The 57,144-nt window shown below is 68.8% G+C and carries 52 protein-coding genes and 2 pseudogenes (1 of these 54 only partly in view); 31 read left to right on the top strand and 23 right to left on the bottom strand.

Annotated features, from left to right (window positions below; genetic code table 11):
* On the top strand, positions 1–1,557 hold the 3' portion of the coding sequence (locus tag BA895_RS07420) for a phosphatidylserine/phosphatidylglycerophosphate/cardiolipin synthase family protein (RefSeq protein ID WP_070191260.1). 21 nt of this gene lie to the left of the window's left edge; the window shows 1,557 of its 1,578 coding nt (coding positions 22–1,578); its start codon lies beyond the left edge, outside the window; its stop codon occupies positions 1,555–1,557.
* Positions 1,558–1,584: 27 nt separating this feature from the next.
* On the opposite strand, the gene BA895_RS07415 is transcribed toward BA895_RS07420, so the two are convergent.
* On the bottom strand, positions 1,585–2,391 hold the full coding sequence (locus BA895_RS07415) for a GTPase (RefSeq protein ID WP_070191259.1): 807 nt from the start codon (positions 2,389–2,391) through the stop codon (positions 1,585–1,587).
* Between the two features lie 428 nt (positions 2,392–2,819).
* On the opposite strand from BA895_RS07415, the gene BA895_RS07410 reads away from it, so the two are divergent.
* Both BA895_RS07410 and BA895_RS07405 read left to right on the top strand, forming a co-directional pair.
* Positions 2,820–3,641 (top strand): GIY-YIG nuclease family protein, encoded by an 822-nt coding sequence (locus BA895_RS07410; RefSeq protein WP_070191258.1) that lies wholly within the window; start codon positions 2,820–2,822, stop codon positions 3,639–3,641.
* Positions 3,642–4,131: 490 nt separating this feature from the next.
* Positions 4,132–4,815, top strand: a complete 684-nt coding sequence (locus tag BA895_RS07405; RefSeq protein ID WP_070191257.1) for a hypothetical protein — start codon at positions 4,132–4,134, stop codon at positions 4,813–4,815.
* 179 nt (positions 4,816–4,994) lie between these two features.
* Here BA895_RS07405 and BA895_RS07400 read toward each other — a convergent pair whose 3' ends face one another.
* From BA895_RS07400 to BA895_RS07390, 3 genes and pseudogenes are all read right to left on the bottom strand, one after another.
* Entirely contained in the window at positions 4,995–6,005 is a 1,011-nt protein-coding gene (locus tag BA895_RS07400) for a hypothetical protein (protein WP_139142550.1), read from the bottom strand.
* A gap of 370 nt (positions 6,006–6,375) precedes the next feature.
* A complete protein-coding gene (locus tag BA895_RS07395; protein WP_070191255.1) occupies positions 6,376–6,690 on the bottom strand; it encodes a hypothetical protein in 315 nt (104 codons plus the stop codon).
* 72 nt (positions 6,691–6,762) lie between these two features.
* A pseudogene (locus BA895_RS07390) lies at positions 6,763–7,011 on the bottom strand (ATP-binding protein); the annotation flags it as partial.
* Positions 7,012–7,043: 32 nt separating this feature from the next.
* Between BA895_RS07390 and BA895_RS23030 the strand changes: the two are divergent.
* Together BA895_RS23030 and BA895_RS07385 are read left to right on the top strand one after the other, a co-directional pair.
* Positions 7,044–7,334 (top strand): annotated as a pseudogene (locus BA895_RS23030) (ATP-binding protein).
* 89 nt (positions 7,335–7,423) lie between these two features.
* Complete coding sequence (locus BA895_RS07385) at positions 7,424–8,029, top strand: hypothetical protein (protein WP_139142548.1); 606 nt, start codon at positions 7,424–7,426, stop codon at positions 8,027–8,029.
* Between the two features lie 484 nt (positions 8,030–8,513).
* Here BA895_RS07385 and BA895_RS07380 read toward each other — a convergent pair whose 3' ends face one another.
* The gene (locus BA895_RS07380; RefSeq protein ID WP_070191253.1) at positions 8,514–9,005 is read right to left on the bottom strand and encodes a hypothetical protein; all 492 of its coding nucleotides are present in this window, start codon (positions 9,003–9,005) and stop codon (positions 8,514–8,516) included.
* A gap of 366 nt (positions 9,006–9,371) precedes the next feature.
* Here BA895_RS07380 and BA895_RS07375 point away from each other — a divergent pair, with 366 nt between their 5' ends.
* The 3 genes from BA895_RS07375 to BA895_RS07365 are packed head-to-tail and all read left to right on the top strand — an operon-like array spanning position 9,372 to position 12,634.
* Positions 9,372–10,259: a MoxR family ATPase gene (locus BA895_RS07375; RefSeq protein ID WP_070191252.1), complete on the top strand. Its 888-nt coding sequence runs from the start codon at positions 9,372–9,374 to the stop codon at positions 10,257–10,259.
* Positions 10,260–10,275: 16 nt separating this feature from the next.
* The gene (locus tag BA895_RS07370) at positions 10,276–11,415 is read left to right on the top strand and encodes a VWA domain-containing protein (protein ID WP_371327701.1); all 1,140 of its coding nucleotides are present in this window, start codon (positions 10,276–10,278) and stop codon (positions 11,413–11,415) included.
* Positions 11,408–12,634: an XdhC/CoxI family protein gene (locus tag BA895_RS07365; RefSeq protein WP_070191251.1), complete on the top strand. Its 1,227-nt coding sequence runs from the start codon at positions 11,408–11,410 to the stop codon at positions 12,632–12,634. The genes BA895_RS07370 and BA895_RS07365 overlap by 8 nt, the downstream gene beginning before the upstream one ends.
* A 56-nt stretch (positions 12,635–12,690) precedes the next feature.
* Here the strand turns inward: BA895_RS07365 and mgrA are convergent, their stop codons facing one another.
* On the bottom strand, positions 12,691–13,734 hold the full coding sequence (mgrA, locus tag BA895_RS07360; RefSeq protein ID WP_070191250.1) for an L-glyceraldehyde 3-phosphate reductase: 1,044 nt from the start codon (positions 13,732–13,734) through the stop codon (positions 12,691–12,693).
* A gap of 290 nt (positions 13,735–14,024) precedes the next feature.
* Here mgrA and BA895_RS07355 point away from each other — a divergent pair, with 290 nt between their 5' ends.
* The 5 genes from BA895_RS07355 to BA895_RS07335 all read left to right on the top strand — a co-directional run bounded on the left by BA895_RS07355 (position 14,025) and on the right by BA895_RS07335 (position 19,579).
* Positions 14,025–14,576 (top strand): (2Fe-2S)-binding protein, encoded by a 552-nt coding sequence (locus BA895_RS07355; RefSeq protein ID WP_070191249.1) that lies wholly within the window; start codon positions 14,025–14,027, stop codon positions 14,574–14,576.
* Positions 14,573–17,071: a xanthine dehydrogenase family protein molybdopterin-binding subunit gene (locus BA895_RS07350; protein WP_070191248.1), complete on the top strand. Its 2,499-nt coding sequence runs from the start codon at positions 14,573–14,575 to the stop codon at positions 17,069–17,071. The genes BA895_RS07355 and BA895_RS07350 overlap by 4 nt, the downstream gene beginning before the upstream one ends.
* Positions 17,068–17,925 carry a xanthine dehydrogenase family protein subunit M gene (locus BA895_RS07345; protein ID WP_070191247.1) on the top strand — a complete coding sequence of 286 codons (858 nt, stop codon included), beginning with the start codon at positions 17,068–17,070 and terminating at the stop codon, positions 17,923–17,925. The genes BA895_RS07350 and BA895_RS07345 overlap by 4 nt, the downstream gene beginning before the upstream one ends.
* A gap of 7 nt (positions 17,926–17,932) precedes the next feature.
* A complete protein-coding gene (locus BA895_RS07340) occupies positions 17,933–18,727 on the top strand; it encodes an SRPBCC family protein (RefSeq protein ID WP_070191367.1) in 795 nt (264 codons plus the stop codon).
* A 183-nt stretch (positions 18,728–18,910) separates the two neighbouring features.
* Positions 18,911–19,579, top strand: a complete 669-nt coding sequence (locus BA895_RS07335; RefSeq protein WP_070191246.1) for an SDR family oxidoreductase — start codon at positions 18,911–18,913, stop codon at positions 19,577–19,579.
* 18 nt (positions 19,580–19,597) lie between these two features.
* Here the strand turns inward: BA895_RS07335 and BA895_RS07330 are convergent, their stop codons facing one another.
* From BA895_RS07330 to BA895_RS07315, 3 genes are all read right to left on the bottom strand, one after another.
* A complete protein-coding gene (locus BA895_RS07330; RefSeq protein WP_070191245.1) occupies positions 19,598–20,422 on the bottom strand; it encodes a class F sortase in 825 nt (274 codons plus the stop codon).
* Positions 20,423–20,493: 71 nt separating this feature from the next.
* The gene (locus BA895_RS23875) at positions 20,494–21,312 is read right to left on the bottom strand and encodes a hypothetical protein (RefSeq protein ID WP_175442272.1); all 819 of its coding nucleotides are present in this window, start codon (positions 21,310–21,312) and stop codon (positions 20,494–20,496) included.
* Between the two features lie 485 nt (positions 21,313–21,797).
* Entirely contained in the window at positions 21,798–22,442 is a 645-nt protein-coding gene (locus tag BA895_RS07315; protein WP_070191242.1) for a hypothetical protein, read from the bottom strand.
* 149 nt (positions 22,443–22,591) lie between these two features.
* On the opposite strand from BA895_RS07315, the gene glp reads away from it, so the two are divergent.
* Complete coding sequence (gene glp, locus BA895_RS07310) at positions 22,592–23,794, top strand: gephyrin-like molybdotransferase Glp (RefSeq protein ID WP_070191366.1); 1,203 nt, start codon at positions 22,592–22,594, stop codon at positions 23,792–23,794.
* Between the two features lie 32 nt (positions 23,795–23,826).
* A complete protein-coding gene (locus BA895_RS07305; RefSeq protein ID WP_070191241.1) occupies positions 23,827–25,464 on the top strand; it encodes an ABC-F family ATP-binding cassette domain-containing protein in 1,638 nt (545 codons plus the stop codon).
* A 55-nt stretch (positions 25,465–25,519) separates the two neighbouring features.
* Here the strand turns inward: BA895_RS07305 and BA895_RS07300 are convergent, their stop codons facing one another.
* Entirely contained in the window at positions 25,520–25,867 is a 348-nt protein-coding gene (locus tag BA895_RS07300) for a YciI family protein (RefSeq protein WP_070191240.1), read from the bottom strand.
* A gap of 60 nt (positions 25,868–25,927) precedes the next feature.
* The gene (fdhD, locus tag BA895_RS07295) at positions 25,928–26,773 is read right to left on the bottom strand and encodes a formate dehydrogenase accessory sulfurtransferase FdhD (RefSeq protein WP_070191239.1); all 846 of its coding nucleotides are present in this window, start codon (positions 26,771–26,773) and stop codon (positions 25,928–25,930) included.
* Between the two features lie 25 nt (positions 26,774–26,798).
* Between fdhD and BA895_RS07290 the strand changes: the two genes are divergently transcribed.
* A complete protein-coding gene (locus tag BA895_RS07290) occupies positions 26,799–27,488 on the top strand; it encodes a molybdenum cofactor guanylyltransferase (RefSeq protein WP_175442271.1) in 690 nt (229 codons plus the stop codon).
* A gap of 31 nt (positions 27,489–27,519) precedes the next feature.
* Here the strand turns inward: BA895_RS07290 and BA895_RS07285 are convergent, their stop codons facing one another.
* Complete coding sequence (locus BA895_RS07285; protein ID WP_070191238.1) at positions 27,520–28,209, bottom strand: hypothetical protein; 690 nt, start codon at positions 28,207–28,209, stop codon at positions 27,520–27,522.
* A gap of 323 nt (positions 28,210–28,532) precedes the next feature.
* Between BA895_RS07285 and BA895_RS07280 the strand changes: the two genes are divergently transcribed.
* Positions 28,533–30,473 carry an N-acetylmuramoyl-L-alanine amidase gene (locus tag BA895_RS07280; RefSeq protein WP_070191237.1) on the top strand — a complete coding sequence of 647 codons (1,941 nt, stop codon included), beginning with the start codon at positions 28,533–28,535 and terminating at the stop codon, positions 30,471–30,473.
* A gap of 71 nt (positions 30,474–30,544) precedes the next feature.
* Here the strand turns inward: BA895_RS07280 and BA895_RS07275 are convergent, their stop codons facing one another.
* Both BA895_RS07275 and BA895_RS07270 read right to left on the bottom strand, forming a co-directional pair.
* Positions 30,545–32,470, bottom strand: a complete 1,926-nt coding sequence (locus BA895_RS07275; RefSeq protein ID WP_070191236.1) for a penicillin-binding transpeptidase domain-containing protein — start codon at positions 32,468–32,470, stop codon at positions 30,545–30,547.
* A 505-nt stretch (positions 32,471–32,975) separates the two neighbouring features.
* Positions 32,976–33,623, bottom strand: coding sequence for an N-acetyltransferase (locus BA895_RS07270; protein ID WP_217493851.1), 648 nt, complete (start codon positions 33,621–33,623; stop codon positions 32,976–32,978).
* Positions 33,624–33,737: 114 nt separating this feature from the next.
* Here BA895_RS07270 and BA895_RS07265 point away from each other — a divergent pair, with 114 nt between their 5' ends.
* Complete coding sequence (locus BA895_RS07265) at positions 33,738–34,865, top strand: App1 family protein (protein WP_070191234.1); 1,128 nt, start codon at positions 33,738–33,740, stop codon at positions 34,863–34,865.
* A gap of 19 nt (positions 34,866–34,884) precedes the next feature.
* Positions 34,885–35,745, top strand: a complete 861-nt coding sequence (locus tag BA895_RS07260; protein WP_070191364.1) for an Fpg/Nei family DNA glycosylase — start codon at positions 34,885–34,887, stop codon at positions 35,743–35,745.
* A gap of 109 nt (positions 35,746–35,854) precedes the next feature.
* Here BA895_RS07260 and glsA read toward each other — a convergent pair whose 3' ends face one another.
* The 3 genes from glsA to BA895_RS07245 form a co-directional block, all read right to left on the bottom strand.
* Positions 35,855–36,886, bottom strand: a complete 1,032-nt coding sequence (glsA, locus tag BA895_RS07255; RefSeq protein ID WP_256388435.1) for a glutaminase A — start codon at positions 36,884–36,886, stop codon at positions 35,855–35,857.
* A gap of 347 nt (positions 36,887–37,233) precedes the next feature.
* The gene (locus tag BA895_RS07250) at positions 37,234–38,013 is read right to left on the bottom strand and encodes an ABC transporter permease (RefSeq protein ID WP_070191233.1); all 780 of its coding nucleotides are present in this window, start codon (positions 38,011–38,013) and stop codon (positions 37,234–37,236) included.
* The gene (locus BA895_RS07245; RefSeq protein ID WP_070191232.1) at positions 38,010–38,747 is read right to left on the bottom strand and encodes an ABC transporter ATP-binding protein; all 738 of its coding nucleotides are present in this window, start codon (positions 38,745–38,747) and stop codon (positions 38,010–38,012) included. The genes BA895_RS07250 and BA895_RS07245 overlap by 4 nt, the downstream gene beginning before the upstream one ends.
* A 147-nt stretch (positions 38,748–38,894) precedes the next feature.
* Between BA895_RS07245 and BA895_RS07240 the strand changes: the two genes are divergently transcribed.
* The 6 genes from BA895_RS07240 (at position 38,895) to BA895_RS07210 (ending at position 44,211) form a co-directional block, all read left to right on the top strand.
* A complete protein-coding gene (locus BA895_RS07240) occupies positions 38,895–40,013 on the top strand; it encodes a sensor histidine kinase (RefSeq protein WP_070191231.1) in 1,119 nt (372 codons plus the stop codon).
* Positions 40,010–40,681 carry a response regulator transcription factor gene (locus BA895_RS07235; protein ID WP_070191230.1) on the top strand — a complete coding sequence of 224 codons (672 nt, stop codon included), beginning with the start codon at positions 40,010–40,012 and terminating at the stop codon, positions 40,679–40,681. Before BA895_RS07240 ends, BA895_RS07235 begins: the two co-directional genes overlap by 4 nt.
* A 405-nt stretch (positions 40,682–41,086) precedes the next feature.
* Positions 41,087–41,698 (top strand): hypothetical protein, encoded by a 612-nt coding sequence (locus tag BA895_RS07225; protein ID WP_070191228.1) that lies wholly within the window; start codon positions 41,087–41,089, stop codon positions 41,696–41,698.
* Positions 41,695–42,855 carry a hypothetical protein gene (locus tag BA895_RS07220; RefSeq protein ID WP_070191227.1) on the top strand — a complete coding sequence of 387 codons (1,161 nt, stop codon included), beginning with the start codon at positions 41,695–41,697 and terminating at the stop codon, positions 42,853–42,855. The genes BA895_RS07225 and BA895_RS07220 overlap by 4 nt, the downstream gene beginning before the upstream one ends.
* A gap of 47 nt (positions 42,856–42,902) precedes the next feature.
* A complete protein-coding gene (locus BA895_RS23025) occupies positions 42,903–43,322 on the top strand; it encodes an antitoxin (RefSeq protein WP_083283083.1) in 420 nt (139 codons plus the stop codon).
* A 673-nt stretch (positions 43,323–43,995) separates the two neighbouring features.
* The gene (locus BA895_RS07210; protein WP_070191225.1) at positions 43,996–44,211 is read left to right on the top strand and encodes a hypothetical protein; all 216 of its coding nucleotides are present in this window, start codon (positions 43,996–43,998) and stop codon (positions 44,209–44,211) included.
* 187 nt (positions 44,212–44,398) lie between these two features.
* On the opposite strand, the gene BA895_RS07205 is transcribed toward BA895_RS07210, so the two are convergent.
* Complete coding sequence (locus BA895_RS07205) at positions 44,399–45,082, bottom strand: metal-dependent transcriptional regulator (protein WP_070191362.1); 684 nt, start codon at positions 45,080–45,082, stop codon at positions 44,399–44,401.
* Between the two features lie 63 nt (positions 45,083–45,145).
* The gene (locus tag BA895_RS07200; protein WP_070191224.1) at positions 45,146–46,402 is read right to left on the bottom strand and encodes an Nramp family divalent metal transporter; all 1,257 of its coding nucleotides are present in this window, start codon (positions 46,400–46,402) and stop codon (positions 45,146–45,148) included.
* Positions 46,403–46,525: 123 nt separating this feature from the next.
* Between BA895_RS07200 and BA895_RS07195 the strand changes: the two genes are divergently transcribed.
* Complete coding sequence (locus tag BA895_RS07195; protein ID WP_139142547.1) at positions 46,526–47,362, top strand: hypothetical protein; 837 nt, start codon at positions 46,526–46,528, stop codon at positions 47,360–47,362.
* Between the two features lie 70 nt (positions 47,363–47,432).
* Here BA895_RS07195 and BA895_RS07190 read toward each other — a convergent pair whose 3' ends face one another.
* Genes BA895_RS07190 through BA895_RS07180 form a run of 3 tightly spaced genes read right to left on the bottom strand, consistent with a single transcriptional unit; the run spans position 47,433 to position 48,756 of the window.
* Positions 47,433–47,906, bottom strand: a complete 474-nt coding sequence (locus BA895_RS07190) for a CD225/dispanin family protein (protein ID WP_217493850.1) — start codon at positions 47,904–47,906, stop codon at positions 47,433–47,435.
* Between the two features lie 42 nt (positions 47,907–47,948).
* The gene (locus tag BA895_RS07185; protein WP_083283082.1) at positions 47,949–48,413 is read right to left on the bottom strand and encodes a DUF2752 domain-containing protein; all 465 of its coding nucleotides are present in this window, start codon (positions 48,411–48,413) and stop codon (positions 47,949–47,951) included.
* A gap of 16 nt (positions 48,414–48,429) precedes the next feature.
* Complete coding sequence (locus BA895_RS07180) at positions 48,430–48,756, bottom strand: rhodanese-like domain-containing protein (protein ID WP_070191222.1); 327 nt, start codon at positions 48,754–48,756, stop codon at positions 48,430–48,432.
* Positions 48,757–48,831: 75 nt separating this feature from the next.
* On the opposite strand from BA895_RS07180, the gene pdxY reads away from it, so the two are divergent.
* Positions 48,832–49,680: a pyridoxal kinase PdxY gene (gene pdxY / locus BA895_RS07175; RefSeq protein WP_070191221.1), complete on the top strand. Its 849-nt coding sequence runs from the start codon at positions 48,832–48,834 to the stop codon at positions 49,678–49,680.
* Positions 49,681–49,919: 239 nt separating this feature from the next.
* Here pdxY and BA895_RS07170 read toward each other — a convergent pair whose 3' ends face one another.
* Complete coding sequence (locus BA895_RS07170) at positions 49,920–51,365, bottom strand: hypothetical protein (protein ID WP_070191220.1); 1,446 nt, start codon at positions 51,363–51,365, stop codon at positions 49,920–49,922.
* A 163-nt stretch (positions 51,366–51,528) separates the two neighbouring features.
* Here BA895_RS07170 and BA895_RS07165 point away from each other — a divergent pair, with 163 nt between their 5' ends.
* The 4 genes from BA895_RS07165 to BA895_RS07150 all read left to right on the top strand — a co-directional run bounded on the left by BA895_RS07165 (position 51,529) and on the right by BA895_RS07150 (position 56,999).
* Positions 51,529–52,800, top strand: a complete 1,272-nt coding sequence (locus tag BA895_RS07165) for an ATP-binding protein (protein ID WP_070191219.1) — start codon at positions 51,529–51,531, stop codon at positions 52,798–52,800.
* Between the two features lie 720 nt (positions 52,801–53,520).
* Positions 53,521–54,804 (top strand): glycosyltransferase 87 family protein, encoded by a 1,284-nt coding sequence (locus tag BA895_RS07160; protein WP_070191218.1) that lies wholly within the window; start codon positions 53,521–53,523, stop codon positions 54,802–54,804.
* Positions 54,805–54,808: 4 nt separating this feature from the next.
* The gene (locus BA895_RS07155) at positions 54,809–55,492 is read left to right on the top strand and encodes a response regulator transcription factor (protein WP_070191217.1); all 684 of its coding nucleotides are present in this window, start codon (positions 54,809–54,811) and stop codon (positions 55,490–55,492) included.
* A 136-nt stretch (positions 55,493–55,628) separates the two neighbouring features.
* The gene (locus BA895_RS07150; RefSeq protein ID WP_070191216.1) at positions 55,629–56,999 is read left to right on the top strand and encodes a HAMP domain-containing sensor histidine kinase; all 1,371 of its coding nucleotides are present in this window, start codon (positions 55,629–55,631) and stop codon (positions 56,997–56,999) included.
* Positions 57,000–57,144: the final 145 nt, after the last annotated feature.

Here is a 57,144-nt window from a genome sequence, read left to right as displayed (position 1 = left end):
CTGCTGACCAAGGCCGAGCGCGGCAACCCACAGACCCGGCTCGACGAGCCCCACGGTGACCGCGCCTGGTCGGAGGGCAACCACGTGCGTCCGCTGATCCACGGCGCGACGTACTTCCGCGCGCTGTACGAGGCGGTGGAGGCAACCGAGTCGGGTGACCTCGTGCTCTTCACCGACTGGCAGGGCGACGGCAACGAGCGGTTGACCGATGATCCCGGCAGCGAGGTGGTCGAGGTGCTGGGCCGCGCCGACGAGCGCGGCGTCGTCGTGTGCGGGCTGGTGTGGCGCTCCCATCTCGACCAGGCCGGCTTCTTCGCCTCGCAGAACCGTCACCTCGGGGAGCAGCTGGAGAAGCGTGGCGGCGAGGTCGTGCTCGACATGCGGGTGCGCGCCGGTGGATCGCATCACCAGAAGTTCGTCGTCGTGCGGCACCGTGACGACCCCGCTCGCGACGTGGCCTTCGTCGGCGGCATCGACCTTGCCTACAACCGGCGAGACGATGCCGACCACGGCGGTGACGAGCAGCCTCAGGTGATGGCTGACGAGTACGGCGCGAACCCGCCCTGGCACGACGTGCAGACCGAGATCCGCGGGCCGGCGGTCTACGACGTGGAGACGGTGTTCCGAGAGAGGTGGGAGGACCCGGCGCCCTCGACGAGGTCGCCGTGGAGCCGCGTGAGCGATCGGCTGCGCGGCCTGGACAACTCGCCCGAGAAGCTGCCCGAGCAGTGGCCGGCGCCGCCACCGGCCGGTCACCACATCGTGCAGCTGCTGCGCACCTACCCCGACCTGCGGGGCGGCATGGACTACCCGTTCGCCAACGGCGGCGAGCGCAGCGTGGGGCTCGGGTACGCCAAGGCCGTGGCCCGCACCGAGCGCCTCGTCTACGTCGAGGACCAGTACTTCTGGGGGCACGACGTGGCGAAGGTCTTCGAAGGGCCGCTGCGGGCGCAGCCGGGGCTGCACCTGCTCGTGGTTATGCCCCTCTTCACTGACGTTCAGGGTGCCAACCGGATGGCGCAGCTGCTGGGTCGTGAGCGCTCCCTCGCCCGGTTAACGGAGATCGCCCCCGGCCGGGTGGCGGCCTACGGCCTGGAGAACCATGCGGGCGTGCCCGTCTACGTCCACGCCAAGGTCTGCATCCTCGACGACACGTGGGCCAGCGTCGGCTCCGACAACTTCAGTCGCCGCTCGTGGACCCATGACTCCGAGCTCTCGGCCGCCGTGCTCGACGAGGCCTATGCCCGCGACCTGCGACTGACCCTCGCCGCCGAGCACCTCGACCGGCTCGACGAGGTGGCAGAGCACGGCCTCGAGGCAGCCATGGCTGACTGCCTCGATCCGGTGGGGATGTTCGAGGAGTATGCCGCCCACGCCGCCGTGCTCGACGGCTGGCACGCCGGCGGCCGGCAGGGGGCTCGGCCGCCGGGCCGTCTGCGGCGGCTGCCGATTCCCCAGCTCACGCCTCTGCAGCGAACGTGGGCGGCGCCACTGCTCGAGATCGTCCACGACCCCGACGGGCGGCCGCGGGCCTTGCGCAAGGAAGACCGCTACTGAACTCCGGTTACGCCAGGCGAGTGTCGCTCAGGCGTGACCGCTGAGCCGGCCCAAGCGCTCGGCGAGGGCGTCGACCATGGCACCCGCGCGCTTGTCAGAGATCGGAGCCTTGCGGTCGCCTCCCTGGCTCGACACCGGGAGCACGTCGATCGAGAGCTTCGCGCCGCCGGCGAGGCTGCGCAGGGCGTCGACCTTGGCCGCGAACGGCGAGCCACTGCCGGGCGAGTAGTAGCGCACGACCTTGTCGACGTCATCGGGGTAGAGGTCGGTCTTCGTCACCGCGATGACGAGCCAGATGGGCTTGTGGCGGCGCACGGCCATAGAGGCGATGAGGTGCGAGGTGATGGCCCAGTCGTCGAGCTCGGCGGCGAGCTGCTCCTCCCGGGTGGCGGTGGCCCCGCCTGTGGTGCCGGCCGCGCGCCGCGGGGTGGCGTAGCCGTTGGCGACGACGTGAATCACGCCGTCGACCGGTTCGTCGTGGAAGACCTCGTCGAGGGCGCCGAGCCTTGTGGCGGCGTTGTCGCCGGGCACCACGAGAAAGCGGAAGCCGTGCAGCTTGGCGCTGCGGCGGGTGCGCCGCTCCATCGTGGCCGAGCCGACCTCGCCTGCGAGCTCGTCGGCGGCTCGGCGGGTGAGGCGGTCGACGAGCTGGCTCTTGCCGACGCCGGTCATGCCGGTGACGGCGACCATGGGGTAGCGGTCGCGCAGCAGCCGGGTGAGGCGCTCGGGCGCCGAGGCGAGAGCGGTCAGCATGCCGGTGATGACGGTCGCACCCAGGGCGGTGCGACTCGACGTCGGCAGGATCGTCTTGATCCGCGATGAGGTCTGGGACACGGTGCCTCCTCGGCGGGCGGGGTCAGGAGCCAGTTGGCCCCCGAGCCTACGTTCCGTACCCGTGGCGGCGCTTCGGTGCACCGGTGGGCAGACGAACAACACCCCGTCCTGGCGAGAGGACAGGGTGTTGCGGGTCCAACCCTAGCGAGGATGCCGTCCGCTTCCGACCGCGCTGGGGTGCCAGTTATCGACGACGTACCGAACCGTGACGACCCACGGCCCTTCTTATGGTTGGCGAGTGGACGACCGTTCCCGGCGGCGGCGGCGGCGGTCGGGACGCGGGGCATGCTGATCGGGGCCCAGTGAAGTTCCCTTAACGGGAAGCGACGTGAACCACCGGAGCAACGCTTCTATTCGATGATCAGTCGACCTGGCACGCACGCCCCGTGGTTGGCTAGCGGTCAAGCACACTTTTTTGGAGATGCAAATTGCTGACTTTCAACGACCTGCTGGCTCTCGAGGGGATCGACAGCAATGGAGTGCGCCTAGTCCGACACCAGGACAGCAGGCTGGGGCGCGGCCGGCTGTACGAGGCGTGGCGGAACGACCGCGACGCGTTCGAAAGCTACGCGAGCGTGCAGAGCAAAGACAGGTTTCCGCTCGATTGCTTCCTCGCAGAGTTCGTCGTCACCGAGGCGCAGAAGACAGTCTTTGTCGGGATCTACCGAGTAGACGGAGTCGACCGATGCCCGTCCGGTAGCACCGACGCGTTGCTCAAACACGATATCTCCGGGCACTTCTGCTACGACCTCAAACTGATGAACCACTTGGCCGCCTACAGGGACAGGGTGGTCATCGACTGGGGTGCTGGGACGCGGAGCTGGGTCCAGAGGGCAGCGAACCAGCCCAAGACGGTGGTCGAGGTCGCCAAGCAGTATGAGCCTCGGTTTCCGGGCTTCCGTGAATTTGTCCGCCCGGTCGACGACGTCCCTACGCTGCCCAACGGCTGGCAGCAAGTCCTCCGCAGCGTCAAAGGCGTTTACCTCTTGGTCGACCTCGACTCTGGGCGGCAGTACGTCGGGTCAGCCAAGGGCGCAGACAGCCTGTTCGGCCGCTGGATGCAGTACGCGACCGACGGCCACGGCGGGAACATCGGCCTTCGTAGAGCCGCATCGGGTGGGCGGCGGCGCTACCAGGTCTCGGTGCTTGAGGTGGTCGACGAGAACACCCCGGATGCCACCATCGAGCAGATCGAGTCCTACTGGAAGAACAAGCTGCTGTCTCGCACCTTCGGCCTCAACGTGAACTGACCGGCTCTGGCAAGACCATGCTCTGGGTGAACCCGTTTTCATTCTCGCGAACGAAGCGACCTTCTCGCGGCGGAAGGACACGCCTCGCAAGGGAGGCGACTGGCAGGCATTCGACATTTGATACCTGAATCGTCGGCCCCTGCGTCTGGGTGTTGCTCCTCAAGGCCGCTCTGTCACGTGGAGCGTTTGAGGTCGCTCCCATCCTTTCGGACCCTCAGGAGGACACATTGGCGAATGTCCTCCTGAGCCGTGATCATCCCGGGGAGTTCCCGGTTCTCGGAGGTTGCTTGAATGCTCGATTTAGAGCACAGGCACGGCCCTCTTGACGCTCCTGCTTCGCTGTCGAGGTCGCCGAGCAGGATTGGCAGTCCTTCCGGATCGGGGGCAGTCGTGCGAACACCTGCGACCTAGACTGCGGACCGTGTCGTTTCGCCGGACCTGAGACCTAGGACCGTGAGTTCATCTCCCAACTTCCGCGAAGGAGCAGCGAATGGCTGTCACCCAAACTGAGATAGACACCCTCGTCGAGTACTGCAACGTGCACCTGGGAGACCCGCAACTGTGGACAACGCCAGAGGGCTACCCGAAGAGTTTGGCGCTATGCATCATCGACGCCATCTACTCGACTGGGTCGCACTACACCTCGGTCATCAACGTGATCCAGAAGTACAAGACCGTTCACGGGACGCAAGACGGTGCTCGCGCCCTCTCGTCGTCGATCGCTCATGCGGGTGGGACGCGAGAGTGGGCAACGACCGTGGTGGGCAACCTCAAACCGGCTCACACGAGGCTGGGTGCGCCACTGAAGGCTGACATCATCCAGCAAGCAGCACAGCTGATTACCAGTCTGGACATCGATACCGTTGATGACCTGGTTGCACGAGTTGCCGACAAGCCGCTTGACAATCCAGTCCATGCTGGGTGGAAGCGCTTGCCGAGTCAGAGCTCGGGGATCACGTACAACTACCTTCTGATCCTCGCGGGCCTACCGTCCGTCAAGCCCGACCGTATGGTCCTGCGTTTCCTCGCCGCTGCTCTCGGGGATACTGTCGAACTGAGTAGCCAGAAAGCCGTCGAGCTCATCACGGAAACGGCTGACCACCTGAACATCAGTCCCCGAAGCCTGGACCACATTGCGTGGAGAGCAGCCTCCGGACGGGAACTCACCGACTGAACGGAGCGTCTAGCAGACGCCCACTCACTCGCTCGTCAGCGAGTCGAACGCCAAGTGCGTATGACCGCCTTTCACCGCGGAGGGCGCCCCGGCGAGCCGACCCTTGACTGCAACGACTCAACCGATGATGACCCGCTGCTCCGGATGTCCCCTGTCCCCGCCGCCTGGCGGCATTGGCGTCACTCGGCCACCCTCACAGATGGGCGAAGCGGAGTGCCCGGGGCGTGCGAAGTGGCACCAGTCCCGTAACGTTCGCCTGCCTGCCTGCACCATTCGCGGCGGTCTGACGCGCATGCACGTTTGCCTTGACGCCGGCCCAGAAGTCTCAGTGAAGCCGTTTCGCGAATCCGTTCGGCCGGAACCGCGCCGACGGGACCACATGCAACTTCAGGAACCGCAGAGCCGATGGCGAAGCTTGTCGCCGCCGCCGGTCCAAAGCGCCGGCACATAGCCGACTTGGCCTTTGAAGATGACGAACTCCCAGATTCCGCTGCGTTGCAGACGATCGTTCTGCACGATCGCACCACCTGCCTCACAGATGCCTGCAACTTCGCGCCGTTGGGGATGGTCACCGGCTCCCCCGTCGTACGCATAACGCGCTCGGCAGGGTCAAGCGTCGCCAGCGCGTGCAAGTAGAGGCCGCACCCGCCAGGGGCTTGGGAGCAGTAAGTGAACGTGCCAGTGGTCAGCAGACGCGTGTCGATCACAACGCGATAGGTTGCGATTCGATTCTCAATGGTCTTGTTGCTCCATGCGTCACCGCCCTCTGCGCGAGCGAACTCGACTTTGGTCGTGTAGGTGTGGCTCAGGTCCACCTCATAGACGTGGCGGTCACCGTCATAGCTTGTGGTCAAAGCGGGGCCAGCGACGTTAAAGGCGCGCACCGACCATGATCCTCGCGCGTCGACCTCGAACGCTGCCTTCTGAGCCACGGTCGTGATGACGACGGTGGCTTTACTGGAGTCGTCCGTGAGAGTGATCTCGTCTCCCACCTTGACGGTGACGAACCGGCTGACCAGGGCCAAGGGATCCGCCGCGAGGGCGAGTTTGCCTTTGATCGGGTCGTAAGAGACGGTCACCACTCCGGTTACTACTGCCTTGACCTTGGCCGAGAACGCGACGCCGAATACGAGGGCTACGACGACGATGACAAGCGCGACCCCGATGCCCAGCGCCTTGGAGGCCGTCACTCTCGTATCTCGAGTCTGAGGCAGAAGTATGGTCGCCGTCTGCCCCGCGTGAGTGTCAACTTGGCAGCGGTCACTCCACGGCGAGACCCTGTGCTGTCGAAAACGCGCAAGGCCCGACACGCTCCACTGATGCCGCGCGAACCCGAGCTGCTGCGCATGGGCACGGCGGCGAAGGCCATGGAGTCTGAGCAGGTACCTGTCCACTTGACTCCACGAACATGTTCGCCGGCCGACGAACTCGCGACAACGTCGAGCGACCCTGAGCCTGGGTGAATATGAACTGGGCAGAGGCGCCCGACTGCGCCAGCACCATGGTCGTCTGGAGGTGAGAGACGCACTCTGAGGGAAGCGACAACGACCACCAATCTGCTCAGTTCGTGACGTCGGACCTAGCCAGTTCTATCGCGGCTGCCAGGTCCGAGTAGATCGCCTCGTGTCGCGCCTTCAGATCATCAAGTGACGCCACCTGATTGAGTTCGCCGATGGCGATGCGGACGCTCTCAAACTTGTCGCTCAGGGACGTGTCAGCGCTCAGCAGTGCGAGCGTCGCAATCGCCGCTCGGACCCGCCCGTTGCCACTCCAAGCCAGTTGGCGCAGCTCCTGGCGGTCTTGCGTGCTCCGGTCCTCGACGCGTGTCTTAACGCGATCGTCGGTCGTTCGTTCGTACTCGTACAGGGCGTCCACGAGAGCGTGTTAACGCCGGACGAAAGTTGACCCCTTGTTGCTGCTTGAATTTTGACCCCCTGGTTTGTGGTTCTACTTGGTTTTGGTGGTCTGGTTCTGGCGGTGTCTTCTAGTTCGGTAGGAGTCGCCGGTCAGGGTGATGACGTGTGCGTGGTGCAGGAGCCGGTCGACGGTGGCAGCTGCGACGACGGCATCGCCGAGGGTTTCGCCCCACCGGGCGAATGGCAGGTTGGATGTCAGGATCACTGACCCGGTTTCGTACCGGGCGGCGATCAGTTGGAAGAACAAGCTCGCGGCGGATGCGTCCAAGGGGAGGTAGCCAACTTCATCGACCTATGCGGATGTCCGCATAGATTGACGAGCTCGGCTACCTCGGCCTGCCCGCCGAAGCCGCCTCCGCCCTGTTCCAAGTCGTGTCCCAGCGGTACCTCAAGACATCCATCATCCTGACCAGCAACAAAGGCGTTGGCTCCTGGGGCTAGGTCCTGGGCGACACCACCGTCGCCGCGGCCCTGCTCGACCGGCTCCTGCACCGCTCCGTCGTCCTCAACCTTGACGGCGACTCCTACCGCCTCCGCGAACACCACGCCCGCTGCGAAGCCCTCCGAACCGCGACCACCGGCACCCGCCAACCGCTACGCTGACACCGCCACCAGGTGGGGACTTTCGATGAGCAACCCTGGGGACTTTCGGCAAGCGGCATCAATGTGCTCAAAGGCGAACAGGAGGGGTTATGCGAGCAGTGTGGTTTGCAGTGCTCGTCATCGGCCTGGTGTTCGCGGTCGTCGGCGCTGTAGCGCTCTTCAAGCTGAGGGAGCCCGGCGAGCACTCTCTGCACATCGGTGACACCCTGACCCTCAAGTCGTCGAGCGCGGGGTGGTCCTTGACCATCGTTGGTCTCCTCATGGTCGTCGGCTCCGCCTATCAGGTAAGTCGAACCATCGTGACTGTCACGGACGTTGCCCTAACAACCGGTGGACGCTCGGGATCAGAGTTCCAAGTGCGTTGCCCGATTGCCATGCCGCTCGAGGGGTCGATCAGCGTCGATGGGGACGGAGGAGTGGTCCAGTACCGGTTGAATAGCCAAGACGGCTTAGATCTACCTGTGACGGAGGGCAAAGTCCGGTCTCTTACCTTCAAAGGGAGCGGCACGAAGACGATCCGCGATCAGGTTGAGTTCTCAATACCGGAGGGCGAGGTTTACCGGAAAGTGTGGTTGCAGGTGGTCAGCCCTGACACCACGACCTCCGACCCTGTCGAGTTCCGTGGTGTCTGTGATCCGACCCTGCCGCCTGGGCCCACACTGCCTCCGCCTAACGTCGGTCCTCCCAGCGGATAACTCGGCCGTCTGCGACGGGCACAGCAGCATTGCGCCGCTCGATCGGCCAGGACTGATCTGAGCATAAGGGGGCCCATCGGAGGGACGACGCTTGACACCGATACGACAAGCCGATCGAGCCAATGCGTAACGGCGGAGAAGCCCGCGGGAGCACCCGCCAGGCGGCGGGGTGACTTACTGTGCCCTTCCTTTTGCTGCTCGGCGCCGTTCGCCTCCGCCAGCGGGTCGCGGCGCGGTGGCGGATGGTCGTCCTGCATGGGCCGCCCCCCGTCAGGAGTGCTTCGTGTCGAGCTGGCTCTGGCGCCACCAAGCGTGTCGGCGGCCAGTCGGACGATGTTGCGGTCCGCAGCTGGCGGAGATAACGATGACGGTGACCGGTCATTTCGCGGCGAATCGTGACCAACGAGATCCTGGGCCGTGGCAGGTCTCTGCGCGGCTGCCCGACCATGCGTGGGTGTGGCTCCGTGCTCAGCGCCAGCGCCTCCTAGCCAACGCCCAGTTCTCGGCGAACCGAGTTTCGAGGCCGATCTATTTCCCCATTGAACCAGTCGGCTCTGCTCTTCGCCTTGGTTGCCAGCTCGTCGCCAGGCTCGATATCCGTGAACCCAAAAGCCAGCGACATCTCCAACCGCAGTTCCAGCATCTGGTCGTGAATCTGAACCATCGAGGACCGAATCTGGTCAGTTGTACCGCGTTGCATGGCAATCGCGTAGTCGGCGTTCTCTCCCAACTGAGTTAGCTGTTTAACAACCGTGTTCGTCATTTCGACGACGCGGCTGGTGATGAGTTGCTCTCGTGCCCCTTCGTTCATCGTCAAGATGCTCAGTGCGATGCACCGATCGAGTCGATCAAGAAACGAAAGGATGGCGCTGTAGTCATCTCTGGTCGCGACCCGGCGCTCACCGACCTCGGCTCGACTCTCCTGGCGTCGCTTCTCTAGCGCCTCTGCCTCAAGGCGCTGACGCGATGCATCCATCTCGGCACGCCATCGGCGGGAGGAAAACACCTCGCCGACGAGGACGCCCCCAAGCCACTACCGGCTGCTATCAGCGCGAGAACGATGTCACTGGAAATGTCCGCAGCATAGAGGTGGAGTCCCTCACCACGCGGCTGAGATTTCTACGTAGGCGTCATCTGCGATGGTGCGGCCTCCTTCAATGCAGGAACGCAGGTGGCAGCCTCCTGGTTGTCGCTCGATGCGTGAACGGCTGCGTCTATCTGGGCGGAAAGGGCGCACTGCGGAGTGAGGCCTTGAGAGCCGGCGGGGGTGCTGGGGCCGCGGCGGGGACGCCTTGACGGGGGTTCGCTACCGCCGGGTGGCTTCATGGGTAATGCTCGGGGCATGGATCACGCGTTCTCCAGCGCCGACGACGTCGCGGCCGCCCTCGGGCGCACCGGCTACCTCGCCGACGAGGCCCTGGCCACCATCACCTTTCTCGCGACCCGGCTCGGGCGCCCGATCCTGCTCGAAGGAGAGCCCGGCACCGGCAAGACCGCCCTCGCTGAGGCGCTGGCGGAGACGCTCGACCTCAAGCTCATCCGGTTGCAGTGCTACGAGGGCATCGACGCCACCCAGGCCCTCTACGACTGGGATTTCCCGCGCCAGATCCTGCACCTGCGCACCGTTGAAGCCATCGCAAGAGATGAGCACCAGGACACGAAGGCCCTCGAGGCCGAGCTGTTCGACGAGCGCTTTCTGCTCGCACGCCCCGTGCTCGAGGCCGTGCGGTCAGCGCCGTGCGTGCTGCTGATCGACGAGATTGACCGGGCCGACGACGAGTTCGAGGCCTTTCTGCTCGAAGTGCTGAGCACCTGGCAGGTGACGATCCCCGAGCTCGGCACCATCAGCGCCGCCACGCCGCCGATCGTCGTGCTCACCTCCAACCGCACTCGCGAGCTTCACGACGCCCTCAAGCGCCGCTGCCTCTACCACTGGATCGATCACCCGGGCCTGGCCCGCGAGCTCGAGATCGTGCGCACCCGGCTGCCCGAGATCAGTGCCACCCTCGCCGAGCAGGTCGTCGGCGCGGTGCAGCGGATGCGCGCCTCCGGCGAGCTGATCAAGCCCCCAGGAGTCGCCGAGACCCTCGACTGGGCCCGGGCGCTCGACACTCTTGGCGCCTCCCGGCTCGACCCCGAGGTTGCCGCGGCCACGCTCGGGGCCGCGGTGAAGTACCGCGAAGACGCCGAGCGGGTGCGCGCCATGATCGACCGCATGCTCACGGCCTGAGGCGATCGAACCCGTGATCGACTTGCCGAACGACAGCGCCGTCGCGCAGGTGCGCACCCCGCCGGATGCCGTGTTCCTCGGCTTCGCCCGGGCGCTGCGTGCCGGTGGCCTGCCGGTCACCGCCGACCGCGAACGGGTCTTTCTCGAGGCCGTTGTCACCACGGGCGCCGAGCAGCGAGCCAACGTCTACTGGTCGGGACGGGCCACCCTGACCTCCTCGCCCGCCGACATCGAGCGCTACGACTCGGTGTTCACGGCCTGGTTCTCGGGCGAACCTCTGACCGCCGGGGGCAGGCCTTCCGACCCGCTCTCGGTGACGCGGCAGGCCCCGCTCGGCGATGACGCCGGTGACGGCGGCCCGAGCGAGGACGAGATCGTCAGGGCGGCGTCGACCAGCCAGGAGGTGCTGCGCCACCGCGACGTCGGATCGCTGAGCAGCGCCGAGCGCCGCGAGCTGGCCCAGCTGTTCGCGCGACTACGGCCACGACCGCCCCTCCGTCGCGCACGACGCCACAACGCAGCACGATCGGGGCGTATCGACGGGCCGGCCACCCTGCGCGACCAGCTGCGACGGATGGGCGAACCGGGCCCTATCCGTCACCGCCGCAGGGCGACCCGGCCGCGCCGGGTCGTGCTGCTCATCGACGTGTCCGGCTCGATGAGCCCCTACTCCGACAGCCTCCTGCGGCTCGCGCACACGTTCGTGCAGTCAGCGGCATCCGGCACGAGCACGGAGGTGTTCACCATGGGCACCCGGCTCACCCACGTCACGCGCGCCCTGCGCGAGCGCGACGCCGACCGCGCCCTCGTCGCTGCCGGCCAGGTGGTGCCCGACTGGTCGGGCGGCACCCGGCTGGGCGAGGCCATCGCCGCGTTTCTCGACCTGTGGGGCCGGCGCGGAATGGCGAGGGGCGCCGTGGTCGTTGTCTTCTCAGACGGCTGGGAGCGTGAGGGCCCGGAGCAGCTCGGCGAGCAGATGCGCCGGCTCTCCGCGCTCAGCCGCCGCGTGGTGTGGGCCAACCCGCACCGCGGCAAGGTCGGCTACCAGCCGGTGCAACAGGGAATCGTCGCGGCGCTGCCGCACATCGACGACTTCGTCGCGGGCCACTCGTTCGCGGCGTTCGAAGAACTGATCGAGGTGGTGGCCCGTGCGTGAGGTGATGACCGAGCTGATGCAGTGGTGGTCGGCCGGCGAGACGGTCGGCGTCGGCACCGTGGTCGGCACCTGGCGCTCCGCGCCCCGCCAGCCTGGCGCCTCGATGCTGGTCGGGCCGGACGGCTCCGCGGTCGGGTCGGTGTCGGGCGGGTGCGTCGAGGGCGCCGTCTACGAGCTCGGCCAGGAGGTCATCGACTCCGGCCGACCGGTGCTGCAGCGCTACGGCGTCAGCGACGACGACGCGTACGCCGTGGGGCTGACCTGCGGCGGCATCCTCGACGTGTTCGTCGAGAAGGTGTCGCAGCAGACCTTCCCCGAGCTCGGCGACGTGGCCGCCGACATCGAGGCCGGCCGACCCGTGGCCGTGGTCACCGTCATCGAACACCCCGAGCCGTCGTGGGTGGGCCGTCGCATTGTGGTGCACGCCGAGGAACAAGAGCCCGAGAGCGACGACGGCCTGCCGGCCGAGCCGTCGACAGTTGGCTGGGTCACCCCACTCGGGAGCGGTTCGCTCGGTACGCTGCGGGCCGATGACGCTGTTCGCGACGACGCCCGGGGCCTGCTTGCGGCCGGCCGATCCGCGATCCTCACCTACGGGCCTGACGGCGAGCGCCGCGGCGAAGGGCTGCGCGTCTTCGTCGCCGCCCACGCCCCGAAGCCCCGGATGCTGGTGTTCGGCGCCATCGACTTCGCCGCCGCCGTCGCGAAGGTCGGCAGCTTTCTCGGCTACTACGTCACCGTCTGCGACGCCCGGCCCGTGTTCGCCACCGCGACCCGCTTCCCCGGCGCCGACGAGGTGGTGGTCAAGTGGCCCCACGACTATCTGCAGCACGAGGTCGAGCAGGGGCGCATCGACTCGCGCACCATCCTCTGCGTGCTCACCCACGACCCGAAGTTCGACGTGCCGCTGCTCGAGGTGGCGCTGCGCATCCCCCACGTGGCCTACGTCGGCGCCATGGGGTCACGGCGCACCCACGAGGACCGGATGGCGCGGCTGCGCGAGGCCGGGTTGACCGAGGCCGAGCTGGGCCGGATGAGCTCGCCCATCGGCCTCGACCTCGGCGCTCGCACGCCGGAGGAGACGGCCGTCTCGATCGCCGCCGAGATCATCGCCCTGCGCTGGGGCGGGGAGGGGCAGCGGTTGGCCGCCGTCGACGGGCCCATCCACCACCACCACCCGGCACACGACACCGAGCCTCCGCCTGCCGGTTCGAGATAATCGAAGACCTCATCAGGTCGCCTGACACCTCGAACCAGGCGGCTGAGGGGGAGGGGTCAGTGCGAGCTGGAGGTCTTCCAGAGGTTGATGCCGCCCTCGACGGCGTGCCGGTCGATCTTCGCGAGCTCGGCATCGGTGAACTCGAGGTTGCCCAGGGCGCCGAGGCTGTCTTCGAGCTGTTCCGGCGACGACGCGCCTACCAGCACCGAGGTGACCCGCGGGTCACGCAGCACCCACGCGAGCGCGAGCTGAGCGAGCGACTGTCCACGGGCCTTGGCGATGCGGTTGAGCGCGCGCACGTGCTTCATCGTCTGCTCGTTCAGCAGCTTCGGCGACAGCGACTTGCCCTGCGACGCCCGCGAACCGGCCGGCACCCCCTTGAGGTACTTGTCGGTGAGCATGCCCTGCGCCAGCGGCGAGAAGGCGATGGCGCCGACCCCCTCGACGCCGAGCACGTCGAGCAGGTCCTCCTCGACCCAGCGGTTCAGCATGGAGTAGCTGGGCTGGTGGATGAGCAGCGGGGTGCCCATCTGGCGCAGGATCCCGATGGCCTCCTGGGTGCGCGCGCCGGAGTACGACGAGATGCCGACGTAGAGCGCCTTGCCCTGGCGCACCGCGGTGTCGAGCGCGCCCATGGTCTCTTCCAGCGGCGTGGTCTCGTCGAAGCGGTGGCTGTAGAAGATGTCGACGTAGTCGAGGCCCATCCGCTGCAGCGACTGGTCGAGCGAGCTGAGCAGGTACTTGCGCGACCCGCCGCCCTGCCCGTAGGGGCCCGGCCACATGTCGTAGCCGGCCTTGCTCGAGATGATGAGCTCGTCGCGGTAGCGCTTGAAGTCCTGCGCGTAGATCGTGCCGAAGTTGCGCTCGGCGCTGCCGTAGGGTGGCCCGTAGTTGTTGGCCAGGTCGAAGTGCGTGACGCCGAGGTCGAAGGCGCGGCGCAGCGTGGCGCGCTGCTTGTCGAGGGCGACGTCGTCACCGAAGTTGTGCCACAGGCCCAGCGAGACGGCCGGCAGGTCGAGCCCGCTGTTGCCGGTGCGGCGATAGGTCATGGTGTCGTAGCGCGATCGGAGGGCCTGGTAGTCGTCGGCGTGCATCGTCATGGCAACAGTCTTGCCTGTCGGGTGCCGGTTTCGTCACCAGGGCCGTGTCGGGCGGCAGGCCTCCACGGCCTGAGCCTGCTCGAGCTGGTCACTACGTCACTGATGCGCCCCACGGGTCAGTGACGTAGCGATGTGCATCAGGGCGGCTGCCTGACGCACGCACTCGACGCCTTTGTGACGATTGGGCGGGCCACTCTTGTCGAGGTTTGCCGTTCCCCTTGTCAGGACCCGACCGGCGGGTAAGACTCAGCCCAGGGACGACATCTGCAGAGCGGCAGGAGACTTTTCGCATGACCAGAATCACTGTGAACGTCGACGGGACGAAGTATTCCGACGAGGTCGAGCCACGGACCTTGTTGGTCCAGTACCTACGAGAGAGCCTCGGCAAGACCGGCACGGTCATCGGGTGCGACACGAGCAACTGCGGCGCCTGCACGGTGCACCTCGACGGCACGAGCGTGAAGTCGTGCAACATGCTGGCGGTGCAGGCCGACGGGCACGAGGTCACCACGATCGAGGGCCTGGCCAAGAACGGCGAGCTGCACCCGCTGCAGACTGCCTTTCACGAGTGCCACGCCCTGCAGTGCGGCTACTGCACGCCCGGCATGATCATGCAGTCGTGCGACCTGCTGAAGAACAACCCCGACCCCAGCGAGCAGGAGATCCGCGAGGGCCTCGAGGGAAACCTCTGCCGGTGCACCGGCTACCAGAACATCGTCAAGGCCGTGCAGCAGGCAGCCCGTCAGGGCAAAGAATCAGGCCAACAGAGCGGCCAGGGTGATGCCGACGGCAACCCGGTCGACCTGAACGAGGCAGAGCAGACCGTAGGGGCGACGTCATGACCATTACCGAAGACCGCCCCGACACCGCCGCCCCCGACGCCGAGATCGGCAAGGCCCGCCGCCGCAAGGAGGACCAGCGCCTCATCACCGGCCGCACCCGCTGGACCGACAACCTCACCGTGCCCGGCATGCTGCACCTGGCCATGGTGCGCAGCCCGTTCGCGCACGCGAACATCACGTCGATCAACACCGACGAGGCCAAGGCGGCATCCGGCGTCATCGACGTGATCACGGGCGAAGACATCAAAGACGTGCAGGGCGTCAACGCGAACGCCTGGCCCATCACCACCGACCAGGTCACCCCGACGCACCTGCCGGTCGCCGTCAGCCGCGTCGCGTGCGCCGGCGAGATCGTGGCCGTCGTCGTGGCCCGCACCCCCGCCGAGGCCCGGGATGCCGCTGAGCTGGTCGACGTCGACTACGAGGAGCTCCCAGCGGTGCTCGACCTCAAAGAGGCCGCTGCCGACACGGTGATCGCCCACCCCGACCTCGGCACCAACAAGTGCGCCTTCTGGAAGCTCGACTCGGCCGAACAGGGCTCGGGCGGCGACGTCGAGGCGGCCATCGCCAAGGCCCGCACCGACGGCATCGTCATCGAGCGTGAGTACCGCCAGCAGCGGCTCATCCCGGCGTTCATGGAACCGCGTTCGGTGCTCGTTGACCCGACCGGTGAGCAGATGATCGTCTGGTCATCGACCCAGGTGCCGCACATCCTGCGCTTTCTCATCGCCGCGACGATGGGCATCCCTGAGTCGAAGATCCGGGTCATCGCCCCCGACGTCGGGGGCGGTTTCGGCGGCAAGCTGCAGACCACTCCAGAGGAGTTCGCCACCATCGCGATCTCGCGCCGGCTGGGCAAGCCGTGCAAGTACACCGAGACCCGCTCCGAGTCGCTTCTCTCGGGCCACCACGGCCGCGACCAGTGGCAGAAGCTGACCCTCTCGGCCGAGAAGGATGGCACCGTCACCGGCCTCAAGGTCGACCTGCTCGCCGACATGGGCGCCTACGTCGCCATTGTCGGTGGCGGCGTGCCGGTGCTCGGCGCCTGGATGTTCAACTCGATCTACAAGTTCCCGGCCTACCAGTTCAACTGCCAGACGGTGCTGACCAACAAGACCTGGGTCGACGCCTACCGCGGCGCCGGGCGGCCCGAGGCCACCTTCGCCATCGAGCGGATCATGGACGAGCTGGCGGCCGAGCTGGGCCGCGACCCGATCGAGGTGCGCGAGCAGAACTGGATCACGCACGAGGAGTTCCCCTTCACCACGGTGGCGGGGATGACCTACGACTCCGGCAACTACGAGGCGGCCACGGCCAAGGCCAAAGAGCTCTTCGGCTACGACGAGCTGCGCGCCGAGCAGCAGCAGCGCCGCGACAGCCACGACCCCGTGCAGCTCGGCATCGGCGTCTCGACCTTCACCGAGATGTGTGGCCTCGCGCCCTCACGCATCCTCGGCCAGCTCAACTACGGCGCCGGCGGGTGGGAGCACGCCAGCATCCGCATGCTCGCGACCGGCAAGGTCGAGGTGCTCACGGGCAGCTCGGCTCACGGCCAGGGGCACGAGACGGCGTGGAGCCAGATCGTCGCCGACCGGCTCGGCGTCGCTTTCGAAGACGTCGAGGTGCTGCACGGCGACACCCAGATCGCCCACCGCGGCATGGACACCTACGGTTCACGATCACTCGTCGTCGGCGGTGAGGCAGTCGTGCGGGCCGCCGACAAGGTGATCGCCAAGGCCAAGGTCTTCGCGGCCCACCTGCTCGAGGCCAGCGAAGACGACCTCGAGTTCAAGGCTGGTCGCTTCGAGGTCAAGGGCACCGACAAGGGCCTGGCCATCGGCGAGGTCGCCCTGGCCGCCTTCGCGGGGCACAACCTGCCCGACGGCGCCGAGCCCAGCATCGACGCCGACGCCACCTACGACCCGGTCAACTTCTCCTTCCCCCACGGCACCCACCTGTGCGCCATGGAAGTCGACACCGAGACCGGCGCCACGACGATGCGCAAGTACGTCTGCGTCGACGACATCGGCACGATCATCAACCCCCTCATCGTCGAGGGGCAGATCCACGGCGGGCTCGTGCAGGGCATCGCGCAGGCGCTGTGGGAGGGCGCCGAGTACGACGAGAACGGCACCCTCGTGACGGGCTCGTTCGTCGACTACACCCTGCCGACGGCCGCCGACACGATCAACTACGTCAGCGACCACACCGTTTCGCCGTCGACGACGAACACGTTGGGAACCAAGGGAGTCGGCGAGGCGGGCACGATCGCCTCGACGCCCGCGGTCGTCAACGCGATCGTCGACGCCATTCGATCGTTCGGCGTCAACGACGTGCTGATGCCGTGCACTCCGGAGCGGGTCTGGAAGGCCATCCTGACCGGGTCGGCCAAGCCTGCCGAAGGCGAGCGAGAGGCGGCGCCGCACTTCGACGACGGAGCGCCGAATCAGGACAACCCCGATACGTCCGCTTCGACCCAGGGTGGTGCCCAGTGATTCCGGCGACGTTCGACTACCTCGCCCCGACCTCGGTCGCCGACGCCATCGCGGCGCTGGAGGAGCACGGCGACGAGGCCAAGGTGCTGGCCGGCGGCCAGTCGCTGCTGCCCATCCTGCGGATGCGGCTCAACGCGCCCGGCGTCGTCATCGACCTCGGCAAGATCAGCGAACTGCAAGGGGTCACGGAGGACGGTGACGACCTCGTGATCGGCGCCATGACGACGTACTTCGACGTGCTCGCCTCGGATGCCGTGTCGACCCACGCGGCGCTGCTGAACAAGGCGATCGCGACCGTGGCCGACCCGCAGATCCGCCACCGCGGCACGATCGGCGGCGCGCTCGTTCACGCCGACCCGGCCGGCGACGTCGGTGCTCCGGCGCTGGCCCTCGGGGCGAGCTTCGTCATCGCCGGACCCGGCGGCGCGACCCGCACGGTGGCGGCCGACGACTTCTTCGAAGACCTGTTCCAGACCGCGGTCGGCGAGGGCGAGCTGCTCACGCAGATCCGCGTGCCGAAGCACACCGGCTGGGGCGCCCACTACGAGAAGTTCGTTCGGGTCAGCCACCAGTGGTCGATCGTCGGCATCGCGGCGACCGTGCGCAGCGAGGGTGGCGCCATCGCCGAGGCGCGGGTCGGTCTGACCAACATGGGCTCGACCCCGTTGCGGGCCAAGGCCGTCGAGGAGGCCCTGGTCGGCCAGCCGGCCACCGACGAGGCCGTAAGAGCTGCGGTCGCGCAGGTCGCCGACGGCACCAACCCGCCGTCCGACCTCAACGGTGACTCCGACTACCGCAAGCACCTCGCCACCGTGTTGACCAGGCGTGCGGTGCTGGCGGCGGCGGGCGCGTGAGCTGCTGATGGACCTCACCCACTCGTTCACCGTCCCGACCTCGGTCGACGACGCCTGGGCCCTGTTCATGGACCTCGAGAAGGTCGGCAGCTGCTTCCCGGGTGCCACCGTGACCGAGGTGCGCGACGGCGGCTTCTCGGGCACGGTCAAGGTCAAGCTCGGCCCGATCGCGATGGTGTACTCCGGCACCGGGTCGTTCGTCGAGCGTGACGACGCCGCCCACACCGCCGTCATCTCGGCCAAGGGCAAGGACAAACGCGGCAACGGCACGGCCGGGGCCACCGTGACGCTCTCGCTCTCACCCGACGGCGAGGGCTCGCGGGCCGACGTCGTGACCGACCTCGCCGTGACCGGCAAGCCCGCCCAGTTCGGGCGCGGCGTCATGCAGGACGTCTCCGACAAGCTGCTGCAGGCGTTCGTGGCCTGTGTCGAGAAGCAGCTCGGCGGCGACGGGGAAGCGCCCGAGGGGCCGGCGACGGGCAGCTCCTCCGCCGCTTCGCCGGGTGAACCGGCGCCGGCGGCCGGCGGCACGGCTCCCGAGACCGGCTTCATCGAGACGGCATCCGACGCCCTGGCCGCCGACACGACAAAGACCCCGCCCTCGGCGTCCAGCGCGGCGGTCACGCCGCCCCGGCCCGCAAGCGCCCCAGCCCGGCCGCAGGCGGTGACGCCGGCCCATGACGACGACGCGCTCGACCTCGGTTCGGCGGTTCTGCCCGTGTTGGTGCGCCGGTACTCCGGCTTCGCGGCCGCCGCTCTCGCCGGCGTGCTGCTCGGTTGGCTCCTGGGTCGGCGCCACTGACCCGTTCACGCCGTACGAAAGTGGCCACTCGACCAAAACCGGTCGAGTGGCCACTTTCGTACAGCCGCACGGCCACGGGTTCTCCGGGCGGCCGCCCTGGCCGGGTGGCCGCGAGCCAGGCTGGACGGCTGGCGTAGGGTCAAATCAGTCGTCGTCAGCGGCATCCCGTGGGGAAGGACCAGCATGGCTCGCATCGTCATCATCGGAGGCCACGGCAAGGTGGCCCTGCTGGCCGTCCCCCTGCTCGTTGAGGCCGGCCACGAGGTCACTGCGGTGATCCGCAAGCCGGAGCAGTCTGAAGACCTGGTCGCTGTGGGCGCCCAGCCGCTCGTGCTCGACATCGAGACGGGCTCCGTCGAAGAGCTGAACGACGCCCTGCGCGGCCACGATGTCGTGGTGTGGTCAGCCGGCGCCGGCGGTGGCAGCCCCGAGCGCACCTACGCCGTCGACCGCGACGCAGCGATCCGCTCGGTCGATGCGGCACTCGCGGCTGAGGTGACGCGGTATGTCATGGTGTCGTACTTCGGGGCCGGCCCCGATCACGGGGTGCCCGAGGACAACGGCTTCTTCGCCTACGCCGAGGCGAAGTCGGCGGCCGACGCCTACCTTGCGGCTTCGGGGCTCGACCACGTGATCCTGCGCCCGAGCGGGCTCACCGACGGCGCCGCAAGCGGCACCATCGAGTGGGGCGAAGGCATCGAGGCAGCGACGGTCTCGCGGGGCAATGTTGCCCAGGTCATTGCCGTCGTGGTCGACGCGGCGCCGACTGCCTCGGAGTCATCAGCCCCGACCGGCCGGGTGATCGAGTTCAACGACGGGGACCGGCCGGTCAGCGAGCTCGCCGCCGGTTGAGGCGGCGCTGCTCGTTCGTCAGCCGCGGTCGATCGGTGTGGCGATCAACAGGCTGATGTGATCGTAGTTCTGCTCCCACGAGTTGAACGGACCACCGCAGGTGGCCAGGAACAGCCGCTCCGGGCCGCTGAAGTTGTAGAGGCCCTGGCTCGAGACGATGTTGGCGTAGTCGCCCTTGGCGACGTCGCGCCACACCCGTTGCACCTGGTAGGAGCACACCGACCCGTTGCCGGCGACGATGTCGATGCGCTGACCGTTGGCGATCTTGGAGGCGAAGCTCTCCTTGAAGATCGCGGATCCGTCGTGGTAGGTGTGCCCGTTGACCAGCACGGTGCCGGTGCCCGAACCGGGACGTGGGCCGGCTGAGTACCAGCCGGCCTTCGTGCGATCGCTGGGGTTGCCCAAGGCCTTGCGACCTTGAGCATCGGTCGGGCCCGAAGAGTCGAGCCCGATGGTCTGGAACTTGGCGTTCACTCCCAGGGCAGGAATCACCAGTCGAGCCGGTACGGCGGCGACACAGCGCGTTGAGGTGGCGGCCGCTCCAGCGGCGCCCCTCGCTGCCGGGGCGCGGGTGCCCTTGGTCGCTGCGGGCTGTCCGGCTGTGGCAGAGGTGGATGGAGCCGAAGGCGTGGACCCTGTCGCCGGCGACGTGCGTGCGGTGGCAGGCTGCCCCGGCTTCGTCGTCTCAGCGGAGGCCGACGGGCTGAGCGACGTGGCGGCCATCGGGGCGGGGCTGGCGCTCACCGGGTCGGGCGCGATAGGGCGCAGGATGATCAGCCAGGTGGCGACCACCGTCATAAGTGCGACGACGGCCGTCAGCACGAGCGTGCGACGTTGCGGCATAGGAGCTCCGATGCGAGCGAGCCGGCTGACGGTGGGCGGCCGCATGGCGACCGCCCACCGTCAGCAGCTCGTCACTTGCCGGTGGTGGCGCGGCGTCGCCGCTGGGCGACGTCCGTGATGGTGATGGCGCCGGCGAGCAGCAGCAGGCCAGACCCGATGGCGAGGTTGGCCGGGTTCGACGAGCCTGCCCCACCGGTTCCGGGAGGACCGTAGCCGGGAGCCGTCTGTGGCGGCGTGGTCGGCGGCGTGGTGACCGGCGGCGTGGTCACCGGAGGTGTCGTCGGCGGTGTGGTGACGGGCGGCGTGGTCGGCGGTGTGGTGACCGGCGGCGTGGTCGGCGGCGTCGTCACGGGCGGCGTAGTCGTCGTGGTGGTCACCGGCGGTGTAGTCGTCGTGGTGGTCACGGGCGGCGTGGTCGGCGGTGTGGTGACCGGCGGCGTGGTCGTCGTGGTGGTCACCGGCGGCGTGGTCGTCGTGGTGGTCACGGGCGGCGAGGTGTACCCCGAGTTGGTCTTGGTTCCCGTGGGAAGCGGGCTCGCGTTGGGTGCGGGGCACGCGCTCAGTCCCGGCGAGTCACCGTTGATCTGCACGACGTAGATGCGGTTTCCCCCCGCAGCGAGGTACTGGTTTCCGACGGAGACCTCGCCGTCGCCGTTGAGGTCGGCCGACTTCCACGGGACGTCGCGCGGGTTGTTGTTCTTCACCAGGTATTCGGCGTCCGTACCCGACTGTGCGTAGTGGCACTCCCACACGCGGTCGCCCGGCTTCATGACCTGAGCCGACGCAGGGAATCCCGACGCCACGGTGATGAGGCCCACCGCGGACAGGCCGACGGCAGCGGCAACCACTCCAGCCCGTTTGGGCAGGCGGATGGTCTTGGTTTCGTTCACAGGTATTCCCCCATTGGTTGAGCTTGATGTGACCCCAGGCGCCCCCGCGCCGGGTCAGTTGTCCCATGAGCAGACTAGGTTGACGAACCGAGAAAGGTATGGAAATAGTAAAATTCGCAGGAAAATCTCAGGGAGCCTCGCCGAGGTTCCCGTCGCTCTGACCAGCAACACAGAGCCGCGAAACCCCAAGGCGCTCAACGTGTTTGAGCCGTTTTTGGTCGGTATGGCCGTCGAGCCCACACAGCGGTGCTGCTCGGTCTGACCGGTGAGCGGCCCGCGACGTTGGACCGACGTGGGACCCCCGAGCGGTCAAGCGGCGGGTTGCCACGATCTGTTCGAAGCGACGCCCAAAGCTGGGGCCACACGAGATCGTGTTCGATGCGCGCGGCGGGCTCCCCGACAGACGTCATCGAGCGTTGACGGGCCCGGTTGCCTACGGGCCCGGCTGGCTACGGGCCCGGCTGGCTACGGGCCCGGCCGGCGCATCAGAGCCCGACGGGCGGATGCCGCTGGGCCCGTTCGCGCCCACGCAGCACGAGGCGCGGCAGCAGCACACCGAAGAGCGCGGCCGCGGCGACCCCGCCGGCGACCGCGAGGCCGCTGTGACCGAACCGGCCCGGTACGGCGACCAGGGCCCAACCCACCGGCACCAGCCCGATGAGCAGCACGGTTTCACCGCGACTCCACAGCGGAGACATCGACGACAGCAGCACGATTCCGACCCAGGCGAACAGCACCCACCGTCCGGTGGCGACGGCGGCCAGAGTGACGGCGAGGTACCCGATGGCGACGAGGGCGCCGGCGCCGAGTGCGGCGACGGCGACCGGCACCCAGCTCTCGGCAAGGGCGTCGCCGTTGCCCGGTGCGATGGCCTGGCGCGGGTGCCCCGCCTCTTTGCGGTCGGCATAGGCCTTGTCAGCGATCGAGCGGGGCGACCCGAGGCGCGCCACGGCGGCCTCGACCTCGGCATCGGTCGGGTCGGCACCGAGCCTGGCGACGCTGGTGGTGGTCTCGGCGCGGATGCCCTCCATCACCTCTGACCGTTCGGCGGGCGGCAGCCCGCGCAGCAGCGTGTCGACCTCGTCGAGGTGGGCGGTGACCAGGGGGTGAGGTGAGGGCGTGAGGTCCATGCGTGCCGTTCTGGAAGGGTGCGACGACTTCGCCGAACCGCGGGTCGCGCGGGCGCGAACCGTGATCACGGGTGGCTCCCAGTATCGTCCCGACCCCCGGTGGCCGGACCGCCAGGTCGTTCCGAGTGGCGGTGCGCCAGACTGGCGCCGTGTCCTTCGAGCGCCAGGTCTCCGTCGCTGAGCACCGAGCCGCCATCCAGCGGCTGGTCGGCGGCCCGGTAGCACGCCGGGTCGCGCTCGACCGGCACGCCCTCGGGCGGCGCCTCGCAGCCGACCTCGTGGCCGCCGACGACCTGCCTCGCTTCGACAACTCAGCCATGGACGGCTACGCCGTACACCCCAGCAGCGCTGAGCAGCGTGAGTTCGTGGTCGTCGGAGACGTGCCGGCCGGACTGGCCCCGTTCTTCGAGCTCGGTCGCGGTGAGGCGGCCCGGGTGATGACCGGGGCCCGGCTACCCATCGGCACCTCAGCGGTCGTGCCGGTCGAGCACACCGACGCGACGCCGACCGGCCCTGCCCCGAAGCGGGTCGTGATCTCGGTGGGCGTGCACGCCGGACGCCACCTGCGCCGTCGCGGCGAGGACGTCGCAGCCGGCACGACCATCGCCACCAGCGGGTCGGTCGTCACGCCGGCACTCATCGCCTTGGGCCGCTCAGCAGGGTGCGCTCAGGCGCTCGTGTGCGCGGCTGTTCGGGTGGCCGTGGTGGCAACGGGGGCCGAGCTGGTCGACCCGAGCAGGGAGCCCGGCCTCGGCAGCATCCACGAGTCGAACAGCGACATGGTCGCCGCGCTGGCCCTGTCGGCCGGTTGTGTTGCGGCTCCGGTTCTGACGTGCGACGACGAACCGGAGCGGCTGCGGGCGGTACTCGACGATCTCGTCACCTCCGGCGCGGTCGACCTCGTCATCACCACCGGCGGGGTGAGTGCCGGCGCTTACGAGGTGGTGCGCCAGGTGTGCGAGCCGCTCGCGTCGTTCGAGTTCCGTCACCTGGCCATGCAACCGGGAGGGCCGCAGGGGCTCGGCCGGTGGCGGAGCCTGCCCGTGGTGTGCCTGCCCGGCACCCCGGGAGGTGCCTTCGTCGCGTTCCAGATGTTGGTGCGGCCGGCGCTCGACGCTCGACACGGCGCACCCCCGGCCGTGGCCCGCACCGCCACCTTCCACGGGGGGCCACGGTCGATGCGAGCCGGCAGAATGCAGTTCCTCACCAGCGTGCTTCATGATGACGGCACAGTCACCCTGCCCCACGGCCGGCACCTGGCGGCGCTCGCCGCCGCCAACGCCCTCGTCGAGGTGCCCGCGGAGGTCGAGACGCTGGTCGAGGGCGATGTCGTGCGTGTGCACCCCCTCTGACCGGGGCGAACAGGCGGCCCTAGTCTGATGCCGTGAGCGCGACCCTCGTGGCCAGGAACCTCTCCGGAGGCCACGCCCACCGAACCCTCTTCGAGGGACTCGATCTCACGGTGTCACCCGGTGACGTGGTGGGAGTCGTGGGCAGCAACGGCGCAGGCAAGACGACCCTGCTGCGACTGCTCGCGGGCGCCGCGGAGCCGCTGGAAGGGTCGGTGGTGACCGCGCCGAACGATGCATTCATCGGGTGGCTGCCCCAGGAGCACGAGCGGGTGCCCGGTGAGACCGTGGGTGACTACATCGCCCGGCGCACCGGGGCCTCAGCCGCTACGGCCGCCATGGAGGCGACCGCTGCCGCCCTGGGTGGTGACCAGCCGGGCGCCGACGAGGCCTACGCCGTCGCCCTCGACCACTGGCTCGCCAGCGGAGCCACTGATCTCGACGACCGGATACCAGCGGTGCTGGGCGAGCTCGGCCTCAGCGTCGGGCGCCACGCTGCGATGACCTCCCTGTCGGGCGGCCAGGCTGCCCGCGCGGCCCTGGCCGCTCTTCTGCTCAGTCGCTTCGACCTCGTGCTGCTCGACGAGCCGACCAACGACCTCGACCTGGCCGGCCTCGAGCGACTCGAGTCGTTCGTCGGGGGCCTGCGAGCCGGGGTCGTGCTGGTCTCTCATGATCGTGAGTTTCTGTCGCGGTGCGTGACGCGAGTCGTCGAGCTCGACCTGGCCCAGAACGCGGTGTCGGTGCACGACGGCAGCTACGAGTCGTACCTGTCCGAGCGCGAGGTCGCCCGGCGTCACGTTCGAGAGGCCTACGAGCAGTACGCCGGAACGCGAGCCGACCTCGAGAGCCGCGCTCGCACCCAACGCGAGTGGAGCAGCAAAGGCGTGCGCAACGCGATGCGCAAGAGCCCCGACAACGACAAGATCCGGCGGGCGGCCAGCATCGACTCGGCGGAGAAGCAGGCGCGCAAGGTGCGTCAGATGGAGTCACGGATCGCCCGCTTGGAGGAGGTCGACGAGCCCCGCAAGGAGTGGGTGCTGCAGTTCAGCATCGGTTCGGCGCCGAGGTCGAGCTCGGTCGTCGCCACTCTGCGCGAAGCCGTGGTGCGGCTCGGTGACTTCACTCTCGGGCCGGTGTCGCTGCAGGTCGAGGCGGGTGACCGCATCGGCATCACCGGGCCCAACGGGGCCGGCAAGACCACGTTGCTGCGGATGCTGCTCGGCCGGCTCGGGCCCGACTCGGGCTCGGCGAGCCAGGGCGTGAGCGTCGCGGTCGGCGAGATCGACCAGGCACGAACCGGTCTGCGCGAGTCGCTGTCGCTCGGTGACGCGTTCGCGGATGCCGTGCCCGACCTCGCGCCCGCTGAGCGGCGCACGCTGCTGGCCAAGTTCGGTCTGCGTGCCGACCAGGTCGCGAGTCTCGTCGGGCGGCTGTCGCCCGGTGAGAGAACCCGAGCGGCCATGGCCCTGCTGCAGGCGCGGGGGGTCAACCTGCTCGTGCTCGACGAGCCGACCAACCACCTCGACCTTCCCGCGATCGAGCAGCTCGAGCAGGCGCTGGCGGCCTACGACGGGGCGCTGCTGCTCGTCTCACACGACCGCCGGCTGCTCGAGAACGTGGGGGTCGACCGGCGCTGGCACGTCGAGCGCGGCGAGGTCACGCAGCGCTGATGTGACTCCCAGCGTTCACGTTGCTGGTGGGTGGGTTTGTGAGGTTGCGGGTGGGTCAGCCGGGGGAGTTCGCGGCGTCGGCCACCCACGGTCCGAGCGGCGGGTTCCACTCACGCACCACCCGTCGCAGTACGAAGCCGGCCACCCAGTAGGGGTCGTGGTCGAAGGTGGCTGCGACGTCGGCCACCGAGCTGCCACTGACCACGATCAGGGCCCCGTTGGACGGCATCCCCTCAAGGGGTTGACCGGGTTCGCCATGGGTCGCCTCGTCGCGGCCGGGCTGGTACATGCCGGCCACCAGCAGCCCCGGCACTGACGACAGCCACTCCCGGTGCTCAGGCCGAATCTCCAGCATCTCGCTCGTGTCGTCGGGGTAGTCGTAGTGGATCGCGAACACAGCCATGGGTTTCTCCGGTCGGGTCGGGTCGGGGTCGAGCTGAGCGGTTCAGGCTGGGCAGGCACCTCAGGTGGTGACCCGGTGGTGGGCGGCATACACGTTCATCTGTTGATTGCGCACGAAGCCGACGAGGGTGAGTCCGGCATCCTCGGCGCTGTCGACCGCAAGGGATGAGGGGGCCGAAACCGCCGCCAGACAAGGGATTCCGGCCATGATGGCCTTCTGCGCGAGCTCGAACGAGGCGCGGCTTGAGACCATCAGCACGCAGCCGCGGGCGGGCAGCCGATCGTTCATCAGGGCCCAGCCGACCACCTTGTCGACCGCGTTGTGACGGCCCACATCCTCACGCACGACGAGCCGCTCGCCGTCGGCCGTGAACAGCCCGGCCGCGTGCAGGCCACCAGTCTGTTCGAAGGTGCGCTGCTCGGCCCGCAGGGCTGCGGGCATCACGGCGATGACCTTCGCGGCAAACTCACTGTCGTCCGTGCTCACGTCGTACGGGGTCTGAGCCCGGAGCTGTTCGATGCTGGCCTTGCCACAGACGCCGCACGATGAGGAGGTGAAGAACGACCGGGTGGCGCTGGCATCCGGAGCGGCCACGCCCGGCGCCAGGGTCACGTCGATGACGTTGTAGGTGTTCTCGTCGAACCCCGTGTCGCCTGCGGTCACCGCGCCGGCGCAGTAGCGCGCCATCTGCACGTCGTCGAGGGAGTGGATCAGCCCCTCGCTGAGTAGGAAGCCGTGAACCATCTCGATGTCATGACCCGGCGTTCGCATCGTGACCGTGAGGGGCACCCCGCCGACCCTCAGCTCAAGAGGCTCCTCGACCGACAGCGTGTCGGCCACCGTACTGACGCGCGGCGTCGCGAGATCGATCCTCGTGATCTTTCGTCTGACGGTGACGCGGCCCATGATCCCAGCGTGCCAGACTCGGCGCGTGCACCACGACCACCCCCGTTCGGCAGACGAGGCCGCTGTCGTCGTCATCGTGCTGACCGGTGGTGCCTCCAGACGGATGGGGCGTCACAAGCCGGCCCTCGAGGTGGCCGGGCGCGCCATGGTCGAGCGTGTCGTCGACGCGGCGCGACCGCGCCGCACGTTCGTGGTGGGCAGCGACCTCGGCGTGCCTGGCGACACCGTGACCATCGCCGACGATCACCCCGGGGGCGGGCCGGTGGCTGGGCTCGCTTCGGGGTTGCGCCACCTCGACGAGCTCACGTCGGAGGCTCACGGGGCTGCGCCGACCCCGCGGGGGCCCTCGCCGGATGCCGGGGGGCCGGGTTCGCGGGCCGATCTTGTGATCGTGCTGGCGGGCGACCTGCCCTTCGTCACGAGCGCGCATCTCGACCGGCTGGTGGCCGCACTGACCAGCGACAGCGCGTCGGTGGCGGTGACGGTCGACCGCGACGGGCAGCGCAACTGGCTGTGCGCGGTGTGGCGGCGCGGGGCACTGGCCGACCGCATCGCCGCCCTGGGTGACCCGACCGGTCAGAGCATGAGGCGGCTGGCCGACGGGACGAGCGTCGTGGAGGTCGACCACCGGGGTGAGGCCACCGACGTCGACACCCCCGACGAGCTGGCCCGGGCCAGACGACGCGCAGGCGAAGACACCGCTGGGGGCGCCTGAGGGTCACTGCCCCAAGGGCGCGAGCTGGGGCTCAGCGTCCGGCGACGGCGGCGGTGCTGGTGACGCACGGGGTCGACGGCTGGCTGAGCGTCACGTCGGAGACCAGGGTCGTCACCATCGTCAGGACACTCGCGAGCGACGGTTCACCGAGGTCGACCGAACGGCCGTGAGCGTCGATGACGGAGATGCGGATCTGCGAGGTGTCACTGCCTGCCGGCGTACCACCCGTGGTGTCAGTGCCGTTGGTGCCGTTGGTGCCGCCGATACCGTCAGTGCCGGCCGTGCTCCCCGACCCGTCGGCAGCCGGGTCGGGAACGGGGGTATCGGCGGCGTCGCCGAGGTGCAGGGTGCCCAGAGCCGCGATCAGGTCGCGCTGTCGTTGTCGGTCAAGGGTGCAGGTGCGGTCGTGCACCGATCGCGTCTCGACGTTCACCCGGCCGTCGGCGCGCAGGGTGATCGTGTCGTTGAACTCGGCGATGCCACCGGTGCGACTGATGGTCAGCGGGAACACCGGGCTGGGCGGGGCCGGCTGTGACCCGTCGCCGGGCGACTCGACGCTCTGGGGCCCGCCACCGTCGGCTCTGCCCGGGGCCGCGCTGGAGGCGAGACTGGGTGTTGATGCCGTGACGGCCGGGGTGCCGCCGAGGTTCGCCACAGAGCCGCACCCACTGATGGTGAGTGCGGCGATGGCCAGCCCTGATCCCAGGCCAAGACGCCCCATGCAGCCCAGTGTGCTTCAAAGCCGGGAGTAATGCACCTTCGTACGGGTCGGGTTGCGCAACGCTCTCATGAACTTTTCAGGTGGCGAGACCGGCCGAAGTCGTGAAAGGTCGAAGTTGAGTGGTTGGTGCTGTCGCGAAGAACGTGACGCGCAGACGGCATCTCGCAACAAAAGCGGCCACCACCAGTGCCCACAACAGGAAGGACATCGGCCTAGTGACACGAGACCAGGATCTTCACCCCTCATCCAGTGAGTCGCACCCCGTCACGACGGGAGGAGCACGACCCCGCCGCCTGCGACGGACGGTCGGCTCGGCTGCCGTCATGGCCACGCTCGCCGCCACGCTCGCCACCTCGTTCGTCAACGGGCCGGTCGCGACCGCGGCACCGACGAGCACGACGGGGCAGCCGGGGGCGGCCGACCGGGCGGCATCCGTCTCCTCGGACGCCGGCAGCCGCGAGCGTGCCTTCGCGGCGGCCTCCGCCGAGTTCGGGGTGCCCCAGGCGGTGCTGGAGGCGGTGTCGTACGCGCAGACCCGCTGGGACTTCCACCCCGGCCACAGCACCACCGGGGGCTACGGGCCGATGCACCTCGTCGACGCTGCCCTCGCCAGCCCGTCCGAAGCTCGAGGCCTGGGTGGCCCCGCCATGACGGCCGGCCAACCGATGCCGGCCGTCGACACCCTCGGCCGTGCGGCGGTGCTGCTGGGCGTGTCCAAGGATGCGCTGCGCACCGACGAGACGGCCAACATCCGCGGCGGTGCGGCCCTGCTCGCCGCCGACCAGCGCCGGCTCGGTCACCCGACCGGTGTCAAGACCGACCCCGGCGTCTGGTTCGCGGCTGTGGCCGCGGCATCCGGCACGATCGAGGCGGATGCCGCGGAGTCGTTCGCCGACGACGCCTTCTCGGTGCTGGCGACGGGGGCCGCGCGTCAGACCGTCGATGGCAAGAGCGTCTCGTTGCTGCCGACGCGGGCTGCGCCGCAGCGCTCGCAGATCACCGGGCTGAGGCTGGCCAAGAAGGCGAAGAACGGCCCGCTCGACTGCCCGAAGAGCCTCGACTGCGACTGGATCCCGGCCCCGTACGAGCAGACCGGCCCCGACCCCGGCGACTACGGCAACCACGACATCGCCAGGCGTCCTCGTGCGCCCAAGCTGACCAACATCGTCATCCACAACACCGAGGCGAGCTACGACACGACCCTCGGCCTGGTCACCGACCCGACCTACCTGGCGTGGAACTACACGCTCCGGTCGTCCGACGGTCACGTCGCCCAGCACCTCGCCCCCCAGGACATCGGCTGGCACGCCGGCAACTGGTACATCAACATGCACTCGATCGGGGTCGAGCACGAGGGCTACGCGGCCACCGGCGCCCTGTGGTTCAGCGAGCCGATGTACCGCTCGTCGGCGCGACTGGTGAAGTACCTCGCCAAGAAGTACGACATCCCGCTCGACCGGCAGCACATCTTCGGGCACGACCAGGTGCCCGGGGTGGCTCCGGCGAACGTGGCCGGCATGCACTGGGACCCGGGCCCCTACTGGAACTGGGAGCACTACTTCGACCTGTTGGGTGCGTCGCAGCGACACACGTCGAAGGCCGACAAGCGGGCCACCGACCTGGTGCGCATCCTGCCGCGCTATGACCGCAACAAGCCACTCGTGACCGGCTGCGAGACCGTCAGCTCGCCGTGTGCCTCGCTGGGAACGAACTTCGTCTACCTGCGCACCGATGCGAGTGCCACGGCGCCGCTCGTCAACGACGTCGGCATCAAGCCCGACGGGTCACCGGCCACCACCGGGGTCAGTGACATCGGGGCGCGCGCGCAGTCGGGCCTCGAGTTCGCCGTGGCCGAACGCCGCGGTGACTGGACCGCGATCTGGTTCAACGGCGTGAAGGCCTGGTTCTTCAACCCGCGCAGCGACCCGACTGCGCTGCCGGTGAAGGGCAGGTACGTCGTGCCGAAGGCCGGTCTCGAGTCGGTGCCGGTCTACGGTCGGGCCTACCCCGAGGCATCGGCCTACCCGGCCACCATCCCCGCGGAGGCGCTGGCCCCGTTGCAGTACACGTTCGCGCCGGGGCAGCGCTACGCCGTGGCCGACCTCACGGTGCCCACCGACTACTACCGCGCCAAGACGTTCTCGACCGCGACCCCGGGCGACCACGTCGACATCGTGGGCACCGACCGCTACTACCAGATCAGCCTCGGCCACCGTTTCGCGTTCGTGCGCGCTGCGGACGTCGACGTCGTGCGGGGTCGCTGACCCCCACGTCAGAACCGTCGAAAGGGCAGCTCGCGCATCGGTTCGGCGCGAGCTGCCCTTTCGAGGTCGAGCTACTTCGCGTCGTAGGCCTTGAGGAAGCTGATGATGAACGGCGCGGCCGCGGTTGTGCCGCTCTTGCCCTCCTCGTTGAAGGCGGCGATCGCGAGGTCGCCGCGGCCCGCCACCATCCAGGCGTGCGTCTTGGGCGGGTTCGTCGTGCCGAACTCGGCGGTGCCCGTCTTGGCGTACTGCACGCCCACCTGCGCCAGCACCTTGCCCGAGCCCTCCGTGACCACGGCGCGCATCTCCTGTTGCAGCACCGCCGCCTCGGCGGGCTTGAGCGGGGTGGCCGGAGCCGGGAGGGCGGCGGCCGACTCGACCAGCTTGGGTCGCACGGTCTCGCCCTTCATCACCGAGGCGACGACGAGCGCCATGGTCAACGGTGACGCCTCGACCCGGCCCTGCCCGATGAAGGATGCCGCGTGCTCGACGACATCGGTCGTGGCGGGGACCGATCCGAGAAAGCCGGTGAAGGGCAGGTCGAGCTTCTCACCCATGCCCAGCGACTGAGCGGCGGTCGTGAGCTCGGCCTGGCTGACCTTCTGGTACTGGCTGATGAAGGCGGTGTTGCACGAGAAGGCGAGGGCTGCCGTCAGTGGGATGTCGCCGAGCTTGTTGCTCGGGAAGTCGGTGTAGTTGGCGAACCGGCGCCCGTTCACGGTGATCGTGTTCGTGCACGGAAGCTTGGTGGTGGCGGTCGCCCCCTTGCGCACGAGCGCGAGCGAGCTGGCGATCTTGAACGTCGACCCCGGGGGGTTCTTCCCGGCCAGGGCCAGGGGGGAACCACCGGCTCCGGGACCGACTGCGGCAGCCAGCACCTCACCGGTCGAGACCTTGACCACGACCAGCGCGGTCGGCTGCTTCGTCTGCTGAGCGAGCGCCGCCTCGGCAGCGGTCTGCGCCTTCTGGTCGAGAGAGATCGTCAGGGGTTCGCCGTCCTTGGAGGCCTCGGCGAACAGCTCACGCTTGGCGAGGCTGCTGCCGTCTGCACCCTTCTTGACGGCCTGCACCGCGAGGCCCGGTGTGCCCCGTAGCTGCTTGTCGTACCGGTACTGCAGCCCGTTCTGGCCGACCTCGTCACCGGCCCGGAGCGCGCCGTTGGAGCTCGTGATCTGCTCGGCGGTCGCCTCTGAGACGGTGCCGAGAATCGGGCTGGCCCAGGTTCGGGTCGGGCCCAGCATCTGCAGCGAGGCCACGCGCAGCGCCCCGGTGACGGCATCGATGCGGGCGCGGTTCTCGGTCAGTGCCGGGTCGCCCTGGCGCAGGGTCAGCGCCGGGACGAACGCCTTGGCCCCCGCCGCGTTCACCTTGGCGGCGTAGGCGGCCGGGTCGATGTCGAGCACGGTGGCCAGCGCCTTGGCGGCTGCCGTGGCCGCGGCCCCCGAGACCTTGGTCTTGTCGATGCCGACGACCGACACCTCACGTTCGGTGACGATGGCCTTCCCGGTCGGGTCGACGATGTCGGCGCGCTGCGGCGAGGTGCGGGTGAGGTCGAGCGTCTCGTCGGCCGCGAGGTCGGGTGCGAGGATCCGCGGCGACCACGCCACCTGCCACGTGCCGTCGACCAGCGTCAGGGCGGCCTGGGTCTGGTAGGTCCAGTCGGTGGGCGAGGCCGACACGTCCCAGCGCGAGGTCAGGGTGGCGGTGGCCCGGTCGGAGCCGTCCTCGAGCTTGACCGAGGCCAGGGCGACCGAGGGTCTCACGGTGCCCATCCCCTTGAAGGCGGCTCCGACGAAGGCGTTGGCCTTGGCGGCGGTGCTTCCCTGCCAGGCGACCCCCGACACGTCACCCTTGGACAGGGCGCTGGCGAGGGCGCGAGCGGCATCCCCCGGGTCGGGTTTGCTGTCGAAGAGTGAGCAGCCCGACGCCACGGCCACCACGAGCGTGCTCGCGAGGGTGAGGCAGGTGGTGGTCTTGGCGCGTCGAGTCGGCGTCATGGCTACACGGTACGTCGTGCGACCCGGCGGTCCGTGCGGCCGCGGTGAGCCTAGCCGCCCTCGACCGCACCCTTGCGGATGTCGCCAGCGCCCGGTGTGCGCCGGGCTGGCGTCGGGCCGCGTCGGGGGGCGCGGATTCAGCCGTGGTCCGGTTCGTGCGGCAGGGATGCCGGCCGGCGGGGTGCAGATTGAGCCGTGGTCCGGTTCGTGCGGCGGGGATGCCGGCCGGGGCCGTGCGGATTGAGCCGTGGTCCGGTTCGTGCGGCGGGATGCCGGCCGGCGGGGTGCAGATTGAGCCGTGGTCCGATTCGTGCGGCGGGGATGCCCGCCGGGCCGTGCGGATTGAGCCGTGGTCCGGTTCGTGCGGCAGGGACGCCGGCCGGGCCGTGCGGATTCAGCCGTGGTCCGATTCGTGCGGCAGGGATGCCGGCCGGGGCCGTGCGGATTGAGCCGTGGTCCGATCCGGGTGGTTCGGCGGTCAGGATGCCGCTGAGAAAATGAAGGTTCAGCCGCGGGCCGGGCGCCAGAGCTGCACCGAGGCGACCGGCACGAAACCGCCGGCGAGCGAGGCTCGAAGCGCTCGGGCGTTGCCCGGCGCACACGCGGCGACGACCACCTCTCCCAGGGGAACGAGGGTCAGGGCGTCGCGCACCAGATCGGCGCCGGCGTGGTCGTGGTCAGGGTCGGTCTCGAGACCGATCTCGGGCAGCCCGCCCAACCCGAGGGAGAGGGTTACGAGCGTGTGGTCCCCGGCGGGGGCGTAGCCGAAGGTCTTCACCTCGCTGCGCACCGAGGTCGCGTGTTCGGCGCGGGGGTGGTTGCGCAGGTCGCTGCGCGGCACCAGCGCGGCCTCCCCGTCGGGCCCGGGCCCCAGGCCCGAGGCGACGAGCACGATGTCGAGGGCGTCGATCCAGCCGCTGCCGGCGAGACCGGCCACCAGGCGCGGGTTGCTCGCGCCACCAAAGCCGTTGGCGCCCAAGGCTTCGAGATCGTCGTCGGCCACGTCGTCGCCGATGGCCAGGAAGGCGTGCCCGGTGAGAGCCAGCACTCCTTCCACACCGTCGCGCCAGGGTGGCACCCGCTCGACCCCGCCGTCGACGTCGGGGAAGTCGCCGGACGCAGCGCGGGTCAGGATCTCAGCCAGAGGATGCACTGGCCCATCAAACCCCATGCAGACCGCGAGACCGGCCGCCCCGCGTTTCGACCCACCGTGGCTCGGCCCCATCGACAGGCTGCCCCGGTCGCGACGGTGAAGTAGGTTGGGCGCATGTCCCGACCGCACGCGGCCGCCCTGATCGAGGACGCCTTCAACGAGCAGGTGGAGCTCGTGCTGCGGGGCCGTGGGTGGGGCAACCGGGTGATCACCCACATCGGCTACGGCACGGCGAGCTTCGTTCGCGTGCACGCGCGGGTCGTGCTCGGTCGCCGTGGAGCAGCGGGCCCTCCGTCGCGGCAGGACGCCACAGGGGCTCTGGCTCCGTCGCACTCCGAGCGGGGGTGGCGGGTCTTCGTCACCGCGCCGGCAAGCGGCGTGCCGGTCACCGTGACCATCGGCGACCGCGAGGTCTACGGGCGGAGCGACCGGGGTGGCTACGTCGACCTCGTGGCCCACGATCACGGTCTCGAGCCGGGTTGGCAGCAGGTGGTGGTGCACGCGCAGGGCACCGACCCCGTGCCGGCCGATGTGTTCATCGTCGCCGACGGCGTCACGTTCGGCATCGTCAGCGACATCGACGACACGGTCATCACGACCTCGCTGCCGAGGCCGCTGATCGCGGCCTGGAACACGTTCGTGCGTCGCGGCAACTCCCGCCGGCCGGTTGCCGGCATGGCCCCGATGTACCGGCGGCTGCTGTCGGCCCACCCCGGGGCGCCCACGGTCTACGTCTCGACCGGCGCCTGGAACACCACCCCGACCCTGATCAGCTTCCTCGTCGACGCCGGGTACCCGCTGGGCCCGCTCGAGCTCACCGACTGGGGCGCGACCAACACGGGCTGGTTCCGCAGTGGTGCGGCCCACAAGCGGCAGTGCCTCGACCGGCTCGCTCGCGACTTTCCCGGCATCCGGTGGCTGCTCGTGGGTGACGACGGCCAACACGACCCGCAGATCTATGCCGACTTCGCCGAGGCGCGACCCGACCGGGTGGATGCCGTGTGCATCCGTCAGCTCACCCCGACGGAGCAGGTGCTCTCGCACCCCATGGGCCGTCTCGAGGCCCCGGTTCGCCCGTCTGCCTACCGCGCGGTGCCCACCTTCACGGCGCCCGACGGGCACGCCCTGCTGCGTCTTCTCGAGATCTCGGGCCGGGTCGGTGACCCGGTGGCCGCGCACGAGCAGCCGTCTCGCCCAGGTGTCGGTCGAGAGTCTGGCGTCGTTCCACCCTCGGCCGAGTGAGAACTGGGAGGCTGTCGTCATGCCCGAGCTGCCCGAAGTGCAGGCGTTGGTCGACTTTCTGTCTGCGCGAACCGAGGGGCTCGCCGTGGTCGCGGTCGAGCTGGCCTCGTTCAACGTGCTCAAGACCTTCAACCCGCCGCCACAGTCGCTGGAGGGATCGCCGATCGACGGCGTGAGCCGACACGGCAAGTTCCTCGACATCGACGTCGATGGCACCCATCTGGTCTTCCACCTGGCCCGCGCCGGCTGGCTGCGTTGGTCTGACCAGCTGCCCTCGACCGTCGTTCGGCCGGGCAAGTCGCCGATCGCCGTACGGGTCAGGCTTTCCGATGGTTCGGGCTTCGACCTCACCGAGGCCGGCACGAAGAAGTCACTGGCGGCCTACATCGTGCTCGACCCCGCCGACGTGCCCGGGGTGGCCCGCCTCGGTCCCGACCCGTTGGCCGACGCGTTCACCCGCGAGGTGTTCGGCTCGCTGCTCGAGGGGCGCCGCACTCAGATCAAGGGCCTGCTGCGCGACCAGGAGGTCATCGCCGGGGTCGGCAACGCCTACTCCGACGAGATCCTGCACGTCGCCAAGATCTCACCGTTCGCTATCGCCGGCTCGCTGGCACCCGACGTCGTCGACCGCCTGTACGCCGCGCTGCGCGACACGCTCTCGACCGCCGTGGCCACGGCCTCGGGCAAACCGGCGAAGGAGCTGAAGGACGCCAAGCGGGCGGGCATGCGGGTGCACGCTCGTACCGGGCAGGCCTGCCCGGAGTGCGGAGACGTCGTGCGCGAGGTGTCGTTCGCCGACACCTCGCTGCAGTACTGCGCGACCTGCCAGACGGGTGGCAAACCGCTCGCCGACCGCCGCATGTCGCGACTGCTGAAGTAGCCACCACCTAGGCCTGACGAGACGCGCGACCGACCTTACGACGGGGTCAAATGGTCGTGGCGCGGCGGGCGGTGGCGTACGAAAGTGGCCACTCGACTGGGGTGGACCACTACGCGTCGGTGGTGGGCGCGGAACCGAAGAGGTTCAGGCCGAGCGCGCCGGAGAGGTAGTGAGCGACTCGTTGGCCGCGCACGCTGTTGCCGGCGGCATCCAACCGTGGCGAGAAGGTGCCCAGCCCGCCCTTGCCCGGAGAGACCGTGACGATTCCACCGGACACCCCGCTCTTGCCCGGCATGCCGATCTCGTAGAGCCAGTCACCGCTGCGCTCGTAGAGCCCTGATGCCGCGAGCACGGCCAAGGTGTCGCGGCACGCCCTCGGGCTCACCACCTGCTCACCGGTGAGAGGGTTCACGCCACCGTCCGCCAACGTCGCCCCCATCACTGCGAGATCAGTGGCGCTGACCAGCAGCGAGCACTGCCGGGTGTAGACGTCGGTGGTCTCCGCAGGGTCGCCGTTCAAGCGGCCGTAGCTGTCGAGCATCCACGCCATCGCCTGGTTGCGCTGGTTGTTGGCGCTCTCGGAGGAGTAGACCCCGTCGTCGATCTCGAGTGGCCGCCCGGCGAAGCGGGAGAGCCCGTCGCGGATGAACTGCCAGCGCGCGTCGACGCTCTGGCCGGGCACGAGGCTCGTGGCCACCAACGCCCCTGCGTTCACCATGGGGTTGCTCGGGCTGCCGGCGTTCAGCTCGATGGCGAGCATCGAGTTGAAGGGCAACCCGGTGTTGTTGACGCCCACGCGCTGACGCACCGTCTCGTGGCCCAGCGCCTCGTCGACGAGCGCGAACACGAAAGCCTTGGAGATCGACTGGATCGAGAACAGGGCCGCGGCGTCACCCACGGTGTGCACCGCCCCGCCGGCTGCGACCACCGCGATCCCGAACAGGTCGGGATCGACCCCGGCGAGTGCAGGGATGTAGTTGGCGATGACGCCGGAGTCGTCGGTGCGGTAGCGCTCGAAGCCCCGCTCCAGCGCTGCCATCACAATCTCTGGCGAGGGCAGGCGACCGGTCGATACCGCAGCACCGGCCTGCTCGTCGGGTACCGTGTCGCGCCGGTCGTGCAGCGGGGGCGGAGAGCTCACGTAACACCTCTGACTCTGAGTGCTTCGAACGAGGGGTCCGAGCCATAGCCACGGTATCGGCGGAAAGGACCTACCGCGTCGGATGCCGTTGCGCTGGGGAGCTACTCAGGAAGGTCAGCGGACACGACTGAGAAAACGCAGCGTGTCGAGCTGGTTCGACCCGCGGCACAACCCGCTTCGCCCTAGCTCTCATTCGGCGGCCGGGTCTAAGCCAGGCCCCCCAGCGCGCCCGCACCTGCCCGGTACCCGACCTGTGTGGCCGCTCAGAACCTCGCCCAGAAAGCACGCGCCGGGTCGTGGGCCAGCTGCGCCAGCCATGGCCGCAGCGTCGGTGTGACGGCTTCGAGTCAGGTCCAGCGGAAGAGTCGCGCCGACAGCACAGACGTCAACAACGTGGTCACGAGCAGACCTGTCACCGATCGGACGGGTACCGGTTCATCGAGCCACGCGGCCTGCAGACCCTGGATACCGGCCCCGAAGGGGAGGATCTCACCGACGCGGGCCACGGCGTCCGGGAGCACGTCGGTGGGTCCGAACAGCCCCCCCGCCGCGCCTATCCCGAAGAATACGACCATCCCGACGGCCACGGAGGAGCCCGGCGTCGGTGACACGGCTGCCACCAGCAGGCCGAGGGCGAACAGCGCAGCCGTGGCCAGTATCAGCACACCGATGGCTGTGGGAAGGTCGCGCGGCACTGCCAGCCCGAATGCGAGCCGCCCGATGACCAGAGCGAGAGCGACGCCGAGCATCGTCTGGGCGAGGCTGACCACCACCTGGGCGAGCAGGACCATGCTGGGGTGGACCGGGGTGACCGACAGCCGTTTCAGAACCCCGGTCCTGCGGTAGGTAGCGAGGAAGCTGGGCATGTTGATCACACCGATGGAGGACAGTACGACCATCAGCGCGATGGGGGCGCCGTAGAGGTCGAGGACGGTTAGCCCACCGGTGCCTGGCACCTGAGTCCCGGCGCCCGAGAGCCCGAACATCACCAGCAGCAGCAGCGGCACGGCCAGTGGGACGACAAGACCTGACGGGTCGCGGTAGACCATCCGCACCTCGGCCAGGACGAGCCCGCTCCAAGCCGCGGCCGGAGGCCCAGGGTCATTGACGGCCGGGGGCGCGCTCACGATGCCTCCGGGCCCAACCCTGTGCCCGCGACGGTCAGCTGGAGGAACGCGTCCTCCAGGGTAGGGACGCCTGTCGTACGGACCAGTCCTGCGGGGGTGTCATCGGCCACGACCCGACCGGCAGCCAGGACCACGACCCGGTCGCACAGCCGCTCGACCTCGTCCATTGCGTGGCTGATCAGCAGCACGGTGACGCCCTCCTGACGCAGGTCCTCCACCAGCGTCCACACCTCGCGCCGCGCTTCCGGGTCCAGGCCGGTGGTGAGCTCGTCGAGGACGATGACTCGCGGTCGCCCGACCAGGGCCAAGGCGATCGACAGGCGTTGCTGCTGGCCCCCGGAAAGGTGGTCGAAGACGGTCCGGCGCTGGTCGTGCAGCCCGAGTCGCTCGAGGAGGGCGTCGGGGTCGCGACCGTTGCGGTAGAACGAGCGGAACAACCGCGCCAGCTCGCCGACGCGCAGCGAGCTGTGCAGCTGGCTCTCCTGCAGCTGGACACCCAGTACCTGTCTGAGCGCTGCGCGGTCGCGTTGGGGGTCCAGCCCGAGGATTCGGACGGTGCCACGGTCTGCTCGATGGAGCCCGGCGGCGATCTCGACCATCGTGGTCTTGCCGGCGCCGTTGCGCCCGATCAGCCCCACCACTTCACCGACCTCGATGGTGAGGCTGACGCCCTTGAGGGCGCTCGTGCGGCCGTAGCGCTTGTACAGGTCTCGGATCTCCAGCGTGGCGCTCATGCGGTACTCCTCCCTGTCCGGCGGGGGCTCCCGCCACGGTTCTCACGCTAAGCAGTGGGCTCGTGCCCCGCGCGTGCCAGTGGTCACGGTTCCGAAGCATGACTTCCGGCACGGGTGCGGTGGGGCGGGCTCGGCCTACGCTGAGGTGTGCGCCGCCTCGACCCGGATGTTGTTGCGGGGACGTTGCTGACGGTGCTGTGCTTGGCCGTAGCCGTTCCCGTGCTGGTCCTGCAGCTGGGAGGGTATGATCCAACCGTCGGCCCCGGGTGGCTGTGGTGGGCCTGTTTCGCCGGCTACGTCTTCTCGCTCACGGTCTGCACCTGGCTGGTCGAGGTGCTGCCCCGGCCCCGGCTGCTCGTGGCGCTCGCCGTCCAGGCGCTGCTCGGCCCAACAGTGGTGCTCCTGGCGCCGCAGGCCGGCTGGACACCGATCCTGCTCGTGTTCACCGCCGCCACCAGCGCCTACCTGGTCAGCCGACCGGTCAGTGTCGCCCTCGTGGCGGCGAACACGCTGGTCGTCGCGACCGGCGCGGCCCGGGCGCAAGGACCCGGGCCAGGGGTCGTCATTGCCGGGGCGCTGTACCTGCTGCTGCAGGCGCTCAGCTTAATGGCCGTCATCAGCCAACAGGCAGACGTTGCCTCCCGGCAAGCCCTCGCGGAGGCGCACGTCGAGCTCCGGGCGACGTCGGTGCTGCTCGCAGGCTCGAGCCGGGAGGCTGAACGGCTGCGTATCGCCCGCGACCTGCACGACGTCGTGGGTCACCAGCTGACAGCCCTGGCCCTGGAGCTGGAGATCGCTACTCACCGCCCGGGGCCTGAGCACGTCATCCGGGCGCGCGGCATCGCCAAGGACCTACTCGTCGACGTACGGGGCGCAGTGAGCCGGCTCCGAGAGGAGGGCTCGTCGCTGTCGGAAGCGCTGGCCGAGGTGGTTCGCGACCTGCCGCACCCGGTGGTGCACCTCGCTGTCGCCCCGGCGGCCGACCAGGTCGTGGACGGGCCGACCCGGACTGCGCTGGTCCGGTGCCTCCAGGAGGTCGTCACCAACGTTATCCGGCACTCCGGCGCCGAGAACCTGTGGGTGACGGTGGACCAGCGCGAGGGGCGCCTGCACCTGGTCGCCCGCGACGACGGTCGGGGCGCAGCCGGGATGGAGCTGGGCAACGGGCTGACCGGGATGCGCGAGAGGTTCGAACAGCTCGGCGGCCAGGTAATCTTCATCCCCCAGAAGGGGTTCGAGGTTCGAGTGGAGGTGTCGGCCGCGTGATCCGGGTGTGCGTGGTCGATGACCAGACGCTGGTCCGGAAGGGCTTGCGCGGGCTGCTTGAGCTGGACGAGGACCTGTCCGTCGTGGCCGAGGCCTGCGACGGTGACCAGGCACTGGATGCGATCGAGACGCATCATCCCGACGTGGTGCTGCTCGACCTGCGGATGCCGGGCCGGGACGGCATCGCGACATTACAAGAGCTACGCGCCCGCGGCCGAACCGAACCTGTTCTGGTGCTGACCACGTTCGACGACGACGAGCTCGTGCTGCAGGCGCTACGGGCCGGAGCCCGGGGCTATCTGCTCAAGGACGTCACACTCGAAGAGCTCGTCGGGGCAGTGCGCACCCTCGCCGGTGGCGGAACGATGGTCCAGCCTGGCATCACCGACCGGTTGCTCCGAGCCGTGCGCGCCGGGGGGACTGGCGTACCGGTCGAGCACTCCGAGACAGCCGCGCCCCTGGAGCCCCTGACGGTGCGCGAGCTGGAGGTGCTCCGGCTGATGGCTTCGGGCTGGTCCAACCGCGAGATCGCCGCTGCCCTGCACCTGGCCGAGGGCACCGTCAAGAACCACGTCTCCAACGTGCTGCTCAAGCTGAGGACCAGGGATCGGACCCGAGCCGTGGTCCGTGCTCTGCAACTGGGCCTGCTGCATGCCGAGGACCGCTAGGACGCCAACCGCTTGCCCGGGTGACCGTTCGATGGCTCCACCCTCGATCCGCTCTGCTCAAGGGCCTGCACAAGCTTGGCCTCCTTGCGCCAGGCGTTGGCCAGTTGGGCTCTGAGCTCGACCCGGGCGGGGCGACGTCGGGGGTCGGAGGGTGGACCGTGTGCGTGCTCGGCCGACAGCATCGCTGGCGAGGCGGGTTGATTACTGACCCTTCCGAAGCCCATGTGGATCATGGTGTTGACAGAAGGATCGGGTTCACGCATGCTCTTCCTCAACGTGAGGGGAGTATCCCCGCCGAGCTGCATCGTCATTACGGTCGCCCCCAGTGGCTGACCCGGTGCAGCGGGACCAGAGCATCGGGCCCGGGAGAGACCTCCGTGGATGAGAACCCACGGAAGGCTGTCCATGGACGTTCCCCTCTGGGCCTGGCTGGCGGTGATCGCCGTGTTCTTGGCGATGCTGGCGATCGACCTCGTGGCGCACCTAGCCGTGCATGTGGTCTCGGTACGTGAGGCCGCGATCTGGTCAGGGGTGTGCGTCAGCCTAGGGCTCGGTTTCGGCCTGGTCGTGTGGTGGGCCTTTGGGGCCCTGTCCGGCGGGGAGTACTTTGCCGGGTACCTGATCGAGAAGAGCCTGGCCGTTGACAATGTGTTCGTCTTCGCGCTGATCTTCACCTACTTCGCGGTACCGCGCGAACTGCAGCACCGCGTGCTGTTCTACGGGGTGCTGGGCGCGCTGGTCTTCAGAGCCATCTTTGGTCTGCGGGCGATGTACTTCCTTTTTGCCGACCTGATCGACCGGTTCGTCTATCTCAAGGCCGGCCTCGCGATAATCCTGGTCTTCGTCGGCGTCAAGATGCTGCTCCTGGACCTGTGGAAGGTCCCGATCTGGCTCTCGCTGAGCGTCATCGCCACCACCCTCACGGTGGCCGTGCTCGCGAGCCTGCGCGCCACCCGCACCCCGGACGAAAGCGCGGTCACCCCTGATTCGCCCACCCCTGGAAGGACACCGTCATGACCACCGACCCCGCCAAGACACTCCGGGCCGCTACCGCCGCCCCCACGGCGCACCCCCCGCTCATGCGTTGGCATGAGGTAGCCGAGCTCACAGCCCTGCGCGGCTACCCGTGCATCTCGGTATTGCTGCCGACCGCTCCGGCCGAACGGATGACCGAGGAAGACGCAGCGATCCTGGCGGGGCTGGTCGGTCAGGTCGGTGAGCGGCTCGGTGAAGCTGACGGCCTGCTGGGAGCCAAGCACCTGATGGCCGAGCTACGCGCCATCACTACCGGCTTGAGTCAGGAGCCAACCACCGCGGCCCTGGCCGTCTACGTCAACCTGGCCTACTCCCGGGTCTTGCACCTGCCCGCCCCCGTAGAGCCACGAGCGGTGGTCGAAGCAACCTTCGCCACCCGCGACCTCGTCCGTGCGCTTCACCGCTCCCCGCCACACCTGATCGTCACCCTCCGGCCGGACTGCGCCCACATCTTCGACGCCCAGGGCGGGAGCCTGCGAGCCCGGGACGTCATCTCGGCAACGGGATGTGACCACACCAGCTGGACCGCGGACCCCCGCACCCTCGAGTCGTATGCGACTCAGACCTTCCTCGGTGAGGTCGACGTCGCACTCCGACGCCACCGGCAGGCCCACCCCCGACCGCTCGTGCTGGGTGGCGCCTGGGGACTGACGGCCGCCTTGCGCCAACGCTCCTCAAACCTGCACCGGCTCGCCGGCATCCTGGCCCCGGCGGAATGTGTCAGCGAGCACGCGATGCTGGCCGCTTCCTCACGCCTGCTCGAGGCCTACCTCGCCACCAGGGAGGCCGAGTCGTTAGCTCTGGTCGAGGAGACCGCGGCGCAGCGACCTGACCAGCTGGCCACCGGCATACACGCCGTCTGGGACACCGCCCGGACCGCTCGGCCGCGCATGCTCGCCGTGGAAGACGGGTACACCGTGCCCGGCCACCCGACCGAGCGCACCGGTCCTGAAGGAGACATCCTTCAGGACCTTCGAGACGGTGGCTCTGACGAGGCCACCGACCCCGAGCCGGTGCACGACCTGGTCGACGACCTCATCGAGATCGTCATCCAACGCGGCGGTGAGGTCGCCCTCGTACGCGACGGCCACCTGACCCACCGCCACCACGTCGCCCTCGTCACCCACCCCCGACCCTGACCCAGCCAGCCTCGCCCACAACCCAATTCACGAAACAGGAGCAGAACATGAACCTCAAGGACCGGATCGCCCAAGCCACCGGCAAGGCCACCGAGATAGTGCGACAGCACCGTGGCGCCATTGACTCCACCATCGACAAGGCCGGCACCCTGGCCAGCTCCAAGACCGGCGGCAAGTACGAGGAGAAGATCCGCCAGGGCAGCCAGGGGCTACGCACCGGCCTCGACAAGCTCGCCCCGCCCCGGCCCAGCCCGACCCGCAACCGGGCGCGGCCGGCACCGAAACCCGAGACGCCACTGCCCACTCCAGCCCGGACGCCCCCGCCGTCTCCCCGGTCCAGGACGGTCTCCCACCTCCGCCGCACCAGCCCGGGACGGGCTCGGCCAGCCCGGACGCACCGACCCCGGAAAGGTGAATGCCCATGCCCGCCGCGACCCCGCCCCGAGCTGACCCACCCACCGACCTGAGCTCCTCGACCGTCCTGGGCCTCCAGCAGATGAGCTGCTACCCCAGCGTCTCGCTGCTGCTGACCACCACCCCCGGGCCACGCCTGACCAGCACGGGTGTTGTCATGTTGGACTGGCTCGTCGCCGAAGCGAAGGGGGCGTCGGTCCCACGAGGCACACGAGCCCGCCTCCGAGCTCATCCACCGCCTGGACACCTTCCTAGACCTCTCGCGCAGGACCCCCGTCAGTCAGGCGCTCGCCCTGTTCGCCAGCGAGGACCGGGGCACCAGTGTTCCCACTCCATCGGGACGAGTCCTCGAGACGACGCCGCACCAAGAGCGATACCACCTTCCTAAAGGCAGTCGACCGGCGTTGGGTGCCCACCTGCGCGCGCACCCGTACCCGTACCCGTACCCGTACCCGTACCCGTGGGTGATCATCGGCGCTGAGCAGGCCTTGGCGCAGTTTCGCCGGCTGACCCCGAACACGACCCGGCTCGCCGGGGTCGTCACCGGCCACCACCTCAACGCGTCCCCGAGCGACGGGGCCGACCTGACCGCCCGAGCATCACCAGCTACCTGCGTTCTCGACAGGACGAGGCCCTGGCCCTGCTCGACCGGCGCAGGCGGTCAGGACCGGGCCTCCTACGGGATCGACGCTGCGTGGCTCGCCGCCCGCTGGGAACGGCCCCGAGATGCTCATCGTCGAAGAAGGCTTCGTCCCTCCCGCCCGGGTCAGCAACGACGGAGACGCCCTAACACCCGCCACCGACCCCAGTCACCCCGGCGTCCTTGACGACGCCGTCGACGGAATCATCGAAACCGTTGTGCTCCGCAGCGGGTGGGTCGCCCTCGCTGATGACGGCGCGATCCCGAACCACGCCCGGGTGGCCTTGACCACCCACCCATGAAGTAGAACGCGTCTCCTAAGGGCTTGAGGTGCAAGATCGTGGAGGCGGCCCGGACGCCGCCGAGGAAGGTGCGCCCGAACCACACCTGCACGGAGCCGACTCACCAATTGAGAGGCCGACAATGTCGCGACGGGCATGGCCGCGTACTGTACGCCCGCGCGCACCACCGGGAGTCCAACGACAGAAGCTACGTCGCCGCGCTCTCTTCGACCCTGGGGCTGACCCAGACCGAGCTGACGTCGTCGTGTTCGAGGTGGGTTCCGAGAGGGGAGAGTGCTCCTTGGCCCTTCGTCGAGGCGTCGTGGGGCACCAGGATCTCGGCACCGGGAAGCACCTCCACGGCCAGCAGCCGGCCGAGGCAGGCCGGGTCGGCGTCGGAGATGCGCACGACGGTGAACGCGCCGGGCGCGGCCTCGCTCAGGTTGACGGTGCCCGCCGGCCGGGTGACGGTGCCGTCGGCGGCGGGGATGGGGTCGCCGTGCGGGTCGGCGGCCGGATGGCCGAGAAGCCGGTCGATGCGGTCGATCATGGTGTCGGACACGGCGTGCTCGAGGCGCTCGGCCTCGTCGTGCACCTCGTCCCAGTCGTAGCCGAGCGTCTCGACGAGGAAGCTCTCGACGAGCCGGTGGCGGCGCACCATGGCGAGGGCCAGCTCGGTGCCCCGCGGTGTCAGCACGACCGGCTTGTAGGGCTGGTGTTCGACCAGCTGCTGGGTGGCAAGGCGCTTGACCGTCTCGGAGACGTTGGCCGCGGTCGTTCCGAACCGCAGCGCGAGCTCTTTGGTGCCGATCGCCGGTCCGCCCCACTCGGTGGCCGACCAGATGACCTTGAGGTAGTCCTGGGCGACCGGCGTGATCTCCTCCACACTCATGATGCGCAGGCCTCCTCTCATGCGATGAGCCCCCGATCATGCCATCGGTCGGCCCGGTCTGCGTCAGGCCTGACCCGTCACGGTGAGGGCGATGAGCACGAGGTTGAGCGCGACGATGAGCACGACGACCAACCAGGCGGCGGCCTTCATCGCCGGGCGGTTGACGTGCGAGCCCATCACGGCCCGCGAAGAGGTGAGGCGCACGAGAGGGACCAGGGCGAAGGGGATGCCGATGCTGAGGGCGACCTGGCTCAGCACGAGTGCCCAGGTCGGGTTCACCCCGAGGGCAAGGATGACCAGGGCGGGTATCAGGGTGATGACTCGTCGGGTCAGCAGTGGCACCTTGAACCGCAGGAGCCCGCCCATGATGGAGGCCCCGGCGTAGCAGCCCACTGAGGTCGAGGCCAGGCCCGAGGCCAGCAGCCCGATGCCGAAGATCACGCCGATGGCCGACCCGAGCTGGTTCTCGATCGCAGCGTGGGCGCCCTCGATGCTGTCGGTGCCGGCCACCCCGGGCAGGCTGGCTGCGGCCAGCAGCAGCATCGCGACGTTGACCGAGCCGGCGATGAGCAACGAGAGGCCGACGTCCCATTTCGTGGCACGCAGCAGCCGCTGCATCCCGATCCGACTGCGCGCCTCGTCATCGTGACGGTCGCGCGAGAGTGACGAGTGCAGGTAGATCGCGTGGGGCATCACCGTGGCCCCGAGCATGCTTGCCGCCAGGAGCACCGTGGGGGTTCCCTCGAAGCGAGGCACGAGCCCGCTGGCGGCCTCACCCCACGAGACGGAGCTGACGAACAGGCCGGCCAGAAAGCCGACCGCTATGACGGCGAGCAGGCCCATGACGACGAACTCGAAGGGGCGCTGACCCCGGCGTGACTGCACCGCCAGCAGCATCGTCGAGATGACGCCGACGATCACGCCTCCGAACAGCAGCGGCACCCCGAAGAGGATCTTGAGCGCGATGGCTCCGCCGATCACCTCAGCGAGGTCGGTGGCGATCGCCACCAGCTCGGCCTGGCCCCAGAAGAGCAGCCGGCTGGTGCGCGGCATCCGCTGGCCCAGCACCTCCGGCAGGCTCTGGCCACTGACAAGGCCCAGCTTGGCCGAGAGGTACTGCACGAGCACGGCCATGGCGTTGGCGGCAACCAGCACCCAGACCAGCAGGTAGCCGTACTCGGCGCCGGCGGTGAGGTTGGCAGCGACGTTGCCAGGGTCGACGTAGGCGATCGCGGCGACGAAGGCCGGGCCGAGCAGCACCGCGGGCCGTCGCCGACGCACTGTCGGGCGGTCGGCGACGAGTGGGACCGGAGCTGCCATGAAGTTAAGGTACCTTAACTTTCCGCCCGGTGGGTGGGTCGACGGCGACTGCATGGCCGGGTTTCCCATCCTCGTCTGCCTCGCTGATGCAACGGTTCACGGTGGCTGGTTGTCTGTAGAGGTATGACGCGTCTTCGGTCTGTCGTGCTGTCCACCCTGGTGGCCCTGGCGGTGCTGCCGGCTGCCGCCTGTGGCCAGGAGGGAGCGACGCCGGCGGGCCCTGCCGCGTCGACCGGCCCGCTCGGAAGCCCGGCTGGGGCCTCGTCGACCCCGGCCTCCTCGCCCTCCGGTCCAGCCGGACCGCCCAGCACCTCGCTGGGCGCTTCCCCAACTCTGGGAACACCGGGCCCGGGCTCAGGCGGGGTGTCGAACGGGGTGCTCCGTACGGTCAAGGCCGGGGAGGTGACGTTGAGCGCCTACATGGGAGTTGGCTTCTCGCAGTATCCGGCGGGAGACGGCATCCGCAGGAAGCCGGGGCTGCTCGTCGAGTACACGATCGTCAACCACGGTCAGCAGAGTCTGGCGGCCTACGACCTCGTGCCTGCCGACCTCGGCTCGGCGGCACTGACCGAGGTCAACCCCGAACACGCCTGGGTGTACCTGCACGACCGGTCGCTCCGGGTCAGCAAGCAGGCGTTCGACACCGCTCCCGGGGTCGACTTCGCCGCGGCCCCTGTGACCGGCATCCGGCCGCTTCCAGCAGGAGGAACCCTCACGGGACGGGCCTGGGCGCCGTTGCCCCCGAAGCTCGACGTGCCCGGGAAGAACTTCGCGTCGCCGGGGGGCCGGGGCCTCGCCCTCGACCTGTTCACCTGGCAGTTCTGCGTTCAGGTGGGCGACTTCGCCGAACGAGGAGGTCCGGTCACCGATCGGCTGGCGGGCCCGCTCGCAGCCCCCGCCCGTGCCCCCGGCCCGGGCGAGCTGCTGTGCACGGTGCCCGGGCCGCTGCCGCCCGGGTGAGCTCGACATGGCGCGGATGCCGGCACGACAGTTGAGCCGCGCCGCCGGCCTGATGCAGCGGCCGGTCGGTTCAGGCCACCGCACCGACGAAAGCGACCGCCGCCCAGAAGGCCAAGATGAGCGGGAGGGTGGCCATCGCCCAGATCGCCCAGGTGCGGGCCGAGGCCGCAGCGGCATACGCCTCGGGCCAGCGGCCCTGCGCCCACAGCGTGTTCACCGAGCTGGCCTTGACGATCGACACCACTCCGAAGGGCAGGAAGCAGAACAGCGTGACGAGAATGGCCCACACGAGGTGGTTGTTCGGTGGCGGCGTCCAGGCCGACGGTGCCGGGGCGGGCCACTGCCCGTAGCCCTGCCCGTAGCCCTGCCCGTAGGGCGGGTACGGGGCGCTCGCCGCGGGTACTCCGTAGTCGGGCCGCGGGTAGTTCGGCGCCTGGGGCATCGGCGTGGTGGCCGGGTCGGGAGCGTCCCAGGCCGAGTGCGAGTCGCGGCTGGGGTCGGGCGCCGGCGTCCAGCTCGGGTCGTCGGGGCGGTTCGGTTCCATCGGGTCCTCAGTCTGTTCGGGTTGCGCTCGATGTTGTCACGATCAGACCCGCAGCGCGGCGAACGGTTCCATCGGCAGCAGCCGAACCACGAACCAGAGGGTCAGCACCCCGGCCACGACCACCGGTGACCACCGCCAGTCCTGCCACCGAGAAAGAGGCTTCCGCCTCGCCTTCGACCAGACCCAGGCGAGGTACGACCAGAGCAGCAGGGGCACGGCGAGCAGGGCGACCGCGTTGAAGTGGGCCGCTCCGACGAGGTCGCCGCGGAGCAGGCAGTAGAGCATGCGTGCGGTGCCGCAGCCCGGGCAGGTGACGCCGAAGAGCGCCTTCGTCGGACACGAAGGGGTGACGCCGGCCGGGGTGGTCGGATCGGCCATGGCGACGAAGACGCACGCCCCGGCGCCCACGACCGCTACGACAGCCGGGGCGGTCAGGGACGGGGTGCGCGCGATGGCGCGACGAAGCGACGCCGCGCCGAGGGCCTCGGCACCGGCTCGCTCGACCATCACTCGAGGCAGGGCGTCAGAGGATGCGGGTGTCGTCGCCGCCCGCGAGAGGCTTGCCGGCCGCGTGCCATGCCTTCATGCCCCCCTCGAGGTTCGCCACGTCGAAGCCCTGTTGGGTCAACCAGGCGACGGCCTGGCCGGAGCGGCCGCCACTACGGCAGACCACCGCGACCGGCCCCGAGTCGGTGTCCGGCAGATCGCCCAGACGTTCGGGCAGATCACCGAGGGGGATGTGGATGGCGCCCGGGGCGTGACCGGCCACCCACTCGTTGGTCTCGCGAACGTCGATGACGACTGCGTCGTCAGCCACATCTCGGACCGTCGTCGTGGGGATCTCGCTCATGTGGCCATCTTCGCACGGCACCGTTGAAGAACGGCAGGGCCGAATCACTTCAGGTTCGGCACTATTCTCAGCCTGGTGAAGATCCTCTCGATCCAGTCCCACGTAGCCTACGGGCACGCGGGCAACTCGGCCGCCGTGTTCCCGTTGCAGCGTCTGGGGCACGAGGTCTACCCCGTGCTCACCGTCACCTTCTCGAACCACACCGGCTACGGGTCGACGCGGGGGCCGCTAATCGCACCCGCCGACGTGGCCGAGGTGATCAACGGGGTGGACGAACGGGGCGCGTTCCCGAGCATCGACGCGGTGCTGTCGGGCTACCTCGGCGCCGAACCGGTGGCCGACGTCGTGCTCGACGCGGTGGCGCGCGTCAAGGCGGCCAACCCGGCCGCGATCTACTGCTGTGACCCGGTGATGGGCGATGTCGGACGAGGTTTCTTCGTGCGCGAGGGAATCCCGGAGTTCCTGCGCGACGCGGTCGTGCCGCACGCCGACATCGTCACGCCCAACCAGTTCGAGCTCGAGTACCTCGTGGGACGCACGTTGCGCACGCGCGACGACCTGCTCGCCGCCGCCGACGAGCTGCGCGCCAAGGGCCCCGGGGTCGTGCTCGTGACGAGCGTGCTGGTCGACGACACACCCGACGGCGTCATCTCCATGGCGTGTGTGACTGACGATGGGGCGTGGATCGTGTCGACCCCGCTGTTGCCCATGACGGTGCGGGGCGGCGGAGACGTGACTGCAGCGGTGTTCCTCGCCCACCACCTCACCGACGGTCCGAAGGTGGCCCTGGCACGCACTGCCGCCACCATGTACGCGGTGCTCGAGAAGACGTACGCGAGTGGCTCGGAGGAGATGCTCCTCATCGAGGCGCAGGACTCCATCGCCCACCCACCGGAAACCTCCGAGGTTTTCTCGATTCGTTGACGTCTGCACGACCAAGCGCGTTATAGTCGGGTCGCGCCGTTCCGCATGACCACCCCTGACCGTGCGGAACGGCGCTTCTTCTTTGCCCTGGGTCGGTGGTGCTGGTTCGGCTACGACATAAGCTCAACAACCCGCCCCAACTTGCCGCAACCGGCCCCAACCGGGCACCTGCCCGCCGCTCTGCGGCGGCGGACGGCATCCGGTCGAAGGTCGGCGATCCTGAAGCGCTCGGAGCCGGCTCACCCGATGGCGCCGCCGAAGGTGAACGTGGCGTCGGCCGGATAGGTGAACGCCCCGGACGTCGGGATGCCGTCGGTAGAGGCTGGACGCGTGAGGTTCGTGGTGACGAACGAGCTCAGGGCCATCGAGCGCTGCCCGGCGGGCACCTGGAAGATGGCGGTCACACGGGCCGGGTTGCCCTTGTCGGCCTGCTCGACGTAGAGCTGCCGGGGCGCGTGTTCGACACCGTCGACCCGCAACCGGGTGCCGAAAGAGAAGTAGGTGGGCGTGAACTGCGTGAGCTTGCCGTCGCGAACCCAGGCCGTCTGCTCGTCGGCCTCGATCGACACCACGGCCCAGGTCTGGCCCTCGCCGGCCCAACCCTGCACGGTTCGCGGCGAGCCGTTGGGTGGGGCGGGCAGGTACGAGCTGCGGTTCACCACGACGTCGCAGTGAAACCGTTGTTCCCATCCCCCTGCTGCGCTGCCGGTCTTCGTGTCTCCTGCCGATACCGTTGATGCGTCGACCGTTCCAGGCTCCACGGCGGGGCAGGAGGCCGCGATCGTGTCGCCGATTCCGTCGTAGAGAGACGCGGCCGGGTTTCCGAGGCGCCGGCCGTTCGTAGCGTCGAAGCGCTGGACCAGACCGTCATAGCCGACTCCGATCGTCACCGGCCCGGAGCCCTTGGCCAAGCCGACCGACACTCCACCGGCCAGCTGGTCGACGGGGAGGGTGACGCTCTTGCCGTCGTGGCTCACGACGACGGAGACGTCGGCGTCGTCGGCAGCGGCATCCGGCAGGTCGGTGCCGGCCACGAGCACGAACGAGCCTTTGGTGGGCGGAGCGAGCTGCTGGCTCGCGGGCCCGATGTCATCGGGAGTGAGCGCGACCGAGAGCGAAACCGGGCCGGAGGGTGTGCGAACGGTGATCGGGGTGCCGTCGGCGAAGGTCTCGGCCATCGGCTGCGGGTCGTCGGGGGCCGCCTGGTCGAGGGCCGGAGGGTCGAGGTTGAGATCCAAGGGCACTGGCACACCGTCGGCGTCGACGAAGTTCGAGGAGCGGCCGACGTCGGCCCCCGGGCGAAAGGTCGGGGCCGCGCTGTTGGCGTCACCGCCGGCCAGCACGAGCCGCACTCCTGCAGGGGTGTTCGACCCGACCACGGCGTGCGACTGCCAGGTGGTCTCGCCGTCGCCGGCGAGCCTGACCGGGCCGCAGATGACGCTGCTGCCGAGGGCCTGCCCGCCGGCGCCCTCGACGTAGCAGCGAGCGCCGGCAGGCAGGTTCGCCGACGGGCCCAGCCCGGCCAACGTGGCCCTCCACCGCGCGCTGATGTAGTCGAGAGAGCCGGCGAGGTCGGTGACGTCCTGACCGCCCAGCTGCTTCGGGGATTCCGAGGTGCACGCCACGAAGGCGAAACAGGTCACCACGGAGGCGGCAGCGATGGTGGCGTTCCGTACTTGTCGCATGGCGGCTCCCGTGCAGTGGACGCGTGGGCGGAGTGAATGGGCAGGTGTCTGCGGTTCGGAGCGGTGGCCGTCTTGGATTGGTGACCCACGGCTGGGCGACACGCCGATGCCGCTGTATGCGCTTCTCTCGGGAATCGACTAGATCGGCGTATACCGTGCGATCGTGGACCCGATCACCAACCCCTACGCCCCCGGCGCCGGCCAGCGCCCGCCCGAGCTGGCGGGGCGCGACGAGCAGCTGCGCGCCTTCGACGTCGTGCTCGAGCGCATCGCGCGCGGCCGCTCCGAACGCTCGATCGTGCTGACCGGGCTGCGAGGGGTGGGCAAGACGGTGCTGCTCAACGCCCTGCGCTCGTCGGCCGTGCGCGCGTCGTGGGGAACCGGCAAGTTCGAAGCGCGCCCCGACCAGCGCCTGCGTCGGCCGCTGGCCGCCGCCGCCCACCAGGCGGTGCGCGAGCTGGGGCACCCGCGAGGCGAAGACGTCGACCAGGTGCTCGGCATCATCAAATCGTTCTCGCAGCGTGACGCCCCGACCAACGCGAAGCTGCGCGAGAGATGGCAGCCGGGCATCGACGTTCCCGCGGTGACCGGCCGCGCCGACTCGGGCGACATCGAGATCGACCTGGTCGAGCTCTTCACCGACATCGGTGGGCTGGCGGCCGACGTGGGCAAGGGCATCGCGTTCTTCATCGACGAGATGCAAGACCTGCACCCCGACGACGTGTCGGCCATGTGTGCGGCCTGCCACGAGATCTCCCAGTCGGGCCTGCCCGTGATCGTCGTCGGCGCCGGCCTACCGCATCTGCCGGCGGTGCTCTCAGCCTCGAAGTCATACTCCGAGAGGCTGTTTCGCTACTCACGCATCGACCGACTACCTCGCGAGGCAGCCGATCGCGCCCTCGTGGGCCCTGCCTCAGAGGAGGGCTGTTCGTTCACTCCCGACGCGCTCGACGAGATGTATGCCGTCACGGCCGGCTACCCCTACTTCATCCAGGCCTACGGCAAGGTCGTCTGGGACGTCGCACCGACCTCACCGGTCACGCGCGACGACATCCGGGTCGCGGCGCCGGAGGCTGAGTCCGAGCTGGCGGTCGGCTTCTTCGGCTCGCGCTTCGAGCGCGCCACACCGGCCGAGCGGGAGTACCTGCGCGCCATGGCGGATGCCGCTCTGCTGAACTCGATCTCAGGGGGTGCTGATGCTTCGGGCTCTGTTGCTGACCCGAACGGCCGGGTTGAGCAAGCGGCCTCTGACTCTGGTGGTGAGCGCGACGCGGTGCCTACCTCGGCTGTGGCGGACGTGCTGGGTCGCAAGCCGCAGTCGCTCTCACCCGCCCGGGATGCCCTGATCAAAAAGGGCCTGATCTACTCAGGAGTACGAGGGCAGATCGCCTTCACCGTTCCGCACTTCGGTCGGTACCTACGCACCCAGGCCTGACGTGTCAGCTGTCATGTCCGGCAGGAGGGATTTTGAGACGTGGAGCCGGTTTTGCAACGGAGATTGAGACTCGTGAGACTTACTTGTCAGTATTCCTGAGACTTTGAGACCAACTGCAACGGACTTTGAGACTTTCGGCCAGGTGCTGAGCACGAGCCGGCCCAAAGAAGGAAGTTGAGGTTGAAGGTTTGGGCTCCGGGCTACCCCCAGGCAGGTGCCCGACGACGCGCCAGCTGGAGGTCACATCACACCCAGAGAGTGGGTTTCGCCACCTACCGCTGGTTTCACTCTCATGCCGATGTGCGGACGTTGGATTGGGTCCTCGCGTGACGTGCATTGACGTCCGAGAGATTTGGCCCTGACCCTCCGGCAGGCGGTGCGGTGCAACGACGGCCAGGTGCCGTGAAAGCCGCTCGAAAGTGCTTCAGTTCGGCGGGCCAGTAACCACTGAGCGGACCTAGCGAATGGTGTCGCATTGCGCCGGCTCCATTGCCCTCGTGGGTCGGCCCTGCACGGCACTCCTGAAGCGTTGCCTGACATTCCGATCAGGTGGCATCAGGTTGGCGTGTTGCCCTGACGGGAGGCTGATGACTTGCGGCGCACATGTTTCGCCGCGCGCAGTTGCCGGGCCGAGAATCGGGGAGAACCGCAAAGATGTCAGCTGGACTTGCACCACCGGCCCAAACGCTACCTGTGGTCCCCGCAACTGTTCGGCGCCCGGTGGCGCGCGAGGTCTTTCTCGCTGTCGGTGTAGTTGTCGGTTTGACCGCGGCGACCCTGCTGGTTTCGTGGTTCAAACTACCGGTGGACCTTGAGGTGTACCGCCGGGGTGGCCAGGGCGTGCTCAGTGGTTTCGATCAGATTTATGTGAGCTCGGCCCGGGCTCTGCCGTTCACTTACCCTCCGCTGTCGGCTTTGCTCTTTGTGCCGCTGGCGGCGGTCCCGCCTCTGGTGGCAACCATCGTCTTCACCGCGTTGTCCTTTGCCTCGCTCTACTTTCTGGTTGTCGTGGTGCGCCGCGACGTGTTTGCCCGCCACGACATGCCTCGCTTGCAGCGTGTGCCTACGGCCGCGTTGGTGCTGGCCGCAGCTGCGGCCGAACCCGTCGCGGCCACAGTCGGGTTCGGACAGGTCAATCTGGTGTTGGCGGCCTTGGTCGTGGCCGACTTGTTGGTGGTTAGCGGGCGCTGGTCTGGGGTTCTCCTCGGTCTGGCTATTGGCATCAAGGTGACCCCGGCCATCTTCCTGCTCCTGCCTCTGCTCTGGGGCGACTGGGCTACGGTGCGGCGATCTGTCGTGACCGTCATGCTCGGTGTTGGGCTCCCGATCCTCGTGGTGCCGCAGTCGGCCCTGACTTTCTGGATGGGCGCGTTGTGGGATGCCGATCGTGTGGGTGGAGTGGCCTACGCGGGTAATCAATCCATTGAGGGGGGCCTCTGGCGCGCGAGCGGTCCCGGGGGTGTTCCCCTGGTGCGCGTTCTGCTCTGCTTGATCGTGGTGGCTCTCGCAAGTCAGGCGGTGCGCTGCCTGGTGCGCACCGATGCCGTCGGTGCCCTTCTCGCCGCAGCGGTGGCAGGCCCACTCGTGTCACCGATCTCGTGGAGCCATCACTGGGTGTGGGTAGTGCTGCTGGTGCCGTGGCTGATCTCGTTCTCTCGGGGAACGCTCGGTCAGTCGCGCACGCTGCTCCATCGGCTGTCGTTTGGTCTGGGGGTGGCCTGGGGCGGCGCGGTGATCGGGTGGGTCGTGCGTTTCCCACCCGCAGGCGACGGTCGGGAATACCTCAGCCCCGTGCTGGTCAAGGTTTTGGCCGACACCTACCTTCTACTGGGACTGGCCAGCCTGGTGGTGTTCGTCCTCCCTGGTCACGCGCGCCCGCACCAGGGGGACAGCACAGCGCAGAATCGAGGTCTTTCCTGGGAGCCTGCCACCTCTTCAATAGTCGATCATTCCTCGTGCGGCTCAAGCGTCGACCGAACCGGCACGTCTCCCGCGAAATACTGACCTCATGTGGATCCTGGTCGCCGAAGACGAGCCCGACCTCGCGACTGCTCTTAAGGTCGGTCTCGGGGCCGAGGGCTACTCCGTCGACGTGGCACCGGATGGGCTGACCGCCGTGCAACTAGGCCTCCACGGCGACTACGACGCGATCGTGCTCGACCTCATGCTTCCCCACCTCAATGGGTACTCCGTTATCGAAAAACTCAGAGCCGCTGGTGTCACGGTGCCCATAATTGTGCTCACGGCCAAGACCGGCGACTACGACCACGCCGATGCTCTAGATACTGGGGCCGACGACTTCTTGTCGAAGCCGTTCACGTTCACCGTGTTGCTCGCACGGCTTCGTGCGCTGATCCGCAGGGCCTCATCTTCGAAGGGACAGCTCAGCGTCGGGGACCTCCATCTTCACCTGCTCAGCCGAACCTGCCTTCGAGGTGAGACTCAGATCGCCCTGACCCGGATGGAATTTGCGTTGCTCGAGTTACTCGCCCGCCACCCCGACGAACCCGTCGCGAAGGACCGCATCCTCGCGGAGCTGTGGCCCGACGTGCCGGCCACACCTAACCTCGTCGAGGCCCGGATACTTGCCCTGCGACGCAAGGTTGACACTCCGTTCGCCCGCACGTCGATCGAGACGGTGCGAGGGTCGGGCTACCGGTTGATGGACGACTCGCGGCGACGTCATGACTAGACGGCGGTCATGGGCTGCCACCGGGGGTCATACTCGGCGCCGCATCACCACGGTTGCCCTGATAGCTACGGGCCTGCTCGCAGGCACGGCGGCCGTTCTCGCTTACCGGGGCATCGAGTCGGTACAGGACCGTGCCGTGCAGGCCTCGGCTGTGCTGGAACTCCAGGGCATAGCGAGCCTGCTGACTGATGGTCTCCTGCCGCTTGAGTTTCAGGCGCCGCTGCCGTACCAGGTCTCCACCAGAAACCGGCAGCTGGTGGCCTCGAGCGAGGAGCTTCGGGTCTACGGCGCCGGTCAGGCGATCCCGGGAGGAGAATGGGACCCCGAGGGCATGATCACCTCTCAAAAGTCGACTCGCCTGCGTCAAGTGTCGATTCAGCTCCCAGAGTCGGCGACACCAGCCCAGCACGCCGGCGAGGTAGCGCTCGGTGTCGCCACCTTTGCCGAGCTCGGGACAGCTCAAGCTGCTGCGGTGGGGCTGCCCGCGCGAACGACCGTACGAGTGGAGGTGTTTACCGCACCGTTCGCCGACACCGGACTCCTGACCCTCACCCGGCACGTGCTCGCGACGCTCGTACCAGGCGCCCTACTCACGATCGGCCTCGTCGTTTGGTTCGCGGTCGGGTTAGCCCTGCGGCCCGTCGAGCACTTGCGACGACGTGTCGAGGAGGTGCGAGCCGACGTCCTAGGACGCTCCGTGCAGGAACCGGCTACCCGGGACGAGGTGCAGTCTCTAGCCCGCACGCTCAACGGGCTCCTTGGCCGCATCGACGCCTCCGACGCCCGCCAAAAGGTTTTCGTAGCCGATGCCGCGCACGAGCTACGTAGTCCGATCGCCACCATGATCGCAGTAGCGGAGGTCGCTGAGCGCTACCCGAGCGGGGCCGACTTCGCCTTGACAACACACACGCTATTGCGACAGGCGCGACGGCTCGAGCGACTCGCTGAAGACCTGCTCCTGCTCGCACGTCTCGAAGGTGACGTTGACCTCAATCGACGCACGACCGTTGACCTGGCCGAGGTCATGGCCGCAATCATCGATCCACTCCGCACCCCGGGCCTCCACCTCACTGTTCACGTTGAGCAGGCCTTATTGCTCGGTGATCGTCCCGACCTCGAACGGCTGCTCCTCAACCTTGTCAATAACGCGGCCCGTCACGCCGAGCACGAGCTCGAGATTCGAGTTGAGGTCTGTGGACGAGGAACAAGCACACCCACCGTGCAAGTGACGATTTGGAATGACGGAGCCAGCATTCCCGAGACGGACCGCGAGACGGTCTTCCAACGCTTCGTGCGCCTGGACCACGCCCGAACCGTCGAAGGCGGGGGTGCAGGTCTCGGGCTATCCATTGCCCGACGCATCGCCGAACGACATGGGGGCACACTTGCGATCAGCGAACGATCGCCCGGCACCGAAATGGTCCTCAAAACCCCCACCGCTGACCGGGCCACGCGCCTTCCCAAGACGCGTATCGACCAGGGCAACGCCATTCAGCCGCCCAACTGAATCTTGGGTCGCCCAGGTTAAGTGAGCGCCAGAGTGCCCAAGGCCGTCCGAGGTCTGGTCCCGTCCCGCCCCAGGCGATGGGTTTACCGATCATGCCGCGTTGAGGACGCCCCCGGCTGACGGCCACGATCGAGGTCGAGCAGTG

The organism is Humibacillus sp. DSM 29435 (genome assembly GCF_001758225.1).
In the GTDB taxonomy this organism is placed as follows: domain Bacteria; phylum Actinomycetota; class Actinomycetes; order Actinomycetales; family Dermatophilaceae; genus DSM-29435.
Note: the sequence above shows the minus strand (reverse complement) of the source record. Positions and strands in the feature narration are given on the sequence as shown.

Coding starts and splice junctions, on each gene's coding strand:
- BA895_RS07405 (WP_070191257.1), top strand. CDS start 4,132: ATGGCTGTCACCCAAACTGAGATAGACACCCTCGTCGAGTACTGCAAC.
- BA895_RS07385 (WP_139142548.1), top strand. CDS start 7,424: ATGCGAGCAGTGTGGTTTGCAGTGCTCGTCATCGGCCTGGTGTTCGCG.
- BA895_RS07380 (WP_070191253.1), bottom strand. CDS start 9,005: ATGGATGCATCGCGTCAGCGCCTTGAGGCAGAGGCGCTAGAGAAGCGA.
- BA895_RS07375 (WP_070191252.1), top strand. CDS start 9,372: ATGGATCACGCGTTCTCCAGCGCCGACGACGTCGCGGCCGCCCTCGGG.
- mgrA (WP_070191250.1), bottom strand. CDS start 13,734: ATGACGATGCACGCCGACGACTACCAGGCCCTCCGATCGCGCTACGAC.
- BA895_RS07355 (WP_070191249.1), top strand. CDS start 14,025: ATGACCAGAATCACTGTGAACGTCGACGGGACGAAGTATTCCGACGAG.
- BA895_RS07350 (WP_070191248.1), top strand. CDS start 14,573: ATGACCATTACCGAAGACCGCCCCGACACCGCCGCCCCCGACGCCGAG.
- BA895_RS07340 (WP_070191367.1), top strand. CDS start 17,933: ATGGACCTCACCCACTCGTTCACCGTCCCGACCTCGGTCGACGACGCC.
- BA895_RS07335 (WP_070191246.1), top strand. CDS start 18,911: ATGGCTCGCATCGTCATCATCGGAGGCCACGGCAAGGTGGCCCTGCTG.
- BA895_RS07330 (WP_070191245.1), bottom strand. CDS start 20,422: ATGCCGCAACGTCGCACGCTCGTGCTGACGGCCGTCGTCGCACTTATG.
- BA895_RS07315 (WP_070191242.1), bottom strand. CDS start 22,442: ATGGACCTCACGCCCTCACCTCACCCCCTGGTCACCGCCCACCTCGAC.
- BA895_RS07300 (WP_070191240.1), bottom strand. CDS start 25,867: ATGGCTGTGTTCGCGATCCACTACGACTACCCCGACGACACGAGCGAG.
- fdhD (WP_070191239.1), bottom strand. CDS start 26,773: ATGGGCCGCGTCACCGTCAGACGAAAGATCACGAGGATCGATCTCGCG.
- BA895_RS07285 (WP_070191238.1), bottom strand. CDS start 28,209: ATGGGGCGTCTTGGCCTGGGATCAGGGCTGGCCATCGCCGCACTCACC.
- BA895_RS07280 (WP_070191237.1), top strand. CDS start 28,533: ATGGCCACGCTCGCCGCCACGCTCGCCACCTCGTTCGTCAACGGGCCG.
- BA895_RS07275 (WP_070191236.1), bottom strand. CDS start 32,470: ATGACGCCGACTCGACGCGCCAAGACCACCACCTGCCTCACCCTCGCG.
- BA895_RS07265 (WP_070191234.1), top strand. CDS start 33,738: ATGTCCCGACCGCACGCGGCCGCCCTGATCGAGGACGCCTTCAACGAG.
- BA895_RS07260 (WP_070191364.1), top strand. CDS start 34,885: ATGCCCGAGCTGCCCGAAGTGCAGGCGTTGGTCGACTTTCTGTCTGCG.
- BA895_RS07245 (WP_070191232.1), bottom strand. CDS start 38,747: ATGAGCGCCACGCTGGAGATCCGAGACCTGTACAAGCGCTACGGCCGC.
- BA895_RS07225 (WP_070191228.1), top strand. CDS start 41,087: ATGGACGTTCCCCTCTGGGCCTGGCTGGCGGTGATCGCCGTGTTCTTG.
- BA895_RS07220 (WP_070191227.1), top strand. CDS start 41,695: ATGACCACCGACCCCGCCAAGACACTCCGGGCCGCTACCGCCGCCCCC.
- BA895_RS23025 (WP_083283083.1), top strand. CDS start 42,903: ATGAACCTCAAGGACCGGATCGCCCAAGCCACCGGCAAGGCCACCGAG.
- BA895_RS07210 (WP_070191225.1), top strand. CDS start 43,996: ATGCTCATCGTCGAAGAAGGCTTCGTCCCTCCCGCCCGGGTCAGCAAC.
- BA895_RS07205 (WP_070191362.1), bottom strand. CDS start 45,082: ATGAGTGTGGAGGAGATCACGCCGGTCGCCCAGGACTACCTCAAGGTC.
- BA895_RS07200 (WP_070191224.1), bottom strand. CDS start 46,402: ATGGCAGCTCCGGTCCCACTCGTCGCCGACCGCCCGACAGTGCGTCGG.
- BA895_RS07195 (WP_139142547.1), top strand. CDS start 46,526: ATGACGCGTCTTCGGTCTGTCGTGCTGTCCACCCTGGTGGCCCTGGCG.
- BA895_RS07190 (WP_217493850.1), bottom strand. CDS start 47,906: ATGGAACCGAACCGCCCCGACGACCCGAGCTGGACGCCGGCGCCCGAC.
- BA895_RS07185 (WP_083283082.1), bottom strand. CDS start 48,413: ATGGTCGAGCGAGCCGGTGCCGAGGCCCTCGGCGCGGCGTCGCTTCGT.
- BA895_RS07180 (WP_070191222.1), bottom strand. CDS start 48,756: ATGAGCGAGATCCCCACGACGACGGTCCGAGATGTGGCTGACGACGCA.
- BA895_RS07170 (WP_070191220.1), bottom strand. CDS start 51,365: ATGCGACAAGTACGGAACGCCACCATCGCTGCCGCCTCCGTGGTGACC.
- BA895_RS07155 (WP_070191217.1), top strand. CDS start 54,809: ATGTGGATCCTGGTCGCCGAAGACGAGCCCGACCTCGCGACTGCTCTT.